The sequence below is a fragment of the Micromonospora sp. KC213 genome, from assembly GCF_004348325.1.
Classification (GTDB): Bacteria; Actinomycetota; Actinomycetes; order Mycobacteriales; family Micromonosporaceae; genus Micromonospora.
The window spans coordinates 1-45,643 of record NZ_SMKF01000026.1 but is presented as its reverse complement, the minus strand read 5'-3'; the positions used below and the strand labels follow the sequence as shown (position 1 = coordinate 45,643).

The window sequence follows — 45,643 nt, the reverse complement described above, 5'->3', positions numbered from 1 at the left end:
CGGGAGTGCTGCTCGGGCAGGCTCGTGGGGTGGTGGTCCGGGCGACGGGTCGCGCTCAGTCCACGATGAGGCGGTAGCCTTGGCCGATCTCGGTGGCCACCAGCCAGCCGTAGTCGCCAAGTTCCGCCCGCAGGCGCCATACGGCCTGCTCGCCGCCGAAGCGTCCGCCACGGTGGGGCACGGGTACGAACCGTTCGATGATGCTGCGGGACAGCGTGTAACCCGGGTAGTCGGCGAGGGTGCGCATGAGCATCGCCGGCCGCGGTCCGAGCCGGATGGTCGTACCGTTGACCAGCACGGCGTCGCCCTGCACGGTGAACCGATGGCCACGGGCCTGGAACTGCCGACGGCGCGACACCAGCACCTCCACGAGGCGTCTGGCGAGTTCGTCAGGGCTGCCGTCGGCCGCCCAGGCGACAGGCACCTCCCGGGAGAGAAAGAATTCGGCCGACTCCTCGTGGGTGGTGGCGACCGCGACGTCCGTCGCCAGCGCGCTCAGCAGCAGGTTCCCGCGATTGGCCCGGGTCGTGACGTCGACCAGCGCGCGCGGCCCGGCGGCGCTGTCGAACGTGACCGCCTGAACCTCGCGCTGGATGATCATCCGCGCGAGCCGGTTCAGTGCCGCCAGGCCGACCGGGCGAGCCGAGCGACGGGTCGGCACGACCATCACCCCGATGCGGTGTGAGCGGAGTCTGCCCAGCGGTCGGGCCGGCAGCGCGTCGTCGGCCGTCACGGCGACGCGGCGGCTCACCGGGTCGCGGCCGAGCAGCCAGGTCACCGCCTCACCGAGGTCACCGGTCGACGCCACCCAGTGGTTGGTGAATCCGGTCGTCACCAGCGCGGCGCTGACTGACTCGTGCATCGACAGGATCCTCGCCGAGTTGAGCCGGGAACGGAGGGCATCGGCCAGACCCCACGCCGTCGTCGCCGACAGCCATCGCGACCATCCCGCCGCGGTGGTGGCGACGACATGATCGACCGGAGTCCGGATGAGCCGTCCGGTGGCGAGGCGCATCCTCGCGTCCCGTTCGCCGGGCACGGTCCGCAACAGCGGTAGGTCGACGACCGCCGCCCCGTGTTGACGTAGCAGCGCCGCGACCTGCTGTAGGTCACCGCCGGTGATGGCCACTGTGTATCCTGCCAGCGTTAGGCCAGCCCCGGTCGGCGTCATGCGAGGAGTCTTGGGGTGGTGCGTTACTGATACGTTGCCGGCCTCGCAGGAGATGGTGAGCCCCTTATCCCATCGATGTTCATCCTGGTTTGAGGTCTCTGAACTATCTCCGTGCCGGATTCGTAACCGCGGCGCAACAAGGGCCATGTGCACCCCGCCACACGCGGAGTTGATGGCTCAGCAACGCTCGTGGTTTCCGGCGGCCCTACGGTCTCGGCCATGACCACCTATCTGCACCGCCGCGGCTTTCTTCGCCTCGCCGGATCTGCTGCCGCCATGGCGGCAGCCGGTAGCGCCCTGTCCGCGTGCGCTGTCGACGAAAGCCCCGGCCAGCCTGTCGGTGCCGGCATCAAGAACCTGCGCAAGGTAAAACTCGGATTCATCGCGCTCACCGACTGCGCGCCATTGATCGCGGCAAAGGAACTCGGTTACTTCGCCGAGCGTGGCCTGGACGTCGAGCTCATCAAGCAGGCGTCGTGGCCGGCGACCCGGGACAACCTCCTGAGCGGTGAGATCGACGGCGGGCATGTGCTGTTCAGCATGCCACTGTCGGTCGCGACGGGCATCGGTGGAAAGGCCGGTACGACCAGTCTCAAGATCGCTATGGTGTTGAACAACAATGGCCAGGCCATCACCCTGAAGAAGGCGTACGGTGGTGCCGCCTACGGTGACCTGAGCGCGGCGAAGTCCTTGCTCGAAAAGGAGAAGCCCAAGCTGGCGATGACCTTTCCGGGCGGCACCCACGACACGTGGTTGCGCTACTGGCTCAAGGCAACCAAGGCCGACCTCTCCAACATCCAGGTCTCCGCGGTTCCGCCACCGCAAATGGTGTCCAACATGGCCGCCAACAACCAGGACGGATACTGCGTGGGCGAGCCGTGGAACGCGGTGGCCGTCCAGAAGGGCATCGGCTTCACCCACATCACCACGCAGGACATTTGGCAGCACCACCCGGAAAAGGCGCTCGTGGTGGGAGCCAGGCTCACCCAGGACCAGGGCACGCTGGCCGAGGTCATGAAGGCCATTCTCAAGGCGTGCAAGTGGCTGGACGACCTCGCCAACCGCGACACGCTGGCCGGCATGCTCTCACCGGTGGGCTACGTCAACGCGCCGGCGGCGGACATCAGGGGCCGGCTGCTCGGCCAGTACGACCTTGGTGCCGGCCTCGGCACCAAAACCTACACCGGCGACCAGATGATGTTCTTCCGGGACGGCGAGACGCCATACCCGCGGCGCTCCCATGTGTACTGGTTCCTTGCCCAGTACCAGCGCTTCGGGCTGGTCAAGGACGCACCCGACTACGCCAAGCTCGCCGACGAGCTGATCCTGCACGACCTGTACGCGAAGGTCGCCACCGACGAGGGCATCAAGATCCCGGACGACGACATGGCGCCGTTCCACGTCAAGCTGGACAACGTCACGTTCGACCCGAAGAACGTCGAGGACGAGGCCAAGCGGCCATGACACCACGCGACGCAACACCGAGCGCTGTCGCGCCGGCCGTGGAAGACTCCAGTCCCAGCCAGATGTCAACCGCCCCGCGGGCAGGCGCGGGAACCGCCGCGCCGGAGACGTCAACCACCGACATCGAATCGCAGGCGCCGGCCCCGACCATGGGCGTCGAGGCCGGCGGGCAACGTGGCCGGGCAACAGCCGACTGGCTGCCGGCGCTGGGAAGCCGACTGATCGGCGTCTCGGTGACCACGTTCTGGGCCCTGGTCGGCCTCGCGGTGTTCGTGGCCCTGTGGCAGCTCGCGACCCGCAACTCAGCCACGGTGCCGGGTCCGCTCGACAGCGCCCGAACCCTCGGCGACCTGCTCAGCCGACCGTTTTTCCACACCACCAACGACAAGGGCATCGGCCTGCACCTGTACATCTCGCTGCGGCGGGTGTTCATGGGATTCGGTCTGGCCGCGCTGGTGGGGATCACGCTCGGGTTGGCCATGGGCGCGGCCCGGCCGGTCTGGTCCGCACTCAATCCACTGGTGCAGGTGCTCCGTCCGGTGTCGCCACTGGCCTGGTTCCCGATCTGGCTCTACATCATTCAGGAACCGTCGCAGTCGGCCATCGTCGTCATCTTCATCACCACCCTGTGGCCCACTCTGATCAACACCGCGGCGGGTGCCGTGGCCATCCCCCGCGACCAGCGCAACGTGGCGCTGGTCTTCAAGTTCCGGCCGCTGGCGTACCTGTGGCATGTGCTGATTCCCAACGCGCTGCCGTCCATCATCACCGGCCTGCGGCTGTCCATGGGCATTGGCTGGATGGTCATCGTCGCGGTCGAGATGCTCCAGGGCAACTCCGGCGTCGGCTACTTCGTGTGGAACTCGTACAACGCCCTGGAACTCGACAAGGTCGTCGCGGCCATCGTCCTCATCGGTGTGGTCGGGCTCGTCCTCGACACGGTCCTGCTCAGGCTCGCCCGGTGGGTCACTCCTGAGGAGGTACACGGATGAGCATCGACATCAACGGCATCCGCAAATCGTTTCGACGTCGGGGCCACGCGCCGCAGGAGGTGCTGCGCGGCGTCGACCTGACCATCAACACCGGCGAGTTCGTTTCGTTCATCGGCCACTCCGGCTGCGGGAAGTCCACCCTGCTCAACATCGTCGGTGGGCTGGTCAAGGCTGACAGCGGCACGGTGCGCATCGACGGGCAGCCGGTCAGCGGGCCGGGGCCCGATCGCGCGATGGTGTTCCAGAACTATTCGCTGCTGCCGTGGTTGAGCTTGCGGCAGAACGTCCGGGTTGCGGTGCAGGAGTCCCGCCCGGACTGGAAACGGGCCCGGGTCGACGAGATGGTCGAGCGCTACCTGACCGCGGTATCGCTGTGGGAGCATCGCAACAAGCGGCCGGGTCAGGTCTCCGGCGGCATGGCCCAACGGGCGGCGGTGGCCCGGGCGTTCGCGGTTGCGCCCCGGACGCTGCTGCTCGACGAGCCGTTCGGCGCTCTGGACGCGTTGACCCGTTCCCGGTTACAGCAGCAACTCGTCGACCTGTGGGACAGCGAGTCGGAGACCGAGACCGTGTTGATGGTGACGCACGGTCTGGACGAGGCGATCCTGCTCGCCGACCGGATCGTGGTGATGGCGAACCTGCCCCACCCGTCGGTGCGTACCACCATCGACGTACCGATCCCCAGGCCACGCAGCCGTACGACGATCATGCACCACCCCGTCTACGACGGCATCCAGAAGCAACTCGTGGATCTCCTCATCGCGGACAACGACGCGGAGCTTGCCGAGGCTGCGGCGGCCTGAGCGCAACGACGACACCTACCGCCGGATCGTGCAGGCTCGCGGGATCACTCCGTGAGCAACCGAGGTCAGTACCGCCATCAGGGCGGCGTGGGTAGGTGGCGGCGCGCTGCTCCCAGCCGCCGCGGTGCTGCGGTGGGCTCGCCCCCCGGCGAGCCCGCCGCTCAGCGGCGACGATCCGAGCGATTCCCAGTCGATAAGCCCTCGCGTAGCTGCTGCGGCCGCAACGGCTCCATCAGCCGGGACCGGTAGCCGGCAGGGTCAGAGCCCGGCTGCCGCGTCGTACCGGCGGCGTAGGTCGGCCATCTCCGAGTCGGCCAGCGCCTCCTTGAGCGCCAGTTGTGCGTACCTGTCCGGGAACATCTGCCGCAGCCGGTCCACGTACATGACCTCGGCGGTGGCCTCGACCACCTGGATGCCGGGTGGCTCGGTGGACATGTCCATGATGAGCGGACCGGCCAGCTTGACCGCCACGTCCCAGGGGTATTGTTTCTCGGCGATCCCGCAGAGGTGGAAGCCGTAGACCGTCCGTACGTCGGCGATCTTGGTGGCCTCGGCCGGCTCGTAGCCGTAGACGTGGACCCCGCAGATCACCCGGGGCTTCGCCGTTTCGGTGGCCGCCTGCTGGACCTGGTGCCCGGCGTGGTTGTGGTGGGCCGGGTCCGTCTGTTCGAGGACAGTACGCATCCGGTTCATGATCTGCCCCCGTAGATCCGCCGGCTCCGCCGCGGAGTCGGTGGAGTTGACCAGTGCGACCGTGCCGGCCGACACCACCAGCATGATCTCCACCATCCACACGAAGCGGTTTCGGTACCACTGCGCGAAACTCTCTCGGGAAACCATGATCGCTTCTCACCTCGTCACCGGTTCGGGTGCGTCGGCAGACCGCATCGGACGCCTGCGGCGCGTCAGGCGTCGAACAATCGGCCGTCGCGGGGATGCGTACGGCGGGGGGACACCGGCCCGGGGCGGTGTGTTCGTCGTGGCGATGGCCGGGCGCAGCCGAGGTGGCGACGCGCAGGCGTCTGCCAAGCGGTGCGCCGGGGTGATGCGAGGCTCCCGTGCTGGCCGTTCCCAGCGCGGTTGCCCCCGCGCTGCGGCGATGTGAGCCATTCCAACACGCCTGGACCGGTGCCGGCAACATCGATGGTCCTCGACATCGCTCCGGCTTCTCGCCCTGCCGCACCGGCGGGCTGCCTCATCGAGGGCGGCGCTGTGCACCTTGCGCTGGTTGCTCTGAGAGGGGGCGAGGGGCGGGGTAGGTGGCACGTCTGTGTTCGAGGTCCTGACGCCAGCCCTGTTGGCGCCAACACTCGTCGGAAGCATTTCGCGGCCGGCGGCGTATCCCCGGCCACACAGTTGTTGACCTGAAGTAGGGTTCAGGTTCCAAGATTTTGGGCATGGACGCAACGACTGGCCGTCAAGCCGAGATCGCAGCCATCGAAGAAGTCGTCGCTACCATCACTCACGCACAGCGCAACGAGATGGTCGACGAGTTCGTCTCCCTGTTCCGCGAGGACGCCATCTGGACCACCGGAGCCGGCAAGCTCCTCGTGGGCCGGGACGCCATCGCCGCCTTCACCCGGCAGGTGCTGCCCGGCGCGATGAAGGACCTCGTTCCGTCGTACGAGGTGGTGCATGTGCTCTTCATTCGGCCGGACGTGGCCGCGGTCAAGGTGCGCCAGCGGTACTTCTCCCCGTCGGGCGAGCAGGTGACCGAATTGGGCGAGGGCACGCCGATGTACGTGATGTCCAAGGAGAACGGTCGGTGGCGACTGACCGCCAACCAGAACACGCCGGTGGCGACCGGCGCATGAAGCTGGTGCGTGACCAGAAGACCCGCCGACGGCACACCGAACTTCGGCATCCCGGTCGCCGACGGGGTGACGCCGTACCGGCTCAGGTCACACAACGTTGCGGACCGGTACATCCGGCACTGGGAGTTTCGTGGGCGCATCGACGCGAACGTGACCGCCCCCGCCGACTCGCAGTTCCGGATCGTGACCGGACTGGCCGGCACCGGCACCGTGTCGCTGGAGTCGACCAGCAACCCCGGCTACTACCTGCGGCACAAGAACTACGAGATCTGGGTCGAGAGAAACGACGGCAGCACCCTGTACCGCAACGACGCGAGCTTCTTCCGCCCCGCCGGCCTGGCCGACTCCACCGGCGTGAGCTTCGAGTCGTTCAACTTCGCCGGCCGTTACCTCCGCCACGACGAACAGTTGCTGTACGTGCAGGTGCCGAGCACCGCCACCGACCGCGCCGACGCCACCTTCCACCTGGAGTAGCCCGTCGCCCACCTGCGGTAGCCCGCCGCCCGACAACCGGCTGCGGTGGAGCTACCGTTCCACCACCAGCAGGGACTTGCCCACCGTGGCGCGCTCGGCCAGCGCCCGGTGGGCGTCGGCGGCCTGCTTTAGCGGATAGGTGGCACCGATCGCCGGTCGTAGTCGTCCCTGCGCGGCCCGCCGCAGTGCCAGATCCAGCAGTTCGCGTACCCGCTGCTGGCTCGGGGGACCGTCCACCAACGGGGTGATGACCCGGATGCCACGGCGTCCGGCCCGCTCCGGGTCGGGCGTGGCGAAGCCGTCGGCGGTGCCGTAGGTGACGAACCGGCCGCCGTCGGCCACCGCCTCCAGGGCGGCCGTGCCGAGGGAGCCGCCCGCGCCGTCGTAGACCAGTGCCGCCCCGCCACCGGTCGCCTCCCGTACCCGTGCGATCCAGTCCGGCCGGGCGTAGTCGACGGTGACCTCCGCGCCCAGCTCGCGGGCCAGCGCGAGCTTGGTATCGCTGGACGCGGCGGCCACGACCCGGGCGCCGGCGTCGACGGCCAACTGCACCAGCAGCGATCCGGCGCCGCCGGCCGCGGCCGACACCAGCACCCATTCCCCCTCTTTCGGTGCTCCGAGCTGGTCCAGGCTGAGCGCGGTCACGCCGTCGTGCAGCAGCGCCGCCGCAACCTCGGTGGCCACCCCGTCGGGCACCGGCATGATTTCCCCGAGGTTGGCGACGACCCGCTCGGCGTAGCCGGTGTCGGTCCGGACGACCACGCGCCGGCCGACCCATGCCGGGTCAACCCCCTTGCCGGTCTCCCGTACCACCCCCGCTCCGCCACCGCCGGGCACGTACGGCAGTGTCCGCGGGAAGAAGTCCTGGCCCCAGCCGGCACGCAGCAGGGTGTCGAGGAAGATGACGTCCGCCACAGCCATGGTGACGACGACCTGGCCGGGACCGGGTGCCGGATCCGGCAGGTTCACGTAGGACAACACCTCTGGGCCGCCGAACCTGGCCACCTGGACAGCGCGCATGAGAAGCACCTTTCGCGGGAGAAGCAGCGTCGCCACCAAGTCTTCAACCTCAAGTTTGGTTGAAGTCAACGGACGTGCCCACGCACCGATCCGGCTGGCGGCAACCCCCGGGTTACCGCTGGCGGGTAGCGGAGTTGGGGGCTGGCTCCGAGGGCGGCGACGCCGAACGGAGCGACGGTGGCCGGTGCGGGCCCGCCGGGTCCCGCCGGCGCGCCGACCGCGCAGCGCAGCGCCCAGAAGGAGCCGCACCATGACCAGCACAGCGACCGCCTCCGGAGCGGTCCGAAGCACGATTCCGGCCCGACTGGACCGACTTGCCTGGAGCCCGTTCCATACCCGGTTGGTGCTCGCCCTCGGCGTGGCGTGGGTGCTGGACGGGTTGGAGATCACCATCGCCAGTTCCGTCGGCGCCGTGCTCGGGCAGGCCGACACGTTGGCCATGTCCGCGACCGCGGTGGGCGCCGTGGCGACGGTCTACCTCGTCGGCCAGGTCTTCGGTGCCCTGTTCTTCGGGCGACTCGCCGACCGGCTCGGCCGCCGCAACCTGTTCATGGTGACGCTCGCCGTGTACCTCGGCGGCAGCGGCCTGACCGCGCTGACCCTGGGCCACGGTACCGGTGCCGTCGTGTACCTGCTGCTCACCCGGTTCGTCGCGGGTGCCGGCATCGGTGGGGAGTACGCCGCCATCAACTCGGCCATCGACGAGATGATCCCGGCCCCGTACCGCGGGCGGATCGACATCGGCGTCAACGGAACCTACTGGGCAGGGGCGATCCTCGGCACGCTCGGCGCGCTGTTCTTCCTGCACGCGCTGCCTCCGGCGCTGGGGTGGCGGCTCGGCTTCCTGCTCGGACCCGTCCTCGCCGTCGTCGTGCTGTACGTGCGGCGCAACCTCCCGGAGAGCCCTCGCTGGCTGCTCATGCACGGTCGCGCCGCGGAGGCGGAGCGGGTGATCGCGCTCGTCGAGGCGCAGAGCCACCAGAGCGGGCGAGCGCTGCGGCCGGTGGACGACAGCGACGCGATCGAGATCCGGCCGGTGCGCGGCGGTTACCGCACGCTGCTGCGGGTCCTCTTCGTGGACCACTGGCGGCGGTCGGTGCTGGGTGCCAGCTTGATGATCACCCAGTCGTTCCTGTACAACGCGATCTTCTTCACGTACGTCCTGGTGCTCACCCGGTTCTACGGGGTCAGCGCGGACAACGCACCCCTCTACCTGATCGGCTTCGCGCTCGGTAACCTGCTCGGTCCGTTGACCATCGGCAGACTGTTCGACACCGTCGGGCGCAAACCGATGATCTCCGGCACCTACATCCTCTCCGGCGTCCTGCTGGCGGTCACCGCGTACCTGTTCGACCAGGGCGTCCTCACCGCGGCCACCCAGACCATCGCGTGGTGCGTCATCTTCTTCTTCGCCTCGGCGGGTGCCAGCGCCGCCTACCTGACCGTCAGCGAGATCTTCCCGCTCGAGGTGCGGGCCCAGGCGATCGCGGTGTTCTTCGCCATCGCACAGTGCTTCGGCGCCATCGGCCCGGTGCTGTACGGCCACCTGATCGGGGCCGGCACCAACCCGTCCCGGCTGTTCGTCGGCTACCTCATCGGCGGGGCCGTCATGGTGGTCGGCGGCATCGTCGAGATCGTTCTCGGGGTTCGCGCCGAACGCCGACCGCTTGAATCCGTGGCGCTGCCGCTGTCCGCCCTCACCGGCAAGGCCCCGCGCCGGGCGGGCGACATCGCCACCGGGTTCTCGTCGTGATCAGAGGAGGCGGGCGACGGTCGGCGGTTTACGGCTAGCCGGTACCGAGGGATCCCGGTTGGCGGCGATGGCAGGGGCCGGTCCCGGTGACACGCTCGCTTGGTGAGAACTGGGCAGCCGCCGGGCCCCGCCCGGCGGTGGCACGGAGGGAGCAGGAGATGACAATGGTGTCGCCGGCGGCCGTCGAGCCGAGCACCAACCCCGGCCGCGGCACGGTCCCCCGCCCGGGCCCGGGCATCGGTACGCAGCGGCGAGCCCGTGGTCGGCTGCCGAGTTGGGCGCGCGTCTTCCTGACCGGTCTGGTGTTGTGGGTGGTGGCGGTGCCGGTCACCTTCGCCACCGGCAACGTCAACCTGATCCCGACGATCATTCTGTTGGGCAGTTTCCTCGTCCCGGTCACGTTCGTGGTGTACGCCTTCGGTCGTGCCGACGGGGTGGTGACGGCGCAGCGTGTCTTCGTCGCGTTCCTCTGCGGTGGCGTGCTCGGTGTGCTGGGCGCCTCGATCCTGGAGGCGGCGCTGCTGCGGCAACCGTCCGGGCTGGGCTACGTCGGCGTCGGTCTGATCGAGGAGGCGGTCAAGCTGGGTGCGCTGTGGCTGCTGGCCCGGCACCTGCCCCGGTACACCGCCCGGGACGGCATGGTGCTCGGCGCCTCGGTGGGGCTGGGATTCGCCGCGCTGGAGAGCGCCGGCTACGCCTTCACCGCCCTGTTCGCCGCGCCGGGCGGCCTGTCGCTGCTCAACGTGGTGGAGACCGAGGCGCTGCGGGGGGTCCTGGCACCGTTCGGGCACGGGCTGTGGACGGCGATCCTGGGCGGCGCCCTGTTCGCGACCGCGGCACGGTCGCGCCACGGCCGACCGAGGCTGCGCGCCTCGCTGGTCGGCTGGTACCTGCTGATGGCCCTGCTGCACATGTTCTGGGACGCCTCCAGCGGGATCGCGGTGCTCCTGACCCTGCTGCTCACCGGCACACCCACGCAGTTGACGCTGATCTCGCTCGGTGCGGCACCCCGGGTGACCGCCGCTCAGGTGGACACGTACACCGTGATCAGTTGGGCGTTGCTCGCGGTGGACGCCGCGGTCGGGGTGCTGATCCTGGTGGCACGCTGGCGCGCGACGGCCTCGCCGGCTCCCGCGGCGGTCACCCCGCAGACGGCGGCGCGGTGGTGAGACACGCCGGTGCCCCGCGCCGGTCCGGCGAACCCCGGCCGGCGTACCGGCCGACAACCGAGCCGCCCGGGCTGCTTCGGCAGCCCGGGCGGCGTCTGTCCCAAGCGGCACCGACCGCCCGGGCGGCGGGGAACTACCTTTCGGTGGCGGGTAGGTCGACGACCAGCGTGGTGCCCGACCCGACCGGGCTGGTCACCGACAGGGTGCCGCCCAGCGCGTGCACCCGGTCGGCCAGCCCGACCAGCCCCGACCCCCGACCGGGGTCGGCGCCCCCCGTACCGTCGTCGCGCACCGACAGGTGCAGCCGACCGGCGGCGAGTCGGGCCTCGACCTCGACGACGGAGGCATCGGCGTGCTTGGCGGCGTTGGCGAGCGCCTCGGAGACGACGTAGTACGCCCCGACCTCGACCTGCTCGGGCAGCCGCGCCGGCACGTCGACGGCCAGGTCGACCGGGACCGCCGAGCGCCGGGCGAGCGCCCTGAGCGCCGGCCGCAGACCGCCCTCCGACAGGATCGCCGGGTGGATGCCGCGGGACAGCTCCCGCAGCTCTTCGAGGGCGTCGGACAGTCCGTCGACCGCCCGGGACAACTGCTTTCTCAGCTCCGGCGAGCCGGGCGGAACGGCGGCCTCGGCGGCGCGCAGCGCCAGGATCAGCGACACCAGCCGCTGCTGGGTGCCGTCGTGCAGGTCGCGTTCGATGCGGCGCCGCGCCTGGTCGCCCGCGGCCACGACCCGCGCCCGGGACGCGGCGAGCGCGTCACGGCCCTGTTCCAGCGAGCCCGCCATCGCGTTGAAGGAGCGCTGCAACACGCCGACCTCGCCGACTCCCCGCTCGGGTAGGCGACTGCCCAGGTCGCCGGCGGCCAGCCGGCCCGCGGTGGCGGCCACCTGACGGACCGGCGCGACGATGACCCGGTGCAGGTAGCCGGCGAACACGACGACGAACAACACCGAGCCGGCCAGGCCGGCGACCGCGGCGAACACGGCCCGGTTGGCCGCCGCCTCGGAGCCGTCCTGCCGCGCCTCGGCGAGGCGGCGTTCGGTGGCCAGGAACTGGTCGAACTCCGCCCGCAGGACGTCCACGCGCCGCCTGCCCTCCTCGACCTCCGGCAGGGTCCGCACCGCGGAGCGGTCCCGTCGTGCCTGCGCGACCAGGGGTACCGAGTAGTCGCGCAGGTACGCGTCGCCTTCCGCCGCGATCCGCTCGGCCCTGGCCTGCTGCTCCGGGTTGTCGGCGACGAGCTGTTCGAGGGTGCGGGCCTCGTCGCCGAACGAGGCGCCGGCCGCCTCCCACGGCTGGAGCAGCTCCTCCCGGCCGGTGAGCAGGTATCCGCGCTGGCCCGTCTCCATGTCGACGACGAGCCGCTCCAGGTGGTTGGCCGTCACCAGCACCTCCTGCGCCCGCAGGGCGCGGCGGTCGTCGGCCCGCAGCTGCGTGACCGAGGTCAGCAGGACGGCGAACGCGCTGCCGACCACCAGCGCCAGCAGACCGCTGGCCACCACCGTGCGCGCCGTCAGCCCGCGCCACATGTCAGGCCCCCGCGCGCCGGGGCCGGCCAGCGGCGCGGTGGCGGTCCGGGTGTCGCGCCCAGGTGGTCCGCACGGTTCTCACCGGCCGTACGCTAGCCGGATAATCCGCTTCATGACGAGTGTGCGGGTATTGCTGGCCGACGACGACGTCCTGCTGCGGGAGGGGCTGGCCAGTCTGTTGCAGCGGGCCGGTCACGAGGTGGTGGGGCAGGCGGGCGACGGGCGGCAGCTCGTGGAGCTGGCCCGGGCCACCAACCCCGACCTGGTCGTGGTGGACATCCGGATGCCACCCACCCACACCTCGGAGGGGCTGGAGGCCGCCCGTGACATCCGGAAGGACCACCCGGAGACGGCGGTGCTCGTCCTGTCCGCCCACGTCGAGGTGGAGCACGCGATGGAGTTGCTGGTCAGCGGGCGCGGCGTCGGTTACCTGCTCAAGAGCCGGGTCAGCGACGTGGCGGAGTTCGTCGACAGCCTGGAACGGGTCGCGCACGGCGGGTCGGTGGTCGACCCCGCGCTGGTGCAGGAGCTGGTGTCGGCGCGCCGGCGCAACGATCCGCTGGCCGTGTTGAGCGAGCGGGAACGGGAGGTGCTGGCGTTGATGGCCGAGGGGCGGTCCAACGCGGGCATCGCCCGGCGGCTGTGGGTGACCGAGGGCACCGTGGAGAAGCACGTACGTAGCATCCTGGCCAAGCTCAACCTGACCGGGACCGATGACGATCACCGCCGGGTCCTGGCGGTGCTCACGTTCCTCGAAGCCCGCTGACCCGGCCGGAGTGCTCGTCCAGCAGGCCCCGGACGGCGGTGGCAGACAAGGTGACCTTGGGCAGGAAGCCCACCGCGGGGCTGGCCGCGATCAGCTCCGCGTAGTCCTCCTCGTCGTGGGTGGAGATGAGGATCAGGCGGGCCGGCGGCCGGCCGTCCTCCGGCTGTAACCGCCGGGCAAGCTCGAAGCCGCTCTCGCCGCCCAGGTCGATATCGAGCAGCACCACGTCGGGCCGGAGCTCCGCGACCCGTCGCTGCGCCTCGACACCGTTGGACGCCACGCCCACCACCGTGACGCCCTCGCGATCCAGCAGCGCACGGGCGGCGTCGAGGAACCACGGGCTGTCGTCGACGATCAAGCAGCGCAGCATGGGACAAGCGTCGCAGCCGCAAGCGGCCCCGGCATTCCGGCTACCTGGACAGCGTACGGGCGGTCCGGTTGCAGCCAGCCCCCAGGCGGGACGGGTGCTGGCGGTGAGGACCGGCGCCGCCGCAAGCCCCAGGCTTGTCGACGGAAGGGCGCGAGCGGACGGCGGCACCCGGCACACGTTTGTCAACCGGGCCGGCCGCTGGCGACGACCTGACCCGAGGGGGAGGGCACGTGACGGGCGTCGGTGCGGGGATGGTGACTCCGGTCGGCGATGCGGCACCGTCCGGTGTTGCGGTGTCGGACCGGCTGACCGTGCGGTTGCCGGCCGACGCCACCGCCCTGGTCTGTGGTGACCTGCGTTTGGGGCAGGCCCGGTCGGCCGCTTCGAGCCGGTTCGAGCACGACCTGGTGGGGCGGCTCGGGCGGTGGTCGGGCCCCGGGGTGGTGGTGCTCAACGGGGACGTGTTCGAGTTGTGGGGCGAGCCGGGCGGCACCGTGGGGGGTGCCCTCGACGCCCATCCGGCGTTGACTGCGGCGTTGCGGGACTTCAGCCGCGAACCCGGTCGGGAACTGGTCGTGGTGGTGGGTGACCACGACGCCGCGATCGCCTGGGACGGGGTGTCGGCGGCGGTCGTGGCCGACCGACTCGGCGGTCGGTGCGCCCTCTCGGTGGACCTGTGCTTCGACACGCCGGCCGGGCCGCGGGTGGTGCGCTGCGAGCACGGCCACGCGTTCGATCCGGCGAACGCCCTGCGTGACCCACGTAATCCGCTGGACTCGCCGCTGGGTCAGCACATCGTGCAGGAGGTGTTGCCGCACGTCCGGGGTAATCCGATGCTGGCCGACGCCGGGGCACTCACCGACCCGGGCGCGATCGGGCCGCTTGTCGCCTCCCGGCTGGTGTACCGCCGGTTGGGTTCGCGGGTCTGGTGGCTGCTGCTGCCGGCGCTGCTGGCCCTGGCCCTGCGTGCGCCGTTCATGGTGCGGCTGCTGGCGCACTCGGCCGCGTTCGCCCGGGTCGAACGGTGGCTGTTGATCTCCGGGATCACCCTGGTCGCCGACCTGGTCCTGCTGGTGGTCCTGGCCGTGCTGCTGGCCCGTACCGTGTACGCGTCGCTGGCCGGCAGCCGGCTCGGTCCGTGGGGGAGCCGGCTCAACGGTCCTCCGAAGGCGGCCGCCGCCGCGCTGTGCGAGGCGGGCCTGGCCGGATTCATCACCGGTCACACCCACCGGCCCGAGTTGGCGGCGGTGGCGGGTGGCTTCTACGCCAACAGCGGCTGCGCGACGCGGGTGGTGGAGGCGCGGCGGGCCCGCTGGTTCCTGCCGCCGGTGTTCCTGCCGGTGCTGCGCCGCAGCTGGGTGGAGGTCGACGTGGCGCAGCAGGTACGGGCTCGGCTGGTGGTGGGCGAGTCGCCGGCCGGCGAGGCGACGCTGGTGGAGCGGCTCGTCGTCCGGCGCCACCGGTCGCTACCGGATTCGCCCGCGGTGGTGGCCACGGTGCCCGGCCAGGCGGGCTGGCCGGTGCAGCAGGAGGCGCTGGCCCGCCGCGTCAGGTACGAGCGGGTGCGGCGCAGGGCCGCGCTGACGGTCGGCGGCATGGCGCTGCTCAACCTCGCCTCGGCGGTGACGCCGCCGCTGCGGGACCGGTTGGCCGCGCTGTTGGAGTGGCTGCCGGTCGAGGCGCCGCAGGCGGCAGCGGCCGGTGTGGTCTTCGTCAGTGTCGCCCTGCTGCTGGTGGCGTGGGGTCTGCGTCGTGGCCGAAGCCTGGCCTGCGGGGTGGCGTCCGGTCTGCTCGTGGCGTCCGCCGTGCTGCATCTGGTCAAGGGCCTCGACGTGGGGGAGGCGCTGCTCGCCGTCGTGGTGGCCGGCTGGCTGCTCCGGCACCGGGCGGCGTTCCCGACCCATCCCGACCGCGGACAGGTGCGGGCCGCGGTCGCCGTCCTGCTGGCCGGTGGTGCGCTGGTGGTGGCGGTCTCCCTGGGCCTGACGGCGGCCACCGGCGCGCCCGGGACCACCCGGCACGCGGCCCGGGTGGTGGCGGCCCGGATGGTCGGCGCCACCGCCGCGCCGCTGCCGTCGTCGGGCCGACTGGTGGAGCCGGCGCTGACCGCGGTCGGGTGCAGCCTGCTGCTGGGCACCGGGTGGCTGCTGCTGCGGCCGAGGCGGCATCGTCGGCCGGGCGCGGCCCAGCACCGCGCCGACCTGGCCAGGGCGCGGGCCGTCGTGCGGCGGTACGGCGGGGACACCCTGGGATACTTTGCGCTGCGATCGGACAAGACCTGGTTCTTCACCGGTGACTGTGTGGTGGCCTACCAGGTGCGCGACGGGGTGTGTCTGGTCTCACCGGACCCGATCGGGCCGCCCGAGCAGTGGGCGGACGCGTGGGCGCAGTTCCTGGCCTTCGCCGACCGGCACGGCTGGCCGGTCACCGTGGTCGGAGCGGCCGAGGGTTGGCTGCCGGTCTACCAGGCGGCCGGGCTGCGCCCGGTGTACCTGGGCGACGAGGCGATCGTCGACTGCGGCAGCTTCAGCCTCGACGGGCGCCCGATGAAGGGTCTGCGCAGCGCCTACCGACGGGTGCAACGGGCCGGGTACACCACCCGGTTCTACGATCCGGCGACGTTGCCGCCGGCACTCGCCGACGAGTTGCGCCGGCTGTCGACGCAGAGCCGGCACGGCGCGGTGGAGCGGGGGTTCTCGATGACCCTGTCGCGGCTGTTCGATCCGGCGGACACCGGGCTGCTGCTGACTGTGGCGTACGGCCCGGACAGGCGCGTCGACGCGTTCTGCCAGTGGACACCGGCGGCGGACATCGCCGGCTGGTCGCTGGACGTGATGCGGCGGCGCAGCGATGTCGAGCTGCCCAACGGCCTCACCGATTTTCTCATCATCGACACCGTCCAGCACCTGCGGGCGCGGGGGCAGTGGGGTCTGGGGTTGAACTTCGCGGTGATGCGCTCGGTGCTGGCGGGGGAGCGGGGGCAGGGCCCGCTCACCGAGGTGCAGCGACGGTTGGTGCAGCGTTTCGGTGGCACGACCCAGATGGAGTCGCTGTGGCGGTTCAACGACAAGTACCAGCCGATGTGGCGTCCCCGGTACGTGTTGTTGTCCGGGTCGGGCAACGCCGCCGTGCAGGGGCTGGCCATCGCCGGTGCCGAGGGCGTCTCCGAGCTTCCGGTGATCGGCCGGCTGGTGGGCCAGGACGGGCGGCGTGTGGGGTGAGCGCCGTCGGGTCGTCGCCGCGGCGGCAGGAACCCGGGCGGCAGGAACCCGGGCGGCAGGAACCCGGGCGGCGGCGGTCCCGCACCGCCCGGGTTCGCGCGGCTCCCGGCCTCACCTGGCGCGTTCGGTGGCCAGGGTGGCGAACACCACCGTGTTGTCCTTGTACGACTTCGCCTTCTTGTCGTAGTCGCCACCGCAGGTGATCAACCTCAGCTGGGGCGTGCCGTTGTGCTGGTAGACCAGGTCGGCGGGGACGCTCTTCTTCGGGTAGCGGGCCACGCCGTCAACGATGAAGCGGGCCGTGGTGCCGTCCTGGCGGAGCACGTCGATGGTGTCGCCCGGTTTCAGGGCGCCGAGGCGGAAGAAGACCGCCGGCCCGGTCCTGCGGGCGTCGAGGTGGCCCACCAGCACCGCGGTGCCGGCCTCGCCCGGGCTCGGTCCCAGCTTGTACCACCCGGCCAGCTTGGCCGGCGGGACCGCGATCTGCTGGTTCTTGTCCAGTCCGAGCGGGGTGGTCGACGCGTCCACGCCGATCCGCGGAATCCGGACCCGGGTGGGCTGCGACCGGGGCATCCCGATCGCTTTCGGGGTGGGCGACGGGCGGTTCGCGGCGGGCCGGCCGTCAGCGCGTTCCCAGGTGGCCGGCTCCTGGCCGGCACGGCCCGTGGGCGTGCCGGCGCCCGGCGAGGCATCGGCTCGCTCCGGCGTCGGTGACCGCAGGAACGGTGGTGCGGCGGCGGGGTCGGGCTGTGGTGCCCGGACCGGCTCGGGGGTCCTGGCCGCGAGTCCGATCAGGCCCGCCCCGGTCAGCATGAGCAGGACGACCAGGACGAGGCCAGCGGCACGCCATGGGAGTCCATGGCGGCCGCTGGCGCTCCTGGCCGCCTTAGGCGACAGTGCCATCGGCGGACCGCCGACGCAGCAGACCGAAGCCGCCGAGGGCCGCCACGCCCATCAGGCCCGCGCCCGCCGCCACCAGGGAACCGGTGTTGGAGTCGGCGAAGGGACCTTCACCGGCCGCGACGCTGCCGTTCGCCGGAAGCACCCAGGCGCCGTTCGGGCCCGCGTACGCGCCGCCGAGGGCGGGGATGTTGGCGACGGGCTGGCCCAACGGCGTCCCGGCCCCGCTGGCCCGGGAGGCTTCGACCGTCTCGAGAATGTCGCTGAGCAGGTCCACCTCCACGTCCACGTCGACGTCGAGGTCGCGGATGCAGACGACGAGGGCCTGGGCGTTGGCGTTCACCGCCGCGGATGCCCCGATCTGGACGAAGGTGTTGACGCCGCCCGTCAGGGTGTTGTTGCTGATGGTCTGGGCGACGCCGGATTCGGCGTTCTGGTCGTTGGTGGCGCAGATGACCCCGTTGCCGTCCTTGTCCTTCAGCTTGAAGGTCTTGGGCTTGTCGTTCTTGTCGTTCTTGTCGTTCTTGTCGGCGTTGTTGTTCTTGTCGTTCTTGTCGCCCTTGTCGGTGTTGTTGTTCTGGTCCTTGTTCCTGTCGGTCGTGTCGTTCGAGTCCCTCTTCCACTCCCGCTGCTGGTTGTTGGGCTCCTTGTCCGGCCCGTCGGTCGCGGCGAGCGCGGCGGCGGGTGCCCCGAGCAGCAGGGCGGCGCTACCCAGCGCCACGCCGCCAGCGAGCTTGCTCAGAAAGCTCTTCGACATGTTCCTCACTCCTTCTCTCGTCGGCCCAGGAGGGCGAGCCATGAGGAACGTTATTCCAGTTCGTGCCGGATCAGAACGTTTTCCAGGTTTACGGCACTAAGAAAGCTTCACATGCTATACGTGAGCGTTTGCCACGATCTCAAGCTGAAAGTCCGGTTCATCGCGTTTTGGGGGTGCCGGGGGTGGCCGCTGTCATCCCAGCGCTCACCGTGGCCCCGGCGCGGTGACGCCCCGGTGACGCCGGCTTCGCAGACTCGCTGCTGGGGCTGGTGGTGGCCGTTTCCGCCCGGCTCCCGTCCCGCGTAGGCCGTCGAAAGGGGACTCCATGATCAAGACAATGATCCGGAAACCCGCCCGCCCGGACTGCGCATCCGTCGCGGAGTCCCGGTGGCGGGCGGCGGCCGACCAGGCCGACGGCGCCAGCGACGTGGCGGGCGGGAGTACGCCGTGACGCCGGTGCGCACCGTGCTGGCGATGCGTACCCGGGAAGGCTGTGAGCAACGGTTCGAGGCCGAGTGGCTGGCCGTGGCGGAGAAGATCCGTACGCTCGACGGCTGCCTGCGCCAGGAACTGGTGCGCGACGTCGACGACCCGCGCAACTACCTGATCATGAGCGACTGGGCGGACCGGGAACGCCTCGACGCCTTCGGCCGCAGCGAACACCGTGACCACCTGCTGCGCGTGATCCGCGACCTCCGCGAGTCCGCCGAGCGGCACACCTACCAGATCGTGCACAGCGTACGCAGCGAGTCGGAGGAGCCATGACCGAGCCGATCGGTTCGGCGTCCGGGTTCTACACCGACCCGTACCCCGTCCTCGCGCGGCTGCGCGAGAGCACGCCGGTCTGTCTCGACATCACCCGCGAGCGCGGCCCGCACCTCGGCCTCGGCCACGGCGTCCACTACTGCCTCGCCGTTGCGTGGCCTGCGGGAGCTGCCCGTCCGGTTCGGCGCGTGAACGCCGTCCCGGCGACGCAATCCGTCCACCAATCCACCAAGGAGCAAACATGGTCTTCCGCAACGTGATCGTCTGCCACATGGTTCCCGGCAGCGAGAAGATTGTCGGCGACGTCTTCGGGCACTACGACAACACCACCCGACCGCAGGACCTCGGGGTCATCGGGCGGATGCTGCTGTCGCACCACGACCTCTACCTGCACATCATCGAGCGCAAGCAGGACCCCAAGGTGTCGGGCCAGAACCGTGGACTGCCCGCCTTCCAGAAGATCGCCGAGGCGATCGGGCCGTACGTGACGCCGTACCCGAGGTACTGGAAGAGCGCGTCGGACTCGGTGGCGAAGGAGTTCTACCACTGGGCGCCGGACGGGCCGAAGCCCGAGAACACCACGCTGCTGGTCATCGTGGGCCGGATCAAGCCGGGGGCCGAGCCCGACGTCGCGCGCATCTTCGCCGAGTCCGACGCCGGGTCGCTGCCGGCCGAACTGGGCGTCGCCGAACGCTGGCTGTACTCCATCGACGACGTGTACGTCCACCTGCTGGAGCAGGACGAGTCCGTCGCCGAGGCCGCCCAGCAGGAGCGCGGCAAACCCGCCTTCGCCAAAATCATGCAGGAGCTCAGCCCCTACATCGGACCGTACAACCCGCAGGCCTGGCGCGGCCCGCAGGACTCCCTGGCGAACGTGTTCTACCGCTGGCGCGCGCAGGACTGACGGGCACCACCGCGGGACGCCGGGTTCGGGTTTCTGGCGCAACGGAGCTGGCGATTTCTCGACCGGCTCCGTTGCTTCCGCTGCGACGAAGCCGCCTGGATCACCGGCCAGACCATCGCCTCCGACGGCGGTCGGTCCGCCCGCTGACAGCTGCAACACCATCTGGCGCAGCGGCACCACCGCCATCTCGTCGCGTCGGACGCCACCTTCAGGCCGCCGTGCGCGAGCGTTGGCTGCGCCACAGCCGGCTGGCCGGACCGAGTGCCCGCGGCCAGTCCTCGCCGCGCCGGGTCAGGGACCGCTCGGTGACCGTGAACCCGCCCACCAGACCGGCCAGCTCGTCGAGCACGTCCGCCTCGCGGAACGGTTTGCAGGAGAAGATGTTGACGAAGATCTCGCGAAGCCAGGGGTAGGTGTGGATCGCCGCGTGTGACTCGGCGAGGATCACCACCGCCGACTTTCCGGCCTGGTGCGGTGGGCCCTCCTCGGTGGCCACCAACGGCCCGGCGATCACGGTCATGCCGATGCGATCGACCAGGTCGCGCATGAAGGTGTGCAACGCCTTGTCGTCGTGCAGCGCGCGGGTGTCGGCGATCTCGGACAACCGCAGGGTCAGCTCGTCACCGTAGTGGTCCTCGGGCGCGTGGCCGGTGAGAGAGTGGCTTATCATCGGATCTCCTCTGGATGGTCGGTCTCAGCTGGCCCGGGAGAGCAGCCGGATCGGGTCGGCGGTCAGTTCCTGCATGATCGAGACGACGCGGGCCGGGCCGGCCGGCTCGCGAGGTGGCACGGCGGCGCGGGCCGACCGGATGCCGGCGGCCTGCGCGACCAGCTCACGCAACCGCTCCGGCCGCCAGTCGTCGGCCTCGCAACTGGCGGCCAGGCCCTGTCGGGCCAGCATGTCGGCGAAGTACCCCCGCTCCGGGTCGTCGCCCGCAAAGACCAGCAGCGGTACGCCGGCGTGCACCGCGCCGGCCAGCGTGCCCCGGCCGCCGTGGCACACCAGGACGCTCGCCCGGTCGAGCAGGTCACGCAGCGGCAGCAGCGGCCAGAGCTGCACGTTTCCGGCGGGCGACACCCGGGGCGGGACGCTGTCCGGCCGGCCCGCCGCGATCAGCACGTCCACCGTCGAACCCTCGAACGCCCGCAGGCAGTGCCGGTAGTACCAGTCGGCGTCCATCGGTGGCCCACTCGTGTAGGCCAGCACCCCGGTCCGTCCGGGCCGGGGCCAGTCCGCCGGCCCGGCGGCGACGTGGCGCTCCAGCGCGGCGGCGGTCAGCTGACCGACGTACTCGCCGGTGCTGTACCGGGCGACCAGCGGATCCATCTGCGGCGTCAGCGGATAGACCAGCCGGGTGCTCCAGTCGAAGAGGACCTCGGACAGCGAACCCGGCTCCGGGGCCCGGCTGCGGCGCAGCGCGGGCCGGAACGCCTCCAGCGCCCGGGTGTCCAGCGGTGGCCAGCCGACGCCACCCCGGCCGAACCGGCGGTGGTCCGGCCAGGTCACCGGGGACACCACCGGGATCCCGGCCAGCGCCCCGGCCACCACGGTGGTCAGGTCGTAGTCGTGGAACAACACCTGGACGCGGTGCGCGCGGAAGGCCCGCATCTGCGCGGCCAACACCGTCTCCACCAGGTCACGGTCGGCGTACGCGGAGCGGGACAGCAGGTCGTCCAGGCGCAGCACCGTGCCGGGCTCGTCCGGGTAGGACGCCTGCGCCGGCCCCGGGATCGGCACCGCCGGCACGCCCAGCCGCTCCAGGACCGGCCGGACGTGCGGGCTGGCGAAGAGCACCGGCGTGTGGCCCGCGCGGCGGACCGCCTCGTACACGGCGAGCACGGTGGAGACCGAGCCCAGCCCGTACGACCACACCCCGGGTACCAGTCCGACACGCATGGCGGCTTCCCTTCCGTGACCGGGCGCCGCATCGCCGATCGGCTGCCCTCCCGGCGGCGACCGTACGGAGCACAGACCAGTGTGGACAAGGTGGCGACGCCGACGCGCCGCGAGGATGCGCCCTGGGTCCCACAGCGTCTGCCCGGAAGGTCGTAGATATCGACGCGGGGCGCGCTTTTGGCCGGTCGGCGTCCCTATCCTGTGGCCGATGGACCCGTCGCAACCTGGGAGGACTGATGAGGCAACGTGAGCTGTCCGGCGGCTCGGGAATTCAGGTCAGCCAGCTCTGTCTCGGCGCGATGCCGTTCGGCACCACCGTCGACGAGCAGACGTCGTTCGCGATCCTGGACCGGTTCGTCGAGGCCGGCGGCACCACCATCGACACCGCGAACTGTTACTCCTTCTGGGTGCCCGGCGGGCGCGGCGGCGAGAGCGAGACGGTGCTCGGCCGGTGGCTGGCCGCCCGGGGCGGCCGGGACGGGCTGGTGCTGGCCTCGAAGGTTGGTTCCGGGCTCGGCGTCAACGGCGCGGCCGAAGGTCTCGCCCCGGCAGTGATCCGCGAACAGCTCACCGGATCACTGCGCCGGCTGGGCGTGGACCACCTGGACATCTACTACGCGCACCGGGAGGACCGGAACACCCCGGACGCCGAAACCCTGGCCACGTTCCACGAGGCGGTCACCGAGGGCAAGGTGCGCACCCTGGGGGCCAGCAACCACGCCGCCTGGCGGCTGGCCGAGACCCGGGCGCTGGCCGAGGCGGGGGGCCTCACGCCGTACACGGTTGTCCAGCAGCGCTACTCGTACCTGCTGCCGCGTCCGGCGACCGCCCTGCCCGAGGGCGGGCACGTGCACGCCAGCGACGAACTGCTGGATCTGGTACGCAGCCGCGACCTGACCATGTTCGCGTACAGCACCCTGCTGTGGGGCACGTACACCCGGGCGGACAAGCCGCTGCCGGAGCACTACCAGCACCGGGGCACCGAACGGCGACTGCGGGTGCTGGGGGAGGTGGCGGCCGAGCTGGGCGCCACCCCGAACCAGGTGGTGCTGAGCTGGTTGACCGGTGGCGATCCGGCCATCGTGCCGATCGTCGGGGTCAGCTCGGTGGCCCAGCTCGACGAGTGCCTCGCGGCAGCCGACCTGGAGCTGCCGACCGAGCTGCGCAAGCGTCTCGACGAGGCCTGCTGAGCGAGGGCGAAACCCGGCTGGGCAGGGGATCCACGATCCCCTGCCCGTTTCTCGTGCCTCGAACGTCGAGCCGGCCGTCGCGCTGTCGGGTGTGGCGAACGGGTTGCCCTGCTCCGGCGGAGCAGGGCAACCCGGGACGGGTGGTCAGCGGGGCTCGACGAGGGAGACGACGACCTGCTGTCCGGAGTGGTCCGACATGCCGTACGCCGGAACCATCCGGTATTCGTGGCTGCGTACCGGGCCGTCGGTGAAGGCCCAGTCCAGCCGCCACTTCGGCGACGCGTCGGGCCACGAGACCGGGTGGAGCCGGTCGCTGGCGACGGCCGCGTCGGTGAGCCGAGCCGCCAGGTCACGCAGTTCGCCCATCGCCGAGGTGGCGTTGAAGTCGCCGGCGAGGAGCCGCCCGTACGGGTTGGCCGCGAGATCGGCCCGCAGCGCCCGGTAGTGAGCCTGTCGACGGTCCTGCTGGGCGCGCATGAACTCGGTGAACTCCGCCGACGTCGGGTCCATCGAGATGTCCAGCTGCACCGGCACGTGCACGTTGTAGACCGACAGCACACGGTCGCCGACCGCCAGGTCGGTGCGGAGCACCTTGTAGCGGTAGTAGTCGGAGAAGTCGGAGCCGGCCGGGGTGCCGTGCCGCGCGGGGTCGGCCAGGTACGGCCAGCCGTCCAGTCCCCGCCACGCCACGATCGGGTAGCGGGACATGGTGAGCAGTTCGCCGGTGGCCACCACGTGGTGTTCCGGGAACCGCGCCCGCAGCTCGGCCACGTGGTCCACCCGGATCGGCCGGTGCCCGGCCAGGTCCCAGCCGACGTGCTCCTGCAACAGGTAGACGTCGGCCCGCTGGGCGGCGAGGTGGTCGTAGAACCGTTGCGGGTCGTGCCCGTCGTGCCAGTACTCGGTGTTCCAGGAGAACACCCGCAGCGCTCCCGGCGGGGCCGGGGTGACGCCGCCGACGCCGGGCAGCGCGTGCGGGTTCAACCCGGCCAGGTCCAGGCCGATGGCCAGGCAGCACAGCGCGGCGGCGGCCAGCCGCCAGCGCACGGGGCGGGCCAGCGGGGCGAGCGCCAGCAGCAGCATCGGGACGGCGGCGAAGAACAGTGGCGGCGGCAACTCGACCAACCGCCACCACCAGTGCTCGCCGGTCAGCAGGAGGAACACGCCGAGGAACACGGCCCAGGCGGCGACCAGGGTGACCAGCAGCCGGGTTCGGCGCGGCCAGTGCTTCCGGTCGCCCCGGCGTCCGGCCGACGTGGGCGTCGTCGGTTGCGGGGCCCGGCCGGTGGCCGGGCGGTCGGCGGTGACCCCGGGGGCCCCCGGCGCGGTGCGCGCCGCGCCGGGGGCGGGGTCGAGCAGGACGCTCATGCCGCGGTTCCGACCAGGTCCGCAGCCGGGTTGCGGCGGGCCGACCAGTCGGCGTCGTAGAGCCGGCGGAAGCTGCCCGAGCAGAGCCACTGCACGGCGCCGACCGCGATGCCCGCGGCGATCGCCACGTTGGTCAGGAACGCCACGCCGGTGAAGACGGTCAGGAAGCGCGCCCCTCGGCTGCGCCGTACGTGCCGGTACATCTCGGCGTCCGCCGACAGCGACACCCCGAACAGCGCGGCGGTCAGCAGCAGCCACGCCGGGTGCAGCGCGACCAGCGGCAGGGTGGCCAGCACGCCGAGCGCGGCGACCGTGCCGAAGGACCGGGCCGGGCTCTCGAAGCCCTTGGCGAACCGGCGCCGGCGGGCGAACAGTGGCACCCGCAGCCGGGCCCGCCGGAACAGCTTGCGCAGCAGCGGGAACAGCTTGTCGTCGTCGTCGTGCCAGCCGCGCACCCGGTCGGTGACCATGATCTGGTAGCGGGCGGACATCCGTTCGCCGTAGTCGACCTCCTCGGTCTGCCGCAATCGTGGATTGAACGGGCCGACCTCGTCGAAGACCCGGCGCGGAACGGCGGTCAGCGACGAGAACAGGAAGCTCACCTCGCCCAGGGACGCCATCCGCCAGCAGTACGCCTGGAGCACCCGGCACTCCTCGACGATGCTGTCCCGGATCAGCGGTTCCTCCTCGTAGATGCCGCAGACCGCCCCGTACTCGGGGTGGGCGGCCAGTTCGGCGACCGCCCTCTCGACCGCGTCCGGCCGCAGCGCCACGTCCGAGTCGACGAAGAACAGGATCTCGCCGCGGGCGGCGGCGGCGCCCGTGTTGCGGGCGACGGCCACTCCGCTGTTGCGCGGGGTCTGCAGCACCGTGACGTCCCGCTGGCGGGCCTTCGCCAGGGAGTCGTCGGTGCTGTGGTCGTCCACGACGATCACCTCGAGCGGCTGGTACGTCTGCCCGAGGGCGGCGTCGATGCACTGGCCGATGGAGTTGCCGTAGTTGTAGTTCGGAATGATCACCGAGACCAGCGGGTTCGTGGTCGGGGTCGTCATCGGTCTTCTCCTAGTCGCGTCGCAGCAGGGGAGGGGGTCAGGGAAGGAGATCGAGCGCGGCCGGGTGCTGGGTGACCAGCAGGACGCCGCCGAGCAGCGCCCCCCACAGCAGGGCGTTGACGAGCATCGCCCGGTCCCGCAGCAGCACCCGGGTGGGTTCGCCGCCGTCTCCGTCGACGACGACCACCTGCAGGTAGCGGGCGATGGCGAACAGCGCGAACGGGGTCGAGCCGACCAGCGCCAGGGCCTGGTACGGGGCGGGGATGGTCTCCTGCACGTAGCCGAGGAACCCGCTGATGGTGACCGCGGCGCAGAGCACGATCAGCAGATCGAGGTACTGCACCGAGTAGCCGGCCAGGGAGGGCCGGTGGGCGCTGCCGCCGACCGCCATCTCGTGGCGCCGCTTGCCGAGGATGAGCAGCAGGCACAGGGCGAACACGGAGACCAGCAGCCAGCTCGACACGGCCGCCCCGGCGGCCAGGTAGCCCTGCACCACCCGCAGCAGGAACCCGCCGGCGACCACCAGCACGTCCAGCAGCGGCAGGTGCTTCAACCCTCGACTGTAGGCGACGTTCAACGCCAGGTAGACCGCCAGCGGCCACCACGGGAACGCCGGTCCGGACAGCACCGCCGTGACCAGCGCGGTGGCGACCAGGCCACCGAAGGCGTAGGCGACGCCGACACTGACCCGGCCGGAGGCGACCGGGCGGTGCCGTTTGGTGGGGTGGGCCCGGTCGCGGTGCCGGTCGTAGACGTCGTTCCACACGTACACCAGGGCGGAGACCATGGTGAACAGCAGCACCGCCCAGGCCACCCGGCCGAGCACACCGAGCCCGAGCCGTGGCGTGTCGATCAGCACCAGTGGCACCACGAGCAGGTTCTTGGCCCACTGGTGCGGTCTGATCAGGGTGAGCAGGTCGCGTACCAGGGTCGGGCCGGTGGCCCGCCGGGCGACGGGGGAGGATGAGTGGGTCGGGTCGGTCGCGGCGGGCTGACCGACGGTGCGGGAGTCCGCGGCCCCCAGGGTGGTGGAGCCGATCGGCGCGGACCCACCGAACATGGGCGGGTCGACGAGGACAGTCACGATAACCTCCGGTACCGGTTCAGAAGACGGCTTTGGCCAGGCCGAGGGCGCCCTGCTTCCAGGGGTCCCGGCTGGTTCGGCCGGCCGAGGTCGGGGCGGCGTGGCGGTTCGCCCGCCACCAGTCGTAGGTGCGCAGGATCGCGTCGCGGTTGGACAGTCGCGGGGTCCAGCCGAGCACGTCGCGGGCCTTGTCCACGCTGACGTACGAGTCGGCCAGCAGCTTGTGGATCAGCCGCCCGTACACCGGCGAGAGCTTGAGTCGTTGCAGCAGCTCCAGCGCGGCGACGGCGGGGCGGGCCGGGATGGAGACGACCCGTTTGCCGTGGCCGGCGGCGTCCAGTACGGCCTGGAAGTCCTCCCGGATGGTGGCGAACCGGTCGGCGGCGATGTTGAACGTGTCGTTGGCGACCGGGGCCGGCGCGGCCAGGACGGTGCGCACCGCGTCGACCAGGTCGTCGATGGCCAGCATCTGGATCCGTACGTCGCCACGGCCCAGCACCGGGAAGTTGCGGCCCTCCTCGGCCCACTCGAACAGCATCGAGAACAGCCCCATCCGCCCCGGCCCGAGGAAGGTCTTGGGTCGCAGCATCGGCAGGCACATCCCGCGGGCCCGGAACCGTTCGGCCACCTCCTCGGCGCCGGCCTTGGCCCGGCTGTACGGGTCGACCGGCTCGCGTGGGTACCGCTCGGTGGTCGGGACGATCTTCGGCAGCCCGTACACCGCGGTCGAGGAGACGTGCACGACCCGTTCGGCGCCGCCGCGGGCCGCGGCGGCCAGCACCGTCTCGGTGCCGCCCACGATGATCGACCGGATCTCGTCCTCGGGGTAGCTGGGCAGGGCGGCGGCGGTGTGCACCACCGCGTCCGCGCCGTGCAGGGCGGCGCTGACCCGCTCGACGTCGCGCACGTCGGCGACCGTGTAGCTGACCCCCGGCACCGGCTCGGCCGGTTCCCGGACGTCCAGGCTGCGTACCTGCCAACCGTCGTCGGCCAGCGCCCGTACCAGGTGGCCGCCCAGCATTCCGCTGCCGCCGGTCACCACCACCGTCTTACCGTTCATGTTCACCACAGCGACGACACCTTCTCCTTGACGAAACGGGCGACCAGCCGGGGCAGGCCCTGGGCGAGCGTCTGGTCGAGACGGTCGACGAAGCGCTCCACGTCGACGGGGTCGACGACCAGCGGGGGCCCCACCACCAGAGGGTTCTTCCCATTGAGCGTGTAATACGTGTAAATGTCGTGGTCTCGGTAGAGGGCGCTGATCACCGAGCAGGTGACCAACTTCGTACCGAACTGGGGGTCGCGGGCCAGCCCGCCCGGCGCGAGCTTGGCGACCACGTCCAGGGCGCGCGGGGCGTCGAGGAACACTCCCCACAGGGCGCCCGCGCCGCGGACCTCGGAGACCGCGTCCGGGTGTTCCTTGGCGATCCGGGCCAGCCCTGGGGCCAGGATCCTTTCGATGTCGCGGGCCCGGGCCGGGAAGTCCTCCTCGACCGCCACGTTGATCGCCTCGATCGCGGTGGCGGTCTCCTCGCCGAAGCCGTAGTACGTGGTGCTGGTGCTCTGCAACAGGGCGTCGTTGAGGCTCTCGTACGCCTTGTGGAAGATCGGCCGGCGGGCCACGTACGCGGAGATCGAGGACTTGCCGCCGCCGAAGGACTTGGACGTGGTCACCACGTCCGGAATCAGCCCCGGGTAGCGCATGAAGTAGAACATCGTGCCGGTCTTGCCCCACCCGGTGTAGATCTCGTCGAAGATCAGGACGATGTCCTCCCGGGTGCACAGCTCCCGCAGCCCGCGCAGGAACTCCTCCGAGCACCAGCGCATCGTCGAGGCGCTGAACGGCTCGATCAGGATCGCGTACACGTCGCACCTGCCCCGGCGGTCCCGGGTGGCGTCGACCGCCGCGCGCACCGCGTCCAGGTCGTCGTAGGGGAAGCTGACCACGCCCGGGATGCCGGGGAACTTGAAGTGGTTCTGCGAGCTGCCGGTCAGGCTGCCGGAACCGAGCAGCTTGCCGTGGAAGCTGATGTCGCTGCGCAGGATCGTGTTGCGCTTGCCGCCGTGGTACTTGTAGGCCAGCTTGACCGCGCCCTCGACCGCCTCCGCGCCCGAGTTGGGCAGGAAGGACATGTCCAGGTCGCCGGGCATCACCGCGGCCAGGTTGTGGGACAGCGCCGCCAGGTACGGCGAGAAGTAGGTCTTGTGGACCTCCATCCGCTGCTTCTGCTGGAAGCGTTGGCGGGCGGCCAGGATGCGGGGGTGGTTGTGGCCGTGGTTGAGCACCCCGACGCCCCCGGTGAAGTCCAGGATCGCCCGCCCGTCGCGGGTGTGGATGTAGGCGCCCTGGGCGTGGTCGACCAGTTCCCGGCCGAAGCCGAAGGAGGTCATCAGGCTGACCTGGCTCTTGTTGACGTACCGGCGGTACAGGTCCTGCACCTGGTCGACCGAGAGCTGCTCCGCGTCGTCGATGGTCAGTAGCTCGGACATCGGGTCTTCCTTTCGGACAGCGGGATTCGTGAGTCGGGTGGGCTGACGGGTCAGCCCGGTGTCGGGGTCAGCCGAGCCCCGGGCTCGGCCGGTCGCCGGGTCGGCGGGTGCGCCGGTCGGTGCGCCGTGGTTGCGGCTCGCGTCCGGTCCGGGACGGCGGCTCGCGTCCGGTCCCGGATGCTGACGGCGGCCAACGCCACGGCGGCGGTGAGCACCTCGGCGAGGGTGGTGAGCACCCGGCTGGCGATCGCCGCGGTGACCGCCGCCGGCAGCGGCAGCACCGTGGCCAGGGCGGCGACCAGCGTCACCTCCCGTACGCCGGCCCCGTCCGGCGCGAACAGGGCGAGCGTGCCGGCCGTGGTGGCCAGGGCGAACGCGCCGACGGCCACCGGCAGGGCGGCGCCGGCGTCCGCGCCGAGGAGGACCGCGACGATCCACAGGTGCACGCCCGAGAGCACCCAGGACAGGCTCTGGTACGCGATCGAGCGGCGTACGTCCGCGGGCCGGTCCAGCGCCGCCGGGCGGGGCCGGCGGGTCACCCGGGCAGCCAGGCCGACCAACGTGTCGATCACGCCGGGCCAGCCGGCCAGCACCGCCAGCAGCGCGACCGGGACGACCAGCCAGGCCAGCCCGGAGTCGAGCACGGCCGGGGCCACCAGCAGGCCGACCGCACCTCCAGTCAGCAGCACCACGACCAGGTTCACCAGGTACGTGCCGGCCATCCGGGCCCGGCTGACCCCGGCCTTCTCGCCGAGCCGGATCTGGGCCAGCAGGCCCCACACCCGGCCGGGGACGAACTTGCCGAGGAAGCCGACGAAGAACATCCGGATCCCGGCACCGGTTGGCACCGGGGAGCCGACCGCCGCCAGGGTCAGCAGCCAGGCCCGGGTTCCGCAGAGCAGCCCCACCGAGGTGACCAGCAACGCGCCGAGCAGCCAGGGGATGGTCTCCGGCCGCAGCAACCGACCCAGCGTCGACCACTGCTGTCCGCGCAGGGCCAGCGCGACCCCGCCGACCACCGCCGCCACGAAGGCGACCGTCAGCGCGACCCGCAGCACCCGCCGCCAGCTCCGCCGGCCGCTCATCACCGGCCCTCCGCCAGGGTCAGCGGCCGTGGCGTGCCGGCGCCGCGCAGCCGGGCGGAGAAGCCGGCCGCCACGCCGGCCACGATGGCCAGCTGGGCCACCAGGTGTACGCCGACGAACCAGGCCAGGAAGCCCAGCCCTCGTTCCCGGCGGACGAACGGCAGCAGGCCCGGGTCGGCCAGCAGAAACAGCCCGAAGCAGGCCAGCGGCACGGCGAGCAGGGCCGGGTGGGCCAGCGCCAACGGCAGCGTGGCGAGCACCAGCGGGGCGGTCAGCACGCCGAGGGCGGGGTTGACCGCGACGCTGCCGGAGCGCATCCGGTGCGCCCCGGCGAACGCCGCCAGCGGCAGCGAGCGCCGGTACTGTTCGCGCAGCATCGCCCGGAACCCGGCGCAGTCGTCGTGTCGGCCCACCACGGTGTCGGTCAACCGGATCCCGGTCACCCGGGCGAGCCGGTCGCTGTACTCGACGTCCTCGGCGTCCCGTAGCCCCTCGTGAAACGGCCCGGCCGCCAGGAAAGCCGAGCGCCGCACCGCGGCCAGCGCGAAGATCGCCGTGTTCACCCGGCCCACGCTGCGCCGCCGCCACCAGTGCGCGTGCAGGACCTTGTAGTGCTCGATGGGCCCGTCGTCGTAGAGCGGCCGGGTGTCGTACGTGCCGTGCACACAGCCGCACTCCGGGTCGGCGGCCATGACCGCCAGCGCGTTGGCGATCGCGTCAGGCCGCAGCGCCACGTCGGAGTCGACGAAGAAGAGGATCTCGCCGCGCGCCTCGCGGGCACCGAGGTTGCGGGCGGCCGACACGCCCCGGTTGCCGCCGCCTGAGACGACGCGACACGGGTAGCGTGCCGCGATCTCCCGGGACCGGTCGGTGGAGCCGTCGTCGACGACGATGACCTCGTACGGGCGGTGGGTCTGCGCGAACACGGCGTCCAGGCAGGCGCCCAGCGTCTTCTCGTAGTTGTAGTTCGGCACGATCACCGACACCGTCTGCTGATCCGCGGCCATCCGGCCTCTCCCTTTCGCATTCGACGTCCGGAAAGGACGTCCAGGAATATCGGTGCCCACGACGTTAGGGACGGGTGGATCGTTGGCCAAGGTGGCGGATCCCGATCCGTGTGGGATTTCCTCGAAGGTGGCAGGAGTACTACGACCAAATGCGTATTCGCACGGCACGGAAAAAGGGCGCCCCGCACGCGGCTGCGCGACGTGCGGGACGCCCTCGACCCCCGATTCGGATACGGGTGGTGGGTGGGGTCAGTTTCGCTGTGTGAGGTGCAGCAGGATGGGTGGACATTCGTCGACGGTGCCCAGCAGGAACTGCTGGATCCGCAACAACCGCCCGCGACAACGGCTACGCAGCGACGGCGGCGGGGCGGGCGGGGCGAGCCCGGTGCCCGGTCGTTCGACGGGGCGGGCTCCTGCCGGCCGGACCACCCGGGGCGTGGTGCGCGCCGGGTGCTCCAGCGAGGTCGTGATGGTCATGCTGCTCCTTCCAGTCGTACGCCGATCGGTGCCCGGCGGCGGTCACACCTCCGCCAGCCGGTTGGCGGCCAGGTCGTCCCAGCGCCGCGCCTGCGCGCCGAGGCCGAGCCGGCGGTGGCAGTCGGCCATCACGGCGAAGGTCGCCTGGTCGTACGGATCCACGTCCAGGGCCCGGCGGCTCCAGTGGATGGCGGTCCACGGGTCGTCGGCGCCCAGCGCCCGGTCGCTGAGGAAGCGCAGGGCGTGCAGGGCCTGCGTCCGGAGCCACTCGCGCTCCGTCACCACCCATTCGGCGTCCTGGTTCGGCAGCAGCGGACCCCGGTAGATCGCCACCGCGTGCCGGAAGTGCCCGGCGGCGCCCTCGTGGTCGCCGCTGGCGGCGGCGGCGGTGGCGGCCCTGACCAGCCGGTCGAACGCGGCCATGTCGATCCAGAGCTGGTCCGTGCGGAGCAGGTAGCCGCCGTCCACGGAACAGATCTGCAGCGGTGCCGGCCGGTCGGCGGCCTCGCCCAGCGCCCGTCGGGCGCCGTGCACCGCGGCCTTGACCGAGGTGGCGCCGGCCGACGGCGGCAGGTGTGGCCACAACGCCTCGCGCAGGGTGTCCCGGCTGACCGGCCGGTTCCGGTGGACCAGCAGGTACTGCACCAGCGCCCGCGACCTGCCGGCCCGCCAGTTGGTGACGGGACGACCATGAATGGAGATCCGGAATTCGCCGAGCAGCTCGACGCTCGACGATTCTACGTTGTTCGACATCTGGCACCGCCGTATTCCGTCGAACCCCTCGTCGGGAACGACGGTTCGACCGTAGACAGCGGTGTTGCGGTGGCCAAGGTGGCGGGTTCTGTGCCGGCGGGAAAGGTGCCGGTTGGTGGTACTGCTCCTACGACCATGGTCGTATGCCGACTCAGTGCCACGGATGAACCGGGAAACGCGCTCCGCCGCCACGATTTTGGTATGACCTATCACTCGGTAATTCGGCCCGACCGGTCTTTCCGTGTCGAAGGTGTCGGCCGGCCGCTGGCGCCGGTCCGCACCGCCGTGGCGGAGGTTGGTCGGCAGGTGTCGGCGAGTTGGCGTGAGGCCCGCCCCGTCGTCCAGGTCGTCTTTCAGTTGCGGTTCTTCGCGGGGGCGGCGGTCGCCGCCCCACAGGGGATCGTCGCCCGTCCCGCGACCCTGCTGCTCGGTGCGCTCGCCTGGCTCGGTGCGACCTGGTGCGTCTACCTGTTCAACGGGCTGTCCGATCAGGTCGAGGACCGCCGAAACGGCTCGACCCGTCCGCTGGCCACCGGGGCGCTGCCGGTGCGGGCCGCCCGGCGGATCGTGGTCGGCCTGGCCCTGGTGGCGTTGGCGTTGGCCGGCGCGGTCTCCGCGCGGATGGTCGCGTTGGTGGCGCTGATGCTGGCGCTCGGCTGGGCGTACTCGGCCGGCCCTCGCCCGCAGAAGGGCAACATGCTGGGTTTCGTCCTGGTGGTCGCCGCCGGTGGCATCGTCACCTACCTGGCCGGGAGCGCGGCTGCCGGCGCCTCGGTCACCCCCGACCTGGTGGTGGTGATGGTGGCCATGTCGCTGTGGATGGCGTTCGCGGGCACCACCAAGGACCTGTCCGACGTGGCCGGTGACCGGGCGGCCGGTCGGCGTACCTTGCCGGTGCTGCTCGGCGACCGCGGTGCCCGCCGGCTGATGGCCGGGTTGGTCGTGGTGGCCGGCGGCGTGCTGCTGGCCGGTGCCCTGCTGGTGGCCCCGGCATTGCTGGTGCCGGCGACCGTGTTGGCTGTGGGTGCGGGCGCGGTGGTCGGCTGCGTGCTCACCGGGGCGGGGGCCGCCGACCGGCGGCGGCAGCGGCGGCCGTACCGGATCTTCATGGCCAGCCAGTACGCGGTCCACCTGACGGTGCTGGGTCTGTTCCTGTACTGAACCACCGGCGGACGGCGGGCGGGTCTCCGTCCGCCGTCGGGTGCTCTCCGTTGTGGACAATCGGAGGCTGGCGACCGGACAATCTACGCTCCGCGACGTGGGCACTACCGTGGTAGCCTCGGGCGAGACAGCGGGGGGATCCGTGGCGAAGCCGTACGCAATGGAGCCCGTAGCCGAGGCCGAACTGTCCTCCACGGCGCGGGAGATCGTCGACGCGTTCCAGGAGTCGCTGCGTCGGCAGGGCAGCGAGCTGATCAAGGGTCCCGATGTGCTGGCGCAACTGGCGGTCCAGGTTCAGGCCGTGCTCGACGACGTCGCCGCCCGGGTGACGGTGTCCGAGACGTCTCCCCTGGAGCTGGTCGGCGAGGCGCGGCTGTTCAACGTCAACATCGGTGCCGACCGGGCCCGCCGCGGCATCCACCCGGTGCAGTCGCTGCGCGCGGCGACCACCCTGTTCGAGGTCATGCTGCCGGTCATCACCCGCGACCTGCCGCCGACCGACAGCGCCGGCGCGCTGCGGATCAGCCGGGCCCTGCACGAGGCCATCATGGCCCGGGTGGCACTGGCGTCGATGTCCTATGTGGCCTTTCTGATGGAGAAGCTCCAGGCATCCCGGCAGGAGGAACGGACGCGGATCGCCCGCGAGCTGCACGACCGGGTGCTGCACGAGATGGGCCTGACGCTGCACCAGTTGGACCTGCACCGGCACTACGCCGATCGGGATCCGGCGCAGGCCCGAGCCAAGATCGACACAGCGATCGAGTCACTGGACGAGGCGCTGCGGACGGTCCGGCACCTCTCCGCCGAGCTGCGCCGGTCGGTGGGCGAGTACGGACTTGAACGCACCCTGCGTGCCTACCTGGAAGCCAACGCCCCCGCCTCGGTGCAGTTCTCGATCACCACCACCGGCGACCTCAAGGTGCTGCCGCCCGACGTGCTCGAGGAGCTGTACCTGATCATGCGGGAGGCGACGCGCAACGCGTTGCGGCACGCCGAGCCCACCCGACTGGAGCTCTCCGTCGACGTGGGTGCCACCACCGTCGCCGCCACGGTGGTGGACGACGGGTGCGGCTTCGACACCAGCGACCCCGACCGGGCACGGGGCGGCCTGCCGTCGATGTACGAGCGGGCGCTGCTACTGCACGGTGTCCTGGAGTTGACCAGCACCCCCGGCCGGGGCACCCGGGTCGAGGTCCACATCCCGTTCTCCGAGGCGGCCCTGTGAGCGCGAGGAGTGAGCCGGTTCTGCGAGCCCCGCAGTCGCGATCTGAGGTGGTCCTGTGAGCGCGAGGAGTGAGCCGGTTCTGCGAGCCCCGCAGTCGCGATCTGAGGTGGTCCTGTGAGCGCGAGGAGTGAGCCGGTTCTGCGAGCCCCGCAGTCGCGAACTGAGGTGGTCCTGTGAGCGGGTTCTCCCGGCCCCAGATCAGGGTGTGCCTGGCCGACGACCACAACCTGCTCCGCGACGGCATCCGGGAGATGCTCTCCACCGAACCGGAGTTCGCGGTGGTCGGCGAGGCGTCGTCCGGGCCGGAGGCGCTGGCCCTGGTCGTCCGGCTGCGGCCGGACGTGCTGCTGCTCGACGTCGAGATGCCCGGGCCGGGCGCGTCGGCCATCATCCGCCAGGCCCGCCGGATGGCGCCGGAGACCAGGGTGATCGTGCTGACCATGCACGACGACCCGGACATGGTGCACGAGTTGCTGGAGGCCGGCGCGGTCGCGTACCTGCTGAAGACGATCCTGCGGGACGACCTGGTCGCCGCGGTTCGCTCGGTGGTCCGCCGGCCTGGCCAGAGCGTCCTGCTGGCGGTGTCGCGGGAGACGGTGGAACGGCTGGACCGGCAGAAGCCCCGGACGAACGGCACTCCGCTGACCGCCCGGGAGCTGGAGGTGCTCCGCCTCATCGCGGAGGCGATGAGCAACGCGCAGATCGCCAGCCGGCTGTTCATCACCGAGGCCACCGTCAAGCGGCATCTGACCAACATCTACGCGAAGTTGCAGGCGGTGTCCCGGGTGGACGCCATCCGGAAAGCGACCGCCGCCCGGCTGATCAAGCCGATGGACGACCAGCCCATCACCTGACCGTCAGTGGACAGTCGGCGGGTGTGACCGGGCCATGACCGCCGTCGCCTAGGTTCGTCGGGTCGGATGTCGTCGAGGCCCGTCCGCGTGGGCGGGCCGTGCGCCATCCGTCGGAAACGCCTGTTCCGGGTCGGGAGTCTGGGAGCATCACATGGTTGGGCGGAAGGAGCCCCGCTACTTCCAACTGGTGGCCACCGAAGCCAGGGAGTTCGCGGTCTGGCCGATCGGCCGACGCCCGCCGCAGGGCTGGCGCGTCGTTCCGTTCGCCGGCACGATCCAGGCGTGCGGTCGGCACGTGGCGGAGCTGCGCAGCGCCGGGGCGGCGCGGGCCGGCGACGGGCGGCTGTCGCCGGTCGCGTCCGCGACGCTGGTCGGGCTGTTGCACAAGGCGGCAGGAGAGCAGCCGGATGCCCCGGCGCTGTCGGCGGGAGACCGGCGGGTCTCCTACCGGCAGCTCTGGGAACTGGTCGAGGAGCTGGCCGGGCGGTTGACCGAGTCGGGTGTGGGCCCGGGTGAGCGGGTCGGTGTGGCCGGGCCGGTCACGGCGGACCTGGTCGCCGCCGCGCTCGCGGTGCTGGTCATCGGGGCCACCTGTGTGCTGTCGGTGGGTGACCGGCCGGACGCGTCGTTGGCGGACGCCCGCCCCGGCCTTGTCCTGCTTCCGGCCGGGTCGGTGGCCGCGTCGCCGGGGTGGTCGATGGTGGTGGCCCGCTGGGTGGGCGTGACCGGTACGGCGTGGCAGGCCCGTGCCGCCCTGGCGCCGGCGGTGGGCGCTGGTGCGGACGATTCCGAGGCATCGCTGGTGATGCTGCCGCCCCGGCCGGGCCTCCCCGCCGTGGTGTGGCGTGCTCGGCAACTGGCCTGGCTCGCCGGCGACTGCGGTCTATCCCCGACGGGTGGGGGTGACCGGCTGCTGCCCCCGGTCCCTCCCGGTACGCCGGCGACGGTGGTGGTGGCGCTGCGCGCGCTGCTCACCGGCGCGGAGCTGGTTCTGCCCGAGCGGGTCGGCGCAGGATCCGCCGACCCGGAGCGGGTTGGCCCGGAGCCGGTCGCGGTTCGGTGGCGGCTGCGGGCCGAGGGTGCTGGCCGGCCGCGCGAGGAGGTGGAGGTGCTCGGCTTTGCCGAGACCGGGATGCTGTGCGCGACCGTGTTGCCCGGTACCGGCGACCTCGCGCCGTTGCCGCAGGTTCGGCGGTACGTCCTCGACGCGGAGCTCGGTCCGGTGCCGCCTGGTGAGGTTGGTGAGTTGTACGTCGCTGGTGCCACCCTGGCCGCCGGCTACCTGGACCAACCCGAGTTGACCATGAGCCGGTTCCTGCCCGACCCGCTGGGTCCGGTGGAGGGCGGCCTGATGTTCCGCACCGGCATCCTGGCCCGGCGGCTCTCCGATCACCGGTTCGCGCCGGTCGAGCCGGTGGCCGGGTGAGTCGACCGCTTCGACCGGCATCGGCAGGAGCATGGGGCCGGCAAGCAGGCCGCCCCCGGCGCGGCCGGTGCCGTCGGTGGCCGGCACGGAGTTCCGCGCCGGCCACCGACGGGTAGCTGTCAGGACGGGGTGGGGAAACCGTACCGGGCGGCGTGCTCGGGGTCGGCCGGGTCGATCTGCCGGATGCCGGCGTCAGCGAGCCGCTTGTTGACCTCGTCGAGCCGCTCCCGCACCAAATGGGCCTCCTCCTCGGTGACCCGGCCCCGGTGCGGCTTCCCGGCGTGTTCGATGGTGCCGTAGTCCGGCTTCTCCGTGGTCTTGCGCGCCTTCGGCGGGCGGACCCGTTCGGCGGTCTTCAACAACTGGGCCATCGGCGTGTCGGTGGCCATGGCGTCGAACTCGCTGGCGGTCAGCACCACGCGGCGCGGTTCACCCTGGCCGTGCCGGTCGTGGATCTCCACCACGGCGACGTCCAGCGCCGCGTCGTCGATGCTCTCCACCTCGGCCGGTGTGGCGTCCAGCTGCACGGGCCCGGCCACCAGGTCAGGGTGCTCGAGCACGACGACCTTGACCATGTCGTCGTCGGGCCGCAACACCGTGCCGCTGAAGTCGGAGACGTGGATCGTCTTCTTGCCCATGCGCGGAGCTTCTCCTGTCGTTGGCCGGAACTCGGACCAGAAGACGCTACCCGACAGGTGTGCGAAGGCCGCTGTTGACGCTCCGGGTGTGTCGCCGCTGCCCCGCCTCGTCAGTGGGTGCTCAAGCCGCGCCGGGAGGAGGTGCCGGCCGGCAGGCTGTTGAGGTCGCTCCACGAGAGTGTCGCCTGCGCCCCGTGTCCGGTCCGTGCCTCCTGGTACGGCGGCTGGCCCGGGAACCGCCCGGCGGCCTCCGCCGGCCGCCACGCCCGCTCACTGTCCTGCTGGTACCGGTCATTCGGTTGCTTCGGCATGACCATTACCATCCCAAGGAAAGTTGTACATGTATGGAAATCGATATGACGATCGATCGATGCCGGTAAATTCTGTGTATCGCGGTGCCGGTACCGGTACCCCGGCGGGCGGGGTCCGAACCGCTGCCGCCCACCCGATCATCAAGCCCCGCCGGCCGGCCCGGCGTACCGTGATCACGGTTGGTCGTACCGGATCGGGGTGAGGGAGGTCTGCGGTGCTCGACCGCCGGCTCTACCTGCATCTGGTCACCTGGCTCGGTCAGTGGCCCGCCGGCCCGGGTCTGCACGTCGTGGGTTCCCGACGGCGGGGTCGACCGGCCTGGGACGGCCGGCTCCGCCCGGCGATCGCCGTACGTGCCGGCGACAGCACCGTGCTCTCCGTGCCCCCGGAGCGGGTCGCGGCGACCCGGGCCCTGGCCCGGGATTTGGAGGCCGGCCTGCTGGCCGCGCTTCCCGCCGCGGTCGGCCAGCCGGGGTGGGTCGTCCACCACGACACCTTCCGGTGGAGCCTCGCACCCGCTCCGCTGCCCGACGTGGGGGAGTGGACCGATCCCGCCGACTCCATCCTCCCGTCCTGGCTGCACCTGTTCGACCGGGAGGTGCTGGTCGTCCGGGACGCCGACGGCGGCTACCTGGCCGGCGTGGGCGTCAAGCGGCACGACGCGCACGGCCACGAACTCGCGGTGGGCACGGTGCCGGCGGCACGTGGCCGGGGACTGGCCCGCCGGCTCGTGGCGCAGGCCGCCCGGCGGGTGCTCGACGAGGGGGCGGTGCCGACGTACCGGCACAACCCGGCCAACGTCGCCTCCGCCCGGGTCGCCGCGGCGGCCGGCTTCCCCGACCGGGGCTGGCGGTCGTTCGGTGTCTATCCGCCGTGACGGCCTCGCGGCTGCGGGCACGTCATCCGGCCCACGGCAGGAGCGGACCGTGGATTCCGGGCCGAATCCACGGTCCGCAGCTTCCCCCAGGCCCGCCGTGAGCCGGCATCCCGCCGACTGGTCCTGCTGCTGGTGACGCTACGTAGAGATTGCCTGCTCGGCAAGAGGTACCCGCTCGATCGGGAGTGTCCGGTAGTGGACTTGACCTGCGGTGGGATGCCCTGCGGGGGTGGTCGATGCGGTGACGGAGCGTGCCTGAATGGTCTGGGCCCCGACGGTGGACCGTTGCCCTCAGTCGGTCAGGCCGAGCACCTCGGCCGCCGCGCGACCGTTGGCGTGGCTCGCGCCGAAGGTGCTGACGAAGGCGCGTACGCCGGCCGGCCGCCACCGGCTCGGCCAGCCCATCTCCACCACCGTCACCGGGTACGCCGCCGCCAGCGCCTCGACCAGCGCCGGACCGCCGGGCAGCCGGTGCAGGTGTCGCCCCACCAGCACGATCGGCCGGCCCCCGGCGAGCCGGCCCAGCTCCGCCGGGTCGGTCTCGGCGGCCACCATCCGCAGCTCCGCCAGGCCGGCCAGGTGCGGGCCGAGGCCCCACGGCACCCGTCCCCCAGCCCGGTTGGTGGCGGCGTGCAGCCGTACCACCAGCGGCCGGACCAGCCCGCCGACGTCTCCCTCGACGCGCACCGCGCGGCGCGCGACGGCGTACCCGAGATCGCTGGGGGCGGCCGGTGCGGTGCCGGCACCCCGGGTCCAGGCGGCGAGCGCGGCGGCCCGACCGGCCGCCTCCTCCACCCGGGACCGCTCCAGCCGGCCGTCCCCGATCGCCGCGACGATCTGCCCCGCCACCTGCTCGACCAGTGCGGCGTCCACCCTGGCGCCGAGGCAGAGCAGATCCGCCCCCGCGGCCAGGGCACTGACGGCCGCCGGCGCCAGCCCACCGGCGGCCAGCGTCGCGCCCCTCATCTCCAGCGCGTCGGTGATCACCGTGCCGGTGAAGCCGTACTCGCCGCGCAGCAGGTCGACCAGGACCGCCCGGCTGAAGGTGGCCGGCCCGTCCCCGGTCAGGGCCGGCACCCGGATGTGCGCGGTCATCACCGCCCGCGCCCCCGCCTCGATCGCCGCCGCGAAGGGCGGCAGGTCCCGGTCGCGTAGCACGGCCGGCGACACGTCCACCGTGGGCAGCTCGCGGTGCGAGTCGGCGACGGTGGCGCCGTGACCGGGAAAGTGTTTCGCGCACGCCACCACCCCGGCCGACTGAAGGCCCACGACGGCGGCGGCGGAGTGCGCGGCCACCCGGGCCGGGTCGGCGCCGAACGCCCGGGTGCCGATCACCGGATTCTCGTCCGCGCTGTTGACATCCACGGTCGGGGCCAGGTCGACGGTCACCCCGAGGGCGGCCAGTTCCGCGCCGAGGGCCGCGTAGACCTGTCGGGTCAGCACGGGGTCGTCGACCACGCCGAGCGCCGCGTTGCCCGGGTACGGGCTGCCGGTGGCGTGCGCCAGTCGGGTGACGTCGCCGCCCTCCTCGTCGATGGCCACCAGCACGTCGGTGCGGCCGGCGCGCAGCGCCGCGGTGCTCGCCGCCACCTGCGCCGGGTCGTGGACGTTGCCGCCGAACAGGGTGTGCCCGGCCAGCCCCTCGCCGACCAGGTCGACGGCCCACCCCGGCGGCACCGGCCCCGGGTACGCGGCGAGCAACGTGCCCAACGCGAGGCGGCGCAGCCCTGGATCCGGTCGCATCGTGTTGTGGCCCCCTTACGCGCCGAACCGCCCCCGCCCGAATCAGATCAGGTCCCGCCGGCGGAACGTGGCGAAGGCGGCGACCGTCACCGCGCCGGTCAGCGCCAGCAGCACGGCCAGCGCCGGCCCTGCGGTGACCGTGTAGGTGCCGTCGCACACGGCGAAGCCGGGACCATCGGAGCAGGCGGAACCGTCGAACAGTTCGAGCCGGCCGGTCAGCCAGGCCCCCACGTACGTGGAGAGCATCAGCTGCTCGATCCGCGCCACGTCCAGGATCTCGAAGACGACCCGGGCGCCCAACTCCCACACCACGGCGTACGCGGCGAAGGCGCCCAGCGCCGCCGAGGTGTGCCGGCCCAGGGTGGCGATCCCGAAGCCCAACACGGAGCCCAGCAGCACCAGCACCAGACCCCGCCCGTACCCCGCGGCCAGCTTCTGCCAGAACTCCCCGTCGAGCTGGCCCGGCAGCCCGGCGGTCTGGCCGATCAGCCAGAACGTGCCGAGGTAGACCACCGTGGCGAGCACCGACAGCAGCACCATCACCCCGAGCAGGGTGCCCAGCTTCGCGCCGAGCACGGCGAGCCGGCCCGGTCGCCAGAGCAGCAGGTTGACCACCCCGCCGGAGTTCAGGTCGGCACCGATGTAGGAGGCCCCCACCAGGAAACCGAACAGCAGCAGGAAGGCGATCAGGATGACGGTCAGCGGTTCGGCCTGCTGGGCGAAGACGAACACGCCGGGCAGGTAGTCGGCGACCACCGGCAGTTGCTCCCGCAGCATCGGGTCCAGTTCGCTGCAGTCGCGCGGCAGGTAGGCGTTCTCGTCCGGCGGCACCTGGCCCGCCTTCACCGCCAGGCAGCGTTCGTGCTCGATCTCCATGCTGTTGATCGCCGCCGTGACTTCCGCGTGGGCCATGGCGAGTTCCCTCGCCGATGGTCGGTGCGACCCGACCACGGTGGTCGCGGCGGTGATGACGAACGCCAGCGCCAGCAGCACCAGCATCAACTGCGCGAAACGGCGGGCGGCCAGCCGCTCCACCTCGGCACGGACGAGGTTCACGCGCCCACCCCCCGGTCACCGGTCACGTCAAGGTCGATCATCGGGGTGTCGGCTTCCTCTGCGGGCAGGACGGACCCGCCGACCTGCCGCGGTAGCGCCGGATGGGGCGTGCTGCCGGTCAGTTCGAGGAAGACGCTCTCCAGGTCGGGGCGGATCGGGGTCAGTTCGCCGACCCACAGCCCCTGCTCCCCGAGGGTGCGGGTGATCAGCTCCGGCTCCTGCGCTCCGCCGACCGCCAGCACCCCCTCGTGCACGGCAACGGACATCCCGACCTCCCGGAGCAACTGCGCCGCGCGTTCCGGCTCGGTCACGCGGACCCGGCACTCGTGCCGGTCGAAGCCGGCCAGCACCTCCCGTACCGGCCCGGCCGCCACCCGCCGGCCGTCGGAGACGATCGTCACGTGGTCGCAGATCAGCTGGATCTCGGCCAGGATGTGACTGGAGATCACCACGGTCACCCCGGAGTCGGCCAGCGACCGGACGAGATCCCGCATCTCCCGGATGCCCGCCGGGTCCAGCCCGTTCGCCGGCTCGTCCAGGATGAGCAGCTCCGGCTCCTTGAGCAGGGCCGAGGCGACGGCCAGCCGCTGCTTCATACCGAGCGAGTAGCCCTTCACCCGGTCGTCGCCGCGTTCGTGCAGGCCGACCTGCTCCAGCACCGCGTCGACCCGGGCGGTCGGCACCCCGCCCGCCACGGCCAGCAGCCGCAGCGTACGGCGACCGGTGAAGTTGCCGAAGAACTGCGGGCTCTCCACGATCGCGCCGACCCGCCCGGCCACCCGGACCAGCCGCTCCGGCGCCGGTTCGCCCAGGACGCTCATCCGGCCGCTGTCCGGGGTGACCAGGCCGAGCAGGGCGCGCAAAGTGGTCGTCTTGCCGGACCCGTTCGGGCCGAGGAAGCCGTGCACCTGCCCGGCCTCGACCAGCATGTCGAAGCCGTCCACCGCGACCCGGCGTCCCTTGCGGACGCTGCGGTACGTCTTGCGCAGTCCCTCGATCTCGATGACCGCGCTCATCCGCGGCGGTCCTGACAACGGTCGGGCATGGGCCGTCCTTCAGGGGTTGGTGACCAACGACACGGCGCTCCACCCTAAGCCGCGGGCACCGCCCGTGGGGGGCACCGCGCGGGTTGCGTGGTTGGATGGAGCGGTGACTGGTGACCTGATCCCCGGCGCCGCCGGCGCCCCCGCCGCCCCCCTGCCCGTGGACGCGGATCTGGTGGTCAGCCTCGACGGCGTCGGCGTGCAGCGCGCCGGTGCCGCGCTGCTGCACGACGTGGACTGGCGGGTCGAGCTCGACGAACGCTGGGTCGTGCTCGGTCCCAACGGCGCCGGCAAGACCACCCTGCTCAACCTGGCCGCAGGCCGGCTGCATCCGACCACCGGCACGGCGCACGTGCTCGGCGAGCGGATCGGCCGGACCGACGTCAACGAGCTCCGGACCCGTATCGGCCTGTCCACCGCGGCCCTGGCCGAGCGCCTGCCCGCCGACGAGCGGGTCAGCGACGCGGTGGTCACCGCCGCCTGGTCGGTGGTGGGTCGCTGGCGGGAGAGCTACGACCGCACCGACGAGACCCGGGCCCGCGCCCTGCTCGGTCAGTTCGGCATCGACCACCTCGCCGACCGTGCCTACGGCACCCTCTCCGAGGGGGAGCGCAAGCGGGTACAGATCGCCCGCGCCCTGATGACCGACCCGGAGCTGCTGCTGCTCGACGAGCCGGCCGCCGGGCTCGACCTGGGCGGCCGGGAGGACCTGGTGGCCCGGCTGGCCGAGCTGGCGTACGACCCGGACGCCCCCGCCCTGGTGCTGGTCACCCACCACGTCGAGGAGATCCCACCCGGCTTCACCCACGCGCTGCTGCTGCGTGAGGGGGGTGTGGTCGCGCAGGGTCTGCTCGCCGACACGCTCACCGGCGACAACCTCTCGAAGGCCTTCGGTCTGCCGCTGGTCGTGCAGCGGCACGGCGAGCGGTACACCGCCCGCGCGGCCTGACCGGCACGGCGGTCCTAGACTCGCAGCCGACGTGCAGGTCAGGGCAGGAGGTCGTGGTGCGGCAAACCCAGGTTGTCGTGGTGGGCAGCGCGAACATGGACCTCGTCGGCGCCGGCCCGGCGCTGCCCCGTCCGGGCGAGACCGTGCTCGGTAACGACTTCGTCATGGTGCCCGGCGGCAAGGGGGCCAACCAGGCGGTCGGCGCGGCCCGGGCGGGCGCTGCCTGCACCTTTCTCGGCGCGATCGGCTCGGACGCCTTCGGGGTGACCCTGCGGTCCCGGATCACCGCCGCCGGCGTGGACACCAGCCAGCTCCGGGTGGTGTACGGGGCCTCCGGCGTGGCGCTGGTCCTGGTGAACGCCGTCGGCGAGAACTCGATCCTGGTGGTCCCGGGCGCCAACGAGGCCTTCCGCGGGCTCACCGAGGGTGAGCTGGACACGGTACGCCAGGCCGACGTCCTGGTCGCCCAACTGGAGATCCCGGTCGAGACGGTGACCACGGCGGCGGTGGCCGCCCGGGAGGCGGGCACCCGCGTGATCCTCAACGCGGCACCGGCCCGGCAGGTGCCGGCCGAGTTGCTGGCGGCGGTGGACCTGCTGGTGGTCAACGAGACCGAGGCGCAGACGCTCACCGGCCAGGGCCGGGAGCAGCGGCGGGCGCTGCTGGACCTGGTGCCCCGCGCGGTGCTCACCCTCGGTGGCCAGGGCGCCTGGTACCTCGACCGGGACGGCGCGGACGTGCACGTCCCGGCGATCGAGGTGGAGGTGGTGGACTCCACGGCCGCCGGTGACGCGTTCACGGCGGCGCTGGCGGTGGCCTGGGGCGAGGGCCGTGTGGTGCCCGAGGCGGTGCGGTGGGCGGCGGCCGCCGGTGCCGCCTGCGTCCGCAAGCTCGGCGCCTCGGTGGCGCTGCCGTACCGCTCGGAGATCGACGCCCTCTACGCCCCGGCCGCCGACTGAGGGTCACTCGCCGGATTCGTCGCTGATCCGCTCGCCCCGGCGGCGCAGCATGCCGAGGCCGGGGATACCGGCGACGGCGAGCCGCAGATCGCGGGTGACGTCGAGCAGGTCGTGCAGATCCGGGCCGACCCGGTCCAGGGTGGCCAGGATCGGCAGGATGTCTGAGGTCAGGTGCGCCTTGAGTTTCGGCAGCTCGTCCACCAGGCGGATCGCGGCGGTCACCTCCTCCTGGCTGAGCTCGGCCACGAACCGGTGCGCCATCGGCGCTCCCCGGCGCAGCGCCGGCTCGTACGCCGTCAGCAGGTCCGCCGCGGTGGCGGCGGCCCCCTCGGCGGTGGCGACCGTGCCGGCGGCCCGGGCGGCGACGGCGTCGGCCTCGGCGACCAGCACGGCGGCGGCCCGGGCCACCCGGTCCGCCTCGCCGATCACCGTCGCCGCCGCCGTGGCCACCTCGGTCGCCGTGTCGATCGCGGTCGTCGCGGCGGCGCTGATCACCGCCACTTCCCGCACCGCCGTCTCGGCGTCGGTGAGCACCTGGTCGGTCCGGTCCAGGGTGCCCTCGATCCGGTCCACCACCCCGTTGATCCGTGCCAGCAGGGCCTCCACCCCGTCGAGTACGGCGAACGCGCGGGCCGGCACGGCGGCGAACGAGGCGGCCGAACCGAACGCCTGGTCGAGGGCGGAGCGGGTGCGGCCGACGACGTCACCCGGCCGGGGAAGGGGAATAGCCATGGCACCAGTGTGCGTCGTCACCGCCGCTCGCGTCGGCGACGACAGCCGGCCGGCCCGGACCGCCCGGCGTCACGACCCGAGGTGCTGTTCGACGGCGCGTTGCACGGCCCGGTAGATCTGCCCGAACCGCAACGCGTCCGGCGTGCGCACCAGCATCACCTCGGTGCCGTGGTGCCGCACCCACAGCTCGTGCACCCGGTTGCCGCGTTCGTAGGAGCGGTCCAGCCAGCCCAGCGGCAACTCAAGGAAGGGCGCCAGGGCCAGCGCCGCGACCGCACAGCCGGCCAGGATGACCAGCACCACCGTCCAGTTTCCCCGGTCCTGTGCGGACCAGAGCAGCGAAACGACGCAGACCAGCGCCACCAGTGGCGGCAGCGACAGCAGCAGGACC

Annotated in this window: 45 protein-coding genes; 20 read left to right on the top strand and 25 right to left on the bottom strand. The window is 71.9% G+C overall.

All coding sequences use genetic code 11. The features are described from left to right. Positions 1 to 55: 55 nt before the first annotated feature. Complete coding sequence (locus tag E1166_RS08900; RefSeq protein WP_165944291.1) at positions 56 to 1,129, bottom strand: uroporphyrinogen-III synthase; 1,074 nt, start codon at positions 1,127 to 1,129, stop codon at positions 56 to 58. Between the two features lie 261 nt (positions 1,130 to 1,390). Between E1166_RS08900 and E1166_RS08895 the strand changes: the two genes are divergently transcribed. The 3 genes from E1166_RS08895 to E1166_RS08885 all read left to right on the top strand — a co-directional run bounded on the left by E1166_RS08895 (position 1,391) and on the right by E1166_RS08885 (position 4,430). Further along, positions 1,391 to 2,635 (top strand): CmpA/NrtA family ABC transporter substrate-binding protein, encoded by a 1,245-nt coding sequence (locus tag E1166_RS08895; RefSeq protein ID WP_132337420.1) that lies wholly within the window; start codon positions 1,391 to 1,393, stop codon positions 2,633 to 2,635. Positions 2,636 to 2,697: 62 nt separating this feature from the next. Continuing rightward, complete coding sequence (ntrB, locus tag E1166_RS08890; protein ID WP_243710254.1) at positions 2,698 to 3,627, top strand: nitrate ABC transporter permease; 930 nt, start codon at positions 2,698 to 2,700, stop codon at positions 3,625 to 3,627. Next, positions 3,624 to 4,430 carry an ABC transporter ATP-binding protein gene (locus E1166_RS08885; RefSeq protein WP_132337418.1) on the top strand — a complete coding sequence of 269 codons (807 nt, stop codon included), beginning with the start codon at positions 3,624 to 3,626 and terminating at the stop codon, positions 4,428 to 4,430. Before ntrB ends, E1166_RS08885 begins: the two co-directional genes overlap by 4 nt. A gap of 258 nt (positions 4,431 to 4,688) precedes the next feature. On the opposite strand, the gene E1166_RS08880 is transcribed toward E1166_RS08885, so the two are convergent. Continuing rightward, complete coding sequence (locus E1166_RS08880) at positions 4,689 to 5,270, bottom strand: hypothetical protein (RefSeq protein ID WP_132337416.1); 582 nt, start codon at positions 5,268 to 5,270, stop codon at positions 4,689 to 4,691. A 557-nt stretch (positions 5,271 to 5,827) separates the two neighbouring features. Here E1166_RS08880 and E1166_RS08875 point away from each other — a divergent pair. Then, a complete protein-coding gene (locus E1166_RS08875) occupies positions 5,828 to 6,244 on the top strand; it encodes an SgcJ/EcaC family oxidoreductase (protein WP_132337414.1) in 417 nt (138 codons plus the stop codon). Positions 6,245 to 6,253: 9 nt separating this feature from the next. Next, positions 6,254 to 6,718, top strand: a complete 465-nt coding sequence (locus E1166_RS08870) for an AbfB domain-containing protein (protein ID WP_132337412.1) — start codon at positions 6,254 to 6,256, stop codon at positions 6,716 to 6,718. A gap of 51 nt (positions 6,719 to 6,769) precedes the next feature. Here E1166_RS08870 and E1166_RS08865 read toward each other — a convergent pair whose 3' ends face one another. Beyond that, positions 6,770 to 7,738: a zinc-binding dehydrogenase gene (locus E1166_RS08865; RefSeq protein WP_132337410.1), complete on the bottom strand. Its 969-nt coding sequence runs from the start codon at positions 7,736 to 7,738 to the stop codon at positions 6,770 to 6,772. A 250-nt stretch (positions 7,739 to 7,988) separates the two neighbouring features. Between E1166_RS08865 and E1166_RS08860 the strand changes: the two genes are divergently transcribed. Both E1166_RS08860 and E1166_RS08855 read left to right on the top strand, forming a co-directional pair. Next, entirely contained in the window at positions 7,989 to 9,491 is a 1,503-nt protein-coding gene (locus E1166_RS08860; protein ID WP_132337408.1) for an MFS transporter, read from the top strand. Positions 9,492 to 9,649: 158 nt separating this feature from the next. Further along, positions 9,650 to 10,660, top strand: a complete 1,011-nt coding sequence (locus tag E1166_RS08855; protein ID WP_243710253.1) for a PrsW family glutamic-type intramembrane protease — start codon at positions 9,650 to 9,652, stop codon at positions 10,658 to 10,660. A 133-nt stretch (positions 10,661 to 10,793) separates the two neighbouring features. On the opposite strand, the gene E1166_RS08850 is transcribed toward E1166_RS08855, so the two are convergent. After that, positions 10,794 to 12,191: a CHASE3 domain-containing protein gene (locus tag E1166_RS08850; RefSeq protein WP_132337406.1), complete on the bottom strand. Its 1,398-nt coding sequence runs from the start codon at positions 12,189 to 12,191 to the stop codon at positions 10,794 to 10,796. A gap of 121 nt (positions 12,192 to 12,312) precedes the next feature. On the opposite strand from E1166_RS08850, the gene E1166_RS08845 reads away from it, so the two are divergent. Continuing rightward, on the top strand, positions 12,313 to 12,957 hold the full coding sequence (locus E1166_RS08845) for a response regulator transcription factor (protein ID WP_207914113.1): 645 nt from the start codon (positions 12,313 to 12,315) through the stop codon (positions 12,955 to 12,957). Here E1166_RS08845 and E1166_RS08840 read toward each other — a convergent pair. Continuing rightward, positions 12,935 to 13,327, bottom strand: a complete 393-nt coding sequence (locus tag E1166_RS08840; protein WP_132337402.1) for a response regulator transcription factor — start codon at positions 13,325 to 13,327, stop codon at positions 12,935 to 12,937. The genes E1166_RS08845 and E1166_RS08840 overlap by 23 nt on opposite strands. A 230-nt stretch (positions 13,328 to 13,557) precedes the next feature. Here E1166_RS08840 and E1166_RS08835 point away from each other — a divergent pair, with 230 nt between their 5' ends. Further along, on the top strand, positions 13,558 to 16,548 hold the full coding sequence (locus E1166_RS08835) for a phosphatidylglycerol lysyltransferase domain-containing protein (RefSeq protein WP_132337400.1): 2,991 nt from the start codon (positions 13,558 to 13,560) through the stop codon (positions 16,546 to 16,548). 111 nt (positions 16,549 to 16,659) lie between these two features. Here E1166_RS08835 and E1166_RS08830 read toward each other — a convergent pair whose 3' ends face one another. Then, positions 16,660 to 17,451, bottom strand: a complete 792-nt coding sequence (locus E1166_RS08830; RefSeq protein ID WP_132337398.1) for a class F sortase — start codon at positions 17,449 to 17,451, stop codon at positions 16,660 to 16,662. Then, positions 17,435 to 18,205 carry a hypothetical protein gene (locus E1166_RS30825; protein WP_165944290.1) on the bottom strand — a complete coding sequence of 257 codons (771 nt, stop codon included), beginning with the start codon at positions 18,203 to 18,205 and terminating at the stop codon, positions 17,435 to 17,437. Before E1166_RS30825 ends, E1166_RS08830 begins: the two co-directional genes overlap by 17 nt. 447 nt (positions 18,206 to 18,652) lie before the next feature. Between E1166_RS30825 and E1166_RS08820 the strand changes: the two genes are divergently transcribed. Genes E1166_RS08820 through E1166_RS08810 form a run of 3 tightly spaced genes read left to right on the top strand, consistent with a single transcriptional unit; the run spans position 18,653 to position 19,874 of the window. After that, entirely contained in the window at positions 18,653 to 18,970 is a 318-nt protein-coding gene (locus E1166_RS08820; protein ID WP_132337396.1) for an antibiotic biosynthesis monooxygenase family protein, read from the top strand. Then, positions 18,967 to 19,230 (top strand): hypothetical protein, encoded by a 264-nt coding sequence (locus E1166_RS08815; RefSeq protein ID WP_132337394.1) that lies wholly within the window; start codon positions 18,967 to 18,969, stop codon positions 19,228 to 19,230. Before E1166_RS08820 ends, E1166_RS08815 begins: the two co-directional genes overlap by 4 nt. Next, complete coding sequence (locus E1166_RS08810; RefSeq protein WP_132264442.1) at positions 19,212 to 19,874, top strand: TcmI family type II polyketide cyclase; 663 nt, start codon at positions 19,212 to 19,214, stop codon at positions 19,872 to 19,874. The genes E1166_RS08815 and E1166_RS08810 overlap by 19 nt, the downstream gene beginning before the upstream one ends. Positions 19,875 to 20,082: 208 nt before the next feature. On the opposite strand, the gene E1166_RS08805 is transcribed toward E1166_RS08810, so the two are convergent. Together E1166_RS08805 and E1166_RS08800 are read right to left on the bottom strand one after the other, a co-directional pair. After that, positions 20,083 to 20,544 carry an S-adenosylmethionine decarboxylase gene (locus tag E1166_RS08805; protein WP_132337392.1) on the bottom strand — a complete coding sequence of 154 codons (462 nt, stop codon included), beginning with the start codon at positions 20,542 to 20,544 and terminating at the stop codon, positions 20,083 to 20,085. A 24-nt stretch (positions 20,545 to 20,568) separates the two neighbouring features. Further along, positions 20,569 to 21,771, bottom strand: coding sequence for a nucleotide disphospho-sugar-binding domain-containing protein (locus E1166_RS08800; RefSeq protein WP_132337390.1), 1,203 nt, complete (start codon positions 21,769 to 21,771; stop codon positions 20,569 to 20,571). Positions 21,772 to 22,007: 236 nt separating this feature from the next. Here E1166_RS08800 and E1166_RS08795 point away from each other — a divergent pair, with 236 nt between their 5' ends. Then, positions 22,008 to 22,961, top strand: a complete 954-nt coding sequence (locus E1166_RS08795; RefSeq protein WP_132337388.1) for an aldo/keto reductase — start codon at positions 22,008 to 22,010, stop codon at positions 22,959 to 22,961. Between the two features lie 144 nt (positions 22,962 to 23,105). Here E1166_RS08795 and E1166_RS08790 read toward each other — a convergent pair whose 3' ends face one another. The 9 genes from E1166_RS08790 to E1166_RS08750 all read right to left on the bottom strand — a co-directional run bounded on the left by E1166_RS08790 (position 23,106) and on the right by E1166_RS08750 (position 32,277). Continuing rightward, on the bottom strand, positions 23,106 to 24,329 hold the full coding sequence (locus E1166_RS08790) for an endonuclease/exonuclease/phosphatase family protein (protein WP_132337386.1): 1,224 nt from the start codon (positions 24,327 to 24,329) through the stop codon (positions 23,106 to 23,108). Next, positions 24,326 to 25,381 (bottom strand): glycosyltransferase, encoded by a 1,056-nt coding sequence (locus tag E1166_RS08785; RefSeq protein WP_132337384.1) that lies wholly within the window; start codon positions 25,379 to 25,381, stop codon positions 24,326 to 24,328. The genes E1166_RS08790 and E1166_RS08785 overlap by 4 nt, the downstream gene beginning before the upstream one ends. Positions 25,382 to 25,418: 37 nt before the next feature. After that, the gene (locus E1166_RS08780; RefSeq protein WP_243710252.1) at positions 25,419 to 26,465 is read right to left on the bottom strand and encodes a UbiA prenyltransferase family protein; all 1,047 of its coding nucleotides are present in this window, start codon (positions 26,463 to 26,465) and stop codon (positions 25,419 to 25,421) included. A 19-nt stretch (positions 26,466 to 26,484) separates the two neighbouring features. After that, positions 26,485 to 27,525 (bottom strand): NAD-dependent epimerase/dehydratase family protein, encoded by a 1,041-nt coding sequence (locus E1166_RS08775; RefSeq protein WP_132337424.1) that lies wholly within the window; start codon positions 27,523 to 27,525, stop codon positions 26,485 to 26,487. A 2-nt stretch (positions 27,526 to 27,527) separates the two neighbouring features. Next, entirely contained in the window at positions 27,528 to 28,856 is a 1,329-nt protein-coding gene (locus E1166_RS08770) for an aspartate aminotransferase family protein (RefSeq protein ID WP_207914111.1), read from the bottom strand. A 149-nt stretch (positions 28,857 to 29,005) separates the two neighbouring features. Next, positions 29,006 to 30,040 carry a lysylphosphatidylglycerol synthase transmembrane domain-containing protein gene (locus tag E1166_RS08765; protein ID WP_132337380.1) on the bottom strand — a complete coding sequence of 345 codons (1,035 nt, stop codon included), beginning with the start codon at positions 30,038 to 30,040 and terminating at the stop codon, positions 29,006 to 29,008. Then, entirely contained in the window at positions 30,040 to 31,047 is a 1,008-nt protein-coding gene (locus tag E1166_RS08760; RefSeq protein WP_132337378.1) for a glycosyltransferase family 2 protein, read from the bottom strand. The genes E1166_RS08765 and E1166_RS08760 overlap by 1 nt, the downstream gene beginning before the upstream one ends. Before the next feature lie 249 nt (positions 31,048 to 31,296). Next, positions 31,297 to 31,524, bottom strand: coding sequence for a hypothetical protein (locus E1166_RS08755; RefSeq protein ID WP_132264423.1), 228 nt, complete (start codon positions 31,522 to 31,524; stop codon positions 31,297 to 31,299). Positions 31,525 to 31,566: 42 nt separating this feature from the next. Further along, positions 31,567 to 32,277: a BTAD domain-containing putative transcriptional regulator gene (locus E1166_RS08750; protein WP_132337376.1), complete on the bottom strand. Its 711-nt coding sequence runs from the start codon at positions 32,275 to 32,277 to the stop codon at positions 31,567 to 31,569. A gap of 201 nt (positions 32,278 to 32,478) precedes the next feature. Between E1166_RS08750 and E1166_RS08745 the strand changes: the two genes are divergently transcribed. The 4 genes from E1166_RS08745 (at position 32,479) to E1166_RS08730 (ending at position 36,943) form a co-directional block, all read left to right on the top strand. Continuing rightward, positions 32,479 to 33,438: a UbiA family prenyltransferase gene (locus E1166_RS08745; protein ID WP_132337374.1), complete on the top strand. Its 960-nt coding sequence runs from the start codon at positions 32,479 to 32,481 to the stop codon at positions 33,436 to 33,438. Positions 33,439 to 33,598: 160 nt separating this feature from the next. Next, positions 33,599 to 34,663: a sensor histidine kinase gene (locus E1166_RS08740; protein ID WP_132264416.1), complete on the top strand. Its 1,065-nt coding sequence runs from the start codon at positions 33,599 to 33,601 to the stop codon at positions 34,661 to 34,663. A gap of 173 nt (positions 34,664 to 34,836) precedes the next feature. Beyond that, positions 34,837 to 35,517, top strand: coding sequence for a response regulator transcription factor (locus E1166_RS08735; RefSeq protein ID WP_132264414.1), 681 nt, complete (start codon positions 34,837 to 34,839; stop codon positions 35,515 to 35,517). Between the two features lie 151 nt (positions 35,518 to 35,668). Beyond that, positions 35,669 to 36,943 (top strand): AMP-binding protein, encoded by a 1,275-nt coding sequence (locus E1166_RS08730; protein ID WP_132337372.1) that lies wholly within the window; start codon positions 35,669 to 35,671, stop codon positions 36,941 to 36,943. A gap of 119 nt (positions 36,944 to 37,062) precedes the next feature. Here E1166_RS08730 and E1166_RS08725 read toward each other — a convergent pair whose 3' ends face one another. Continuing rightward, entirely contained in the window at positions 37,063 to 37,581 is a 519-nt protein-coding gene (locus E1166_RS08725; RefSeq protein ID WP_132337370.1) for a hypothetical protein, read from the bottom strand. 110 nt (positions 37,582 to 37,691) lie between these two features. Then, complete coding sequence (locus E1166_RS08720; protein ID WP_132264407.1) at positions 37,692 to 37,892, bottom strand: DNA repair protein; 201 nt, start codon at positions 37,890 to 37,892, stop codon at positions 37,692 to 37,694. A gap of 215 nt (positions 37,893 to 38,107) precedes the next feature. Between E1166_RS08720 and E1166_RS08715 the strand changes: the two genes are divergently transcribed. After that, positions 38,108 to 38,770, top strand: a complete 663-nt coding sequence (locus E1166_RS08715; RefSeq protein ID WP_132337368.1) for a GNAT family N-acetyltransferase — start codon at positions 38,108 to 38,110, stop codon at positions 38,768 to 38,770. A gap of 291 nt (positions 38,771 to 39,061) precedes the next feature. On the opposite strand, the gene E1166_RS08710 is transcribed toward E1166_RS08715, so the two are convergent. Genes E1166_RS08710 through E1166_RS08700 form a run of 3 tightly spaced genes read right to left on the bottom strand, consistent with a single transcriptional unit; the run spans position 39,062 to position 42,585 of the window. Next, entirely contained in the window at positions 39,062 to 40,513 is a 1,452-nt protein-coding gene (locus tag E1166_RS08710) for a glycoside hydrolase family 3 N-terminal domain-containing protein (protein WP_132337366.1), read from the bottom strand. Between the two features lie 42 nt (positions 40,514 to 40,555). Beyond that, positions 40,556 to 41,569 carry an ABC transporter permease gene (locus E1166_RS08705; protein WP_132337364.1) on the bottom strand — a complete coding sequence of 338 codons (1,014 nt, stop codon included), beginning with the start codon at positions 41,567 to 41,569 and terminating at the stop codon, positions 40,556 to 40,558. Further along, positions 41,566 to 42,585, bottom strand: coding sequence for an ATP-binding cassette domain-containing protein (locus E1166_RS08700; protein ID WP_132337362.1), 1,020 nt, complete (start codon positions 42,583 to 42,585; stop codon positions 41,566 to 41,568). The genes E1166_RS08705 and E1166_RS08700 overlap by 4 nt, the downstream gene beginning before the upstream one ends. Positions 42,586 to 42,718: 133 nt before the next feature. On the opposite strand from E1166_RS08700, the gene E1166_RS08695 reads away from it, so the two are divergent. Further along, a complete protein-coding gene (locus tag E1166_RS08695; protein ID WP_132337360.1) occupies positions 42,719 to 43,561 on the top strand; it encodes an ABC transporter ATP-binding protein in 843 nt (280 codons plus the stop codon). A 56-nt stretch (positions 43,562 to 43,617) separates the two neighbouring features. After that, positions 43,618 to 44,520: a ribokinase gene (locus tag E1166_RS08690; RefSeq protein WP_132337358.1), complete on the top strand. Its 903-nt coding sequence runs from the start codon at positions 43,618 to 43,620 to the stop codon at positions 44,518 to 44,520. A gap of 3 nt (positions 44,521 to 44,523) precedes the next feature. Here the strand turns inward: E1166_RS08690 and E1166_RS08685 are convergent, their stop codons facing one another. Then, positions 44,524 to 45,252, bottom strand: coding sequence for a hypothetical protein (locus E1166_RS08685; RefSeq protein WP_132337356.1), 729 nt, complete (start codon positions 45,250 to 45,252; stop codon positions 44,524 to 44,526). A 69-nt stretch (positions 45,253 to 45,321) separates the two neighbouring features. Beyond that, the coding region (locus E1166_RS08680; protein WP_243710251.1) for a DUF6232 family protein at positions 45,322 to 45,643 on the bottom strand (322 nt) is incomplete at its 5' end.

Coding starts and splice junctions, on each gene's coding strand:
- E1166_RS08775 (WP_132337424.1), bottom strand. CDS start 27,525: ATGAACGGTAAGACGGTGGTGGTGACCGGCGGCAGCGGAATGCTGGGC.
- ntrB (WP_243710254.1), top strand. CDS start 2,698: ATGTCAACCGCCCCGCGGGCAGGCGCGGGAACCGCCGCGCCGGAGACG.
- E1166_RS08720 (WP_132264407.1), bottom strand. CDS start 37,892: ATGCCGAAGCAACCGAATGACCGGTACCAGCAGGACAGTGAGCGGGCG.
- E1166_RS08875 (WP_132337414.1), top strand. CDS start 5,828: ATGGACGCAACGACTGGCCGTCAAGCCGAGATCGCAGCCATCGAAGAA.
- E1166_RS08880 (WP_132337416.1), bottom strand. CDS start 5,270: ATGGTTTCCCGAGAGAGTTTCGCGCAGTGGTACCGAAACCGCTTCGTG.
- E1166_RS08770 (WP_207914111.1), bottom strand. CDS start 28,856: ATGACCTCCTTCGGCTTCGGCCGGGAACTGGTCGACCACGCCCAGGGC.
- E1166_RS08700 (WP_132337362.1), bottom strand. CDS start 42,585: ATGAGCGCGGTCATCGAGATCGAGGGACTGCGCAAGACGTACCGCAGC.
- E1166_RS08885 (WP_132337418.1), top strand. CDS start 3,624: ATGAGCATCGACATCAACGGCATCCGCAAATCGTTTCGACGTCGGGGC.
- E1166_RS08850 (WP_132337406.1), bottom strand. CDS start 12,191: ATGTGGCGCGGGCTGACGGCGCGCACGGTGGTGGCCAGCGGTCTGCTG.
- E1166_RS08710 (WP_132337366.1), bottom strand. CDS start 40,513: ATGCGACCGGATCCAGGGCTGCGCCGCCTCGCGTTGGGCACGTTGCTC.
- E1166_RS08750 (WP_132337376.1), bottom strand. CDS start 32,277: ATGTCGAACAACGTAGAATCGTCGAGCGTCGAGCTGCTCGGCGAATTC.
- E1166_RS08740 (WP_132264416.1), top strand. CDS start 33,599: ATGGAGCCCGTAGCCGAGGCCGAACTGTCCTCCACGGCGCGGGAGATC.
- E1166_RS08795 (WP_132337388.1), top strand. CDS start 22,008: ATGAGGCAACGTGAGCTGTCCGGCGGCTCGGGAATTCAGGTCAGCCAG.
- E1166_RS08790 (WP_132337386.1), bottom strand. CDS start 24,329: ATGAGCGTCCTGCTCGACCCCGCCCCCGGCGCGGCGCGCACCGCGCCG.
- E1166_RS08815 (WP_132337394.1), top strand. CDS start 18,967: ATGACCGAGCCGATCGGTTCGGCGTCCGGGTTCTACACCGACCCGTAC.
- E1166_RS08860 (WP_132337408.1), top strand. CDS start 7,989: ATGACCAGCACAGCGACCGCCTCCGGAGCGGTCCGAAGCACGATTCCG.
- E1166_RS08765 (WP_132337380.1), bottom strand. CDS start 30,040: ATGAGCGGCCGGCGGAGCTGGCGGCGGGTGCTGCGGGTCGCGCTGACG.
- E1166_RS08685 (WP_132337356.1), bottom strand. CDS start 45,252: ATGGCTATTCCCCTTCCCCGGCCGGGTGACGTCGTCGGCCGCACCCGC.
- E1166_RS08725 (WP_132337370.1), bottom strand. CDS start 37,581: ATGGGCAAGAAGACGATCCACGTCTCCGACTTCAGCGGCACGGTGTTG.
- E1166_RS30825 (WP_165944290.1), bottom strand. CDS start 18,205: ATGTCGAAGAGCTTTCTGAGCAAGCTCGCTGGCGGCGTGGCGCTGGGT.
- E1166_RS08840 (WP_132337402.1), bottom strand. CDS start 13,327: ATGCTGCGCTGCTTGATCGTCGACGACAGCCCGTGGTTCCTCGACGCC.
- E1166_RS08800 (WP_132337390.1), bottom strand. CDS start 21,771: ATGCGTGTCGGACTGGTACCCGGGGTGTGGTCGTACGGGCTGGGCTCG.
- E1166_RS08760 (WP_132337378.1), bottom strand. CDS start 31,047: ATGGCCGCGGATCAGCAGACGGTGTCGGTGATCGTGCCGAACTACAAC.
- E1166_RS08730 (WP_132337372.1), top strand. CDS start 35,669: ATGGTTGGGCGGAAGGAGCCCCGCTACTTCCAACTGGTGGCCACCGAA.
- E1166_RS08755 (WP_132264423.1), bottom strand. CDS start 31,524: ATGACCATCACGACCTCGCTGGAGCACCCGGCGCGCACCACGCCCCGG.
- E1166_RS08830 (WP_132337398.1), bottom strand. CDS start 17,451: ATGGCACTGTCGCCTAAGGCGGCCAGGAGCGCCAGCGGCCGCCATGGA.
- E1166_RS08895 (WP_132337420.1), top strand. CDS start 1,391: ATGACCACCTATCTGCACCGCCGCGGCTTTCTTCGCCTCGCCGGATCT.
- E1166_RS08865 (WP_132337410.1), bottom strand. CDS start 7,738: ATGCGCGCTGTCCAGGTGGCCAGGTTCGGCGGCCCAGAGGTGTTGTCC.
- E1166_RS08810 (WP_132264442.1), top strand. CDS start 19,212: ATGGTCTTCCGCAACGTGATCGTCTGCCACATGGTTCCCGGCAGCGAG.
- E1166_RS08745 (WP_132337374.1), top strand. CDS start 32,479: ATGACCTATCACTCGGTAATTCGGCCCGACCGGTCTTTCCGTGTCGAA.
- E1166_RS08785 (WP_132337384.1), bottom strand. CDS start 25,381: ATGACGACCCCGACCACGAACCCGCTGGTCTCGGTGATCATTCCGAAC.
- E1166_RS08805 (WP_132337392.1), bottom strand. CDS start 20,544: ATGATAAGCCACTCTCTCACCGGCCACGCGCCCGAGGACCACTACGGT.
- E1166_RS08855 (WP_243710253.1), top strand. CDS start 9,650: ATGACAATGGTGTCGCCGGCGGCCGTCGAGCCGAGCACCAACCCCGGC.